The sequence below is a fragment of the Actinomycetes bacterium genome (assembly GCA_036510875.1).
In the GTDB taxonomy this organism is placed as follows: Bacteria; Actinomycetota; Actinomycetes; order Prado026; family Prado026; genus DATCDE01.
The window spans coordinates 1-41,810 of the sequence record DATCDE010000177.1; the positions used below are offsets into that span (position 1 = coordinate 1).

48 protein-coding genes and 1 riboswitch are annotated in these 41,810 nt (G+C 72.2%); of the genes, 18 read left to right on the forward strand and 30 right to left on the reverse strand.

All coding sequences use genetic code 11. The features are described 5' to 3' along the window. Positions 1–71: 71 nt before the first annotated feature. Positions 72–479 (reverse strand): hypothetical protein, encoded by a 408-nt coding sequence (locus VIM19_10220; GenBank protein HEY5185257.1) that lies wholly within the window; start codon positions 477–479, stop codon positions 72–74. A gap of 39 nt (positions 480–518) precedes the next feature. On the opposite strand from VIM19_10220, the gene VIM19_10225 reads away from it, so the two are divergent. Next, positions 519–1,445, forward strand: coding sequence for a diacylglycerol kinase family protein (locus VIM19_10225; GenBank protein HEY5185258.1), 927 nt, complete (start codon positions 519–521; stop codon positions 1,443–1,445). A 285-nt stretch (positions 1,446–1,730) separates the two neighbouring features. Then, a complete protein-coding gene (locus VIM19_10230; GenBank protein ID HEY5185259.1) occupies positions 1,731–1,982 on the forward strand; it encodes a WhiB family transcriptional regulator in 252 nt (83 codons plus the stop codon). A 7-nt stretch (positions 1,983–1,989) separates the two neighbouring features. Here the strand turns inward: VIM19_10230 and VIM19_10235 are convergent, their stop codons facing one another. After that, positions 1,990–3,441: a histidine kinase N-terminal domain-containing protein gene (locus VIM19_10235; GenBank protein ID HEY5185260.1), complete on the reverse strand. Its 1,452-nt coding sequence runs from the start codon at positions 3,439–3,441 to the stop codon at positions 1,990–1,992. 225 nt (positions 3,442–3,666) lie between these two features. Here VIM19_10235 and VIM19_10240 point away from each other — a divergent pair, with 225 nt between their 5' ends. Next, positions 3,667–3,882 carry an SMR family transporter gene (locus VIM19_10240; protein ID HEY5185261.1) on the forward strand — a complete coding sequence of 72 codons (216 nt, stop codon included), beginning with the start codon at positions 3,667–3,669 and terminating at the stop codon, positions 3,880–3,882. A 32-nt stretch (positions 3,883–3,914) separates the two neighbouring features. Further along, a complete protein-coding gene (locus tag VIM19_10245) occupies positions 3,915–5,624 on the forward strand; it encodes an acetolactate synthase (protein ID HEY5185262.1) in 1,710 nt (569 codons plus the stop codon). A gap of 19 nt (positions 5,625–5,643) precedes the next feature. On the opposite strand, the gene VIM19_10250 is transcribed toward VIM19_10245, so the two are convergent. Beyond that, positions 5,644–6,129 carry a VOC family protein gene (locus VIM19_10250; protein ID HEY5185263.1) on the reverse strand — a complete coding sequence of 162 codons (486 nt, stop codon included), beginning with the start codon at positions 6,127–6,129 and terminating at the stop codon, positions 5,644–5,646. Between the two features lie 105 nt (positions 6,130–6,234). Between VIM19_10250 and VIM19_10255 the strand changes: the two genes are divergently transcribed. Beyond that, complete coding sequence (locus tag VIM19_10255) at positions 6,235–7,470, forward strand: aminotransferase class III-fold pyridoxal phosphate-dependent enzyme (protein HEY5185264.1); 1,236 nt, start codon at positions 6,235–6,237, stop codon at positions 7,468–7,470. Between the two features lie 239 nt (positions 7,471–7,709). Here VIM19_10255 and thiD read toward each other — a convergent pair whose 3' ends face one another. Continuing rightward, entirely contained in the window at positions 7,710–9,257 is a 1,548-nt protein-coding gene (gene thiD, locus VIM19_10260) for a bifunctional hydroxymethylpyrimidine kinase/phosphomethylpyrimidine kinase (protein HEY5185265.1), read from the reverse strand. Then, positions 9,250–9,355, reverse strand: a riboswitch (TPP riboswitch). (Overlaps the previous gene by 8 nt.) 29 nt (positions 9,356–9,384) lie before the next feature. Between thiD and thiE the strand changes: the two genes are divergently transcribed. Together thiE and VIM19_10270 are read left to right on the forward strand one after the other, a co-directional pair. Next, positions 9,385–10,065, forward strand: a complete 681-nt coding sequence (thiE, locus tag VIM19_10265) for a thiamine phosphate synthase (protein ID HEY5185266.1) — start codon at positions 9,385–9,387, stop codon at positions 10,063–10,065. After that, a complete protein-coding gene (locus VIM19_10270) occupies positions 10,062–10,556 on the forward strand; it encodes a GNAT family N-acetyltransferase (GenBank protein ID HEY5185267.1) in 495 nt (164 codons plus the stop codon). Before thiE ends, VIM19_10270 begins: the two co-directional genes overlap by 4 nt. Positions 10,557–10,559: 3 nt before the next feature. Here the strand turns inward: VIM19_10270 and VIM19_10275 are convergent, their stop codons facing one another. The 5 genes from VIM19_10275 to VIM19_10295 all read right to left on the reverse strand — a co-directional run bounded on the left by VIM19_10275 (position 10,560) and on the right by VIM19_10295 (position 14,981). Then, positions 10,560–10,937, reverse strand: a complete 378-nt coding sequence (locus VIM19_10275; protein ID HEY5185268.1) for a hotdog domain-containing protein — start codon at positions 10,935–10,937, stop codon at positions 10,560–10,562. A gap of 21 nt (positions 10,938–10,958) precedes the next feature. Then, complete coding sequence (locus VIM19_10280; protein ID HEY5185269.1) at positions 10,959–12,053, reverse strand: PilT/PilU family type 4a pilus ATPase; 1,095 nt, start codon at positions 12,051–12,053, stop codon at positions 10,959–10,961. A gap of 72 nt (positions 12,054–12,125) precedes the next feature. Further along, positions 12,126–12,341: a biotin/lipoyl-binding carrier protein gene (locus VIM19_10285; protein HEY5185270.1), complete on the reverse strand. Its 216-nt coding sequence runs from the start codon at positions 12,339–12,341 to the stop codon at positions 12,126–12,128. A 10-nt stretch (positions 12,342–12,351) separates the two neighbouring features. Next, positions 12,352–13,584, reverse strand: coding sequence for an HD domain-containing phosphohydrolase (locus VIM19_10290; GenBank protein HEY5185271.1), 1,233 nt, complete (start codon positions 13,582–13,584; stop codon positions 12,352–12,354). A 47-nt stretch (positions 13,585–13,631) separates the two neighbouring features. Continuing rightward, complete coding sequence (locus tag VIM19_10295; protein ID HEY5185272.1) at positions 13,632–14,981, reverse strand: HD-GYP domain-containing protein; 1,350 nt, start codon at positions 14,979–14,981, stop codon at positions 13,632–13,634. 623 nt (positions 14,982–15,604) lie between these two features. On the opposite strand from VIM19_10295, the gene VIM19_10300 reads away from it, so the two are divergent. Both VIM19_10300 and VIM19_10305 read left to right on the forward strand, forming a co-directional pair. Next, positions 15,605–16,057 (forward strand): hypothetical protein, encoded by a 453-nt coding sequence (locus tag VIM19_10300; GenBank protein ID HEY5185273.1) that lies wholly within the window; start codon positions 15,605–15,607, stop codon positions 16,055–16,057. Between the two features lie 31 nt (positions 16,058–16,088). Beyond that, complete coding sequence (locus tag VIM19_10305) at positions 16,089–16,739, forward strand: hypothetical protein (GenBank protein HEY5185274.1); 651 nt, start codon at positions 16,089–16,091, stop codon at positions 16,737–16,739. A gap of 209 nt (positions 16,740–16,948) precedes the next feature. On the opposite strand, the gene rsrA is transcribed toward VIM19_10305, so the two are convergent. The 4 genes from rsrA to VIM19_10325 form a co-directional block, all read right to left on the reverse strand. Continuing rightward, entirely contained in the window at positions 16,949–17,233 is a 285-nt protein-coding gene (gene rsrA / locus VIM19_10310; GenBank protein ID HEY5185275.1) for a mycothiol system anti-sigma-R factor, read from the reverse strand. Beyond that, positions 17,230–17,838 (reverse strand): sigma-70 family RNA polymerase sigma factor, encoded by a 609-nt coding sequence (locus VIM19_10315; GenBank protein HEY5185276.1) that lies wholly within the window; start codon positions 17,836–17,838, stop codon positions 17,230–17,232. Before VIM19_10315 ends, rsrA begins: the two co-directional genes overlap by 4 nt. 72 nt (positions 17,839–17,910) lie before the next feature. Continuing rightward, positions 17,911–18,591 (reverse strand): alpha/beta family hydrolase, encoded by a 681-nt coding sequence (locus VIM19_10320; protein HEY5185277.1) that lies wholly within the window; start codon positions 18,589–18,591, stop codon positions 17,911–17,913. Continuing rightward, positions 18,578–19,324: an SOS response-associated peptidase gene (locus VIM19_10325; protein HEY5185278.1), complete on the reverse strand. Its 747-nt coding sequence runs from the start codon at positions 19,322–19,324 to the stop codon at positions 18,578–18,580. Before VIM19_10325 ends, VIM19_10320 begins: the two co-directional genes overlap by 14 nt. A gap of 39 nt (positions 19,325–19,363) precedes the next feature. Between VIM19_10325 and aroA the strand changes: the two genes are divergently transcribed. Next, the gene (aroA, locus tag VIM19_10330) at positions 19,364–20,647 is read left to right on the forward strand and encodes a 3-phosphoshikimate 1-carboxyvinyltransferase (GenBank protein ID HEY5185279.1); all 1,284 of its coding nucleotides are present in this window, start codon (positions 19,364–19,366) and stop codon (positions 20,645–20,647) included. A gap of 7 nt (positions 20,648–20,654) precedes the next feature. Continuing rightward, complete coding sequence (gene rsgA, locus VIM19_10335) at positions 20,655–21,683, forward strand: ribosome small subunit-dependent GTPase A (GenBank protein ID HEY5185280.1); 1,029 nt, start codon at positions 20,655–20,657, stop codon at positions 21,681–21,683. Positions 21,684–21,694: 11 nt separating this feature from the next. Here the strand turns inward: rsgA and VIM19_10340 are convergent, their stop codons facing one another. Continuing rightward, positions 21,695–22,807, reverse strand: coding sequence for a ferritin-like domain-containing protein (locus tag VIM19_10340; protein ID HEY5185281.1), 1,113 nt, complete (start codon positions 22,805–22,807; stop codon positions 21,695–21,697). Between the two features lie 125 nt (positions 22,808–22,932). Here VIM19_10340 and hisN point away from each other — a divergent pair, with 125 nt between their 5' ends. Next, positions 22,933–23,709: a histidinol-phosphatase gene (hisN, locus tag VIM19_10345; GenBank protein ID HEY5185282.1), complete on the forward strand. Its 777-nt coding sequence runs from the start codon at positions 22,933–22,935 to the stop codon at positions 23,707–23,709. Between the two features lie 6 nt (positions 23,710–23,715). On the opposite strand, the gene VIM19_10350 is transcribed toward hisN, so the two are convergent. The 5 genes from VIM19_10350 to VIM19_10370 form a co-directional block, all read right to left on the reverse strand. Beyond that, positions 23,716–24,477 (reverse strand): hypothetical protein, encoded by a 762-nt coding sequence (locus tag VIM19_10350; GenBank protein HEY5185283.1) that lies wholly within the window; start codon positions 24,475–24,477, stop codon positions 23,716–23,718. Beyond that, positions 24,474–25,661 carry an AI-2E family transporter gene (locus tag VIM19_10355; GenBank protein ID HEY5185284.1) on the reverse strand — a complete coding sequence of 396 codons (1,188 nt, stop codon included), beginning with the start codon at positions 25,659–25,661 and terminating at the stop codon, positions 24,474–24,476. The genes VIM19_10350 and VIM19_10355 overlap by 4 nt, the downstream gene beginning before the upstream one ends. A gap of 68 nt (positions 25,662–25,729) precedes the next feature. After that, complete coding sequence (locus tag VIM19_10360; protein HEY5185285.1) at positions 25,730–26,494, reverse strand: MerR family transcriptional regulator; 765 nt, start codon at positions 26,492–26,494, stop codon at positions 25,730–25,732. A gap of 55 nt (positions 26,495–26,549) precedes the next feature. After that, on the reverse strand, positions 26,550–28,202 hold the full coding sequence (locus tag VIM19_10365) for an AMP-binding protein (protein ID HEY5185286.1): 1,653 nt from the start codon (positions 28,200–28,202) through the stop codon (positions 26,550–26,552). A gap of 173 nt (positions 28,203–28,375) precedes the next feature. Continuing rightward, positions 28,376–28,669 (reverse strand): hypothetical protein, encoded by a 294-nt coding sequence (locus VIM19_10370; protein HEY5185287.1) that lies wholly within the window; start codon positions 28,667–28,669, stop codon positions 28,376–28,378. A gap of 43 nt (positions 28,670–28,712) precedes the next feature. Between VIM19_10370 and VIM19_10375 the strand changes: the two genes are divergently transcribed. After that, positions 28,713–29,405 (forward strand): N-acetylmuramoyl-L-alanine amidase, encoded by a 693-nt coding sequence (locus VIM19_10375; protein ID HEY5185288.1) that lies wholly within the window; start codon positions 28,713–28,715, stop codon positions 29,403–29,405. Positions 29,406–29,533: 128 nt separating this feature from the next. After that, the gene (locus tag VIM19_10380; GenBank protein HEY5185289.1) at positions 29,534–29,752 is read left to right on the forward strand and encodes a DUF2892 domain-containing protein; all 219 of its coding nucleotides are present in this window, start codon (positions 29,534–29,536) and stop codon (positions 29,750–29,752) included. Positions 29,753–29,761: 9 nt separating this feature from the next. Here VIM19_10380 and VIM19_10385 read toward each other — a convergent pair whose 3' ends face one another. The 7 genes from VIM19_10385 to VIM19_10415 form a co-directional block, all read right to left on the reverse strand. Further along, on the reverse strand, positions 29,762–30,247 hold the full coding sequence (locus tag VIM19_10385) for a hypothetical protein (GenBank protein ID HEY5185290.1): 486 nt from the start codon (positions 30,245–30,247) through the stop codon (positions 29,762–29,764). 371 nt (positions 30,248–30,618) lie between these two features. Next, complete coding sequence (locus tag VIM19_10390) at positions 30,619–30,774, reverse strand: hypothetical protein (GenBank protein HEY5185291.1); 156 nt, start codon at positions 30,772–30,774, stop codon at positions 30,619–30,621. After that, positions 30,775–31,290: a 4Fe-4S binding protein gene (locus tag VIM19_10395; GenBank protein ID HEY5185292.1), complete on the reverse strand. Its 516-nt coding sequence runs from the start codon at positions 31,288–31,290 to the stop codon at positions 30,775–30,777. A gap of 153 nt (positions 31,291–31,443) precedes the next feature. Next, entirely contained in the window at positions 31,444–32,103 is a 660-nt protein-coding gene (locus tag VIM19_10400; GenBank protein HEY5185293.1) for an acVLRF1 family peptidyl-tRNA hydrolase, read from the reverse strand. After that, positions 32,100–32,903, reverse strand: coding sequence for a hypothetical protein (locus VIM19_10405; protein ID HEY5185294.1), 804 nt, complete (start codon positions 32,901–32,903; stop codon positions 32,100–32,102). The genes VIM19_10400 and VIM19_10405 overlap by 4 nt, the downstream gene beginning before the upstream one ends. Positions 32,904–33,292: 389 nt before the next feature. Continuing rightward, positions 33,293–33,673 carry a hypothetical protein gene (locus VIM19_10410; protein HEY5185295.1) on the reverse strand — a complete coding sequence of 127 codons (381 nt, stop codon included), beginning with the start codon at positions 33,671–33,673 and terminating at the stop codon, positions 33,293–33,295. After that, complete coding sequence (locus VIM19_10415; protein ID HEY5185296.1) at positions 33,670–34,386, reverse strand: Gfo/Idh/MocA family oxidoreductase; 717 nt, start codon at positions 34,384–34,386, stop codon at positions 33,670–33,672. Before VIM19_10415 ends, VIM19_10410 begins: the two co-directional genes overlap by 4 nt. Before the next feature lie 300 nt (positions 34,387–34,686). Here VIM19_10415 and VIM19_10420 point away from each other — a divergent pair, with 300 nt between their 5' ends. The 3 genes from VIM19_10420 to ppdK all read left to right on the forward strand — a co-directional run bounded on the left by VIM19_10420 (position 34,687) and on the right by ppdK (position 38,073). After that, a complete protein-coding gene (locus tag VIM19_10420) occupies positions 34,687–35,010 on the forward strand; it encodes a LysR substrate-binding domain-containing protein (GenBank protein ID HEY5185297.1) in 324 nt (107 codons plus the stop codon). Between the two features lie 35 nt (positions 35,011–35,045). Continuing rightward, positions 35,046–35,174 (forward strand): hypothetical protein, encoded by a 129-nt coding sequence (locus VIM19_10425; GenBank protein ID HEY5185298.1) that lies wholly within the window; start codon positions 35,046–35,048, stop codon positions 35,172–35,174. A 205-nt stretch (positions 35,175–35,379) separates the two neighbouring features. After that, positions 35,380–38,073, forward strand: a complete 2,694-nt coding sequence (gene ppdK, locus VIM19_10430) for a pyruvate, phosphate dikinase (GenBank protein HEY5185299.1) — start codon at positions 35,380–35,382, stop codon at positions 38,071–38,073. 21 nt (positions 38,074–38,094) lie between these two features. On the opposite strand, the gene VIM19_10435 is transcribed toward ppdK, so the two are convergent. Further along, the gene (locus VIM19_10435) at positions 38,095–38,226 is read right to left on the reverse strand and encodes a hypothetical protein (GenBank protein ID HEY5185300.1); all 132 of its coding nucleotides are present in this window, start codon (positions 38,224–38,226) and stop codon (positions 38,095–38,097) included. A gap of 112 nt (positions 38,227–38,338) precedes the next feature. Here VIM19_10435 and VIM19_10440 point away from each other — a divergent pair, with 112 nt between their 5' ends. Then, positions 38,339–39,115, forward strand: coding sequence for a thioesterase family protein (locus VIM19_10440; protein HEY5185301.1), 777 nt, complete (start codon positions 38,339–38,341; stop codon positions 39,113–39,115). 16 nt (positions 39,116–39,131) lie between these two features. Here VIM19_10440 and VIM19_10445 read toward each other — a convergent pair whose 3' ends face one another. The 3 genes from VIM19_10445 to VIM19_10455 all read right to left on the reverse strand — a co-directional run. After that, positions 39,132–39,887, reverse strand: a complete 756-nt coding sequence (locus tag VIM19_10445; protein ID HEY5185302.1) for an SDR family oxidoreductase — start codon at positions 39,885–39,887, stop codon at positions 39,132–39,134. Further along, a complete protein-coding gene (locus VIM19_10450) occupies positions 39,878–41,077 on the reverse strand; it encodes a cysteine desulfurase-like protein (protein ID HEY5185303.1) in 1,200 nt (399 codons plus the stop codon). Before VIM19_10450 ends, VIM19_10445 begins: the two co-directional genes overlap by 10 nt. A 481-nt stretch (positions 41,078–41,558) precedes the next feature. Further along, on the reverse strand, positions 41,559–41,810 hold a 252-nt coding region (locus VIM19_10455; protein HEY5185304.1), incomplete at its 5' end, for a helix-turn-helix domain-containing protein.

Sequence of the window (41,810 nt, forward strand, 5' to 3'; positions counted from 1 at the left end):
CCCGACTCCTCGCCCGCACCCTCACCCAGCTGCGCGAGGGTCTGCTCGTCGAGGAGTGACCCCCGCTCGCCTCACTCGCCCGGTGAGCGCGCCATGGTGACGACCAGCAGGACGACGGCCACGACGGCGGTGACCAGCACCGCGGACCCGAGCGGCGCCTGTCCGCCGCGCAGCAGGGGCAGCCCCACCGCGAGGCCGAGCAGCAGCTCGGACAGCAGCACCGGCGCGAACCCGGCCCGTCGCCCCCTGGCCAGGCCTCGGGCGGCAACTGCGAGCACCACACCCCAGAACGCGAACAGCGCGGCCTCGATGGCCACAAAGTCGGTCCGCTGGTAGTCCCCGCGCAGCGCCTCGACCACGATCAGTGCGGCATAGGCGACCAGCGCGGCCGCTTGCAGTCCCACGACCGCGGCCAGGGCCCAGCGAACGGACGACGGGGCCGCCCGGCCGGGCTCGCCGCTCGCGGGTGGTTCGGGCACCCGGCGACCCTACCGGGGCGCTCCCCTAGGCTGGCCACCGTGCGCGCGATCCTCGTCGTCAACCCGACCGCGACACGGACGACGGCTCGCACCCGCGACGTCCTCGTGCACGCGCTCAGTGCCGACCTCGACGTGGACGTGGTCGAGACCACCCATCGCGGGCACGCCCATGAGCTCGCTCGTCGGGCCGTCACCGAGCGCCGTGACCTGCTGCTCGTGCTCGGCGGCGACGGGACCGTCAACGAGGCGGTCAACGGGCTGCTCGCCGACGGGCCGGCTCCGGAGGGGCCGGTGCTGGGGGTCGTCCCCGGCGGGAGCACGAACGTGTTCGCCCGCGCCCTGGGCCTGCCGAACGACCCGGTCGAGGCCACCGGCGAGGTCCTGGACGCGATCCGCGAGGGCCGGACCCGGCGGATCGGGCTCGCCGCCGCGGACGGGCGCTGGTTCACCTTCTGCGCCGGACTCGGCCTGGACGCAGAGGTGGTCGCCGCGGTGGAGGAACGGCGAGCCGAGGGCGGCCAACAGCTGTCCGGCGGGCTGTTCGTGCGGTCCGCGGTCCGGTTGTTCTACCGCGGCACCGACCGCCAGCACCCCGCGCTCACCCTCGAGGTTCCAGGGGAGGGGCCGGTGCCCGGCATCTACCTCGCGATCGTCCAGAACACCTCGCCCTGGACGTACCTGGGCTCGCTGCCGGTCAACCCCTGCCCAGAGGCCGACTTCGACACCGGGCTGGACCTCTTGGCGCTGCGTCGGATGGGCACGACGAGCGTGCTGCGGCACGTTCGGCAGATCCTCCAGCCGGGCAGCCGACCCAAGGGGAAGGACGTGACCGGCCGTCACGACCTGGCCGAGTTCACCGTGTGGTCGGACGTCCCATGCCCCTTCCAGATCGACGGGGAGAGCCTCGAGGACCGGATGAGCGTGCGCTTCGTGGCCTTCCCTGAGGCGGTTAGCGTCCTGGTGTGACCGGGCCGGTGCCGGGTCGGGTGCCGGTGGTGTGAGGTACGCGACACGGCGTACGAAGAACTTGAAAATCCAAAAGCCTTGTCTGTCGGCCAACCGTTTGCGACCCTTGACGTGCGTGCCCGTGGTCGATGGCGCCGACCGAGTCAGCGCCAAGGAGCCTGGAGCGCGAGCAATCAGTGTGTGGGGGCCGAGACATCGGCTCTCGCGCTGCGCGTTGATTCGTGAAATGCTTCACAAGCAGGGCCAGCAGGGACGACACCGGGCGAGACGAGGAGTGGACAACAGATGGACTGGCGGCATCGCAGCGCCTGCCGTGACGAGGATCCCGAGCTTTTCTTCCCCATCGGGAACACCGGCCCCGCCCTGCTCCAGATCGAAGAGGCGAAGGCCGTGTGCCGCCGATGCGAGGTGCGCGAGCCCTGCCTCCAGTGGGCCTTGGAGAGCGGTCAGGACCACGGCGTGTGGGGCGGACTGTCCGAGGACGAGCGTCGCGCCCTCAAGCGCCGCACGGCCCGGGCGCGCGCCCGGCTGGCCTGACCTCGGGCTAGTCCTCGACCGGCAGGTCCAACCGAGCTCGGGTGCCCTTGGGCTCCCGGCGGTCCAGCTGCAGCCGGCCGCCGAGCTCACCCTCGACGAGGGTCCGCACGATCTGCAGGCCGAGCCGGTCCGAGTCGGCCAGGTCGAAGTCCGGGGGCAGGCCGGCACCGTCGTCGAGCACCTCCACCTGCAGCTCGCCGGGCCGTCTGGACGCCACCACGACCACCACCCCGGCGGCTCCCCTCAGCCCGTGCTGGACGGCGTTCTGCACGAGCTCGGACAGTACGATCGCCAGCGGCGTGGCGACGTCGGCCGGCAGCACGCCGAACGACCCCTGCCGGACCGGCCGGACCCCGCCACTCGCACTGGACACCTCGCCCGTGGAGACGAGCAGCCGGTCCGCGATCGCGTCGAACTGCACGGTCTCGTCCGGGGTGGCCGAGAGCATCTCGTGGACGACGGCGATGGAGGCCACCCGCCGGACGGCCTCCTCGAGCGCCGCCCGGCCCTGTGGCTCGACCATCCGACGGGCCTGGAGGCGCAGCAGCGCGGCGACGGTCTGCAGGTTGTTCTTCACCCGGTGGTGGATCTCGCGGATCGTCGCGTCCTTGCTGAGCAGCTCCCGTTCGCGTCGCCGCAGCTCGGTGACGTCTCGGACCAGGATCAGCGCGCCGGTCCGGCGGCCGCCGTCCAGCAACGGGATCGAGCGCACCAGGACCGCGGCGCCCTGGTCCTCCAGCTCCATGACCCGGGCCGCCCGGCCGCCCGCGACGGCACCCAGCTCCTCGTCCGCACCGGTCCGCCGCTGGAGCAGCTGCCGGGTGACGACGTCGAGCCGGGCCCCGGCCAGGTCGGAGGCCAGCCCGAGCCGTCGGTAGGCGGACAGCGCGTTGGGGCTGGCGTACTCGACCGCGCCGTCCGGTCCCAGCAGCAGCAGACCGTCGCCGACCCGCGGTGAGGCGTCTAGCTCGTCCAGCCCGCCCGGCGCCGGGAAGGACCCCTGCGCGACCATCCTCGTCAGCTGGTCGGCGGCCGAGAGGTAGGCGGTCTCCAGCCGGCTGCTCGAGCGTGCGAAACCCGGGTCGACGTGACGCGCGATCACCGCAGCCACCTGGTCGTGCTCCCCACGGACGGGGATCGCCGCGATCGGGACGAGCACGTGCTCTCCCCTGCTGGTCACTGCCTCGCCCTGCTCCAGGGCTTCGTCCAGCAAGGGACGTCGACCCCGCGGCAGGAAGGACCCGACCAGGTCGTCGCCGAACACCGTGGGGCCGGTGGTGGGGCGCACCTGCGCGCCGGCGACGTAGCCGGAGCCGTTCCAGGTGGGCAGCCACAGCACCAGGTCGGAGAACGACAGGTCAGCCAGCAGGTGCCAGTCCGACAGCAGCAGGTGCAGCCGTTCGAGGTCGCCGTCCGTGAGGTCGGTGTGCCGACGCGCGACGTCGTTCAGGCTGGGCACGCTTGCAGCGTAGGGCCACGCCCGATCCCGGTGGCGCAGGGCCGTGCCACGGCGCGCGAGGGGGCAGACTGAGCCCCACCGCCCTGGCCCCGCAGCCAGCCCGTCGACCGGAGGTACCCATGCACTGGCTCGCGCTCAGCGGGGCCATCGTGTGCGAGATCGTCGGCACGCTGTCGCTGCGCTCCACGAACGAGTTCCGACGGTTGGCCCCAGCCTGCTCGTGGCGTGCGCCTTTGCGGCGAGCTTTGCCTGCTGTCCATCGCGCTCCGCGGGATCGAGGTCGGGGTCGCCTACGCGATCTGGTCCGCGGTGGGCACCGCCTTCATCGCGACGATCGGGATCGTGTTCCGGGGCGAGACCACATCGGCCGTCAAACTGGTGTCGATCGCCCTGGTGGTGATCGGGGTGGTGGGGCTCAATCTCGCCTCCAATCGGGCCTGATCGGCCCGGCCGCGCCCGAGTAGGTTCATCCCATGGCCGAGGACATCCACACGAGCGCCGATGCGAGCAACGACGAGCACGAGGACCGGATCGAGGGGCACGGCGGCGACCTGACGGTGGCGGTGGCGCGCGCCCACGGGGTGCAGCGGCTGTTCACGCTGAGCGGCGCGCACGTGTTCCCCGTCTACGACGGCGCGGTCAAGGCCCAGCCGCCGATGCCGATCATCGACGTGCGGCACGAGCAGACCGCGGTGTTCGCGGCGGAGGCCACCGCCAAGCTGACCCGGGCTCCCGGCCTCGCCGTGCTCACCGCCGGACCGGGTGTCACCAACGGCGTCTCGGCGGTAACCACGGCGCACTTCAACGGCTCGCCGGTGCTCGTGCTGGGCGGCCGGGCCCCCAGCCAGCGCTGGGGCAGCGGGGCGCTGCAGGAGCTGGACCACCCGCCGTTGCTCGCCCCGGTGACCAAGCACGCCGGCACGGTCCGCGAGATCGGCCAGCTCGTCGAGCAGGTCGACGCGGCCTTCCGGCTGGCCCTGCAGCCGCACCGCGGCCCGGTCTTCCTCGACGTGCCGATGGACCAGCTGTTCTCCCGGGCCGAGTCCGCGGCTCCGGCCGCCGGCGGCTCGGCGGCGAGCCGCGGCGTCGCCCCGGACCCGGACGACCTGGCCGAGGTCGCCGAGCTGCTCTCGGCTGCGGCCCGCCCGGTGCTCGTCCTCGGCTCGGACGTCTGGGCCGACGGTGCCGAGGCGGCGGCGCTGCGGCTCGCCGAGACGGTCGGTCTGCCGACGATCGCCAACGGGATGGGGCGCGGGGTGGTCCCGGCGGGACACCCGCTGCTCGTCACCCGGGCCCGCAGCCGGGCGTTCGGCCAGGCCGACCTCGTCCTCGTGGTCGGCACCCCTCTCGACTTCCGGCTCGGGTACGGCTCGTTCGGCGGCAAGGACGGCGCCGCACCGGCGCGGGTGGTGCACCTGGCCGACTCCCCCGCCCAGCTGGCCACCCACGCCGAGCTGGCCGCGTCGGCATCCGGCGACCTGTCGCTCGTCCTTGACGGCGTCCGGGAGGCCTGGGAGCTGCTCGTGCGCCGGCCCTCCTACGTGCAGTGGATGGCCGACCTGCAGAACGCCGCTGCCGCGGCGATCGCCTCCGACGCGGCCATGCTGTCGGCCGAGGCGTCGCCGCTGCACCCGGCGCGCATCTACGGCGAGCTGCTGCCGCGCCTGGCCGAGGACGCCGTCCTGATCGGCGACGGCGGCGACTTCGTCTCCTTCGCCGGCCGGTTCGTGGAGCCCGCGCGGCCGGGCGGCTGGCTGGACCCCGGCCCCTACGGGTGCCTGGGCACCGGTCTCGGATACGCGATCGCGGCCCGGCTGGCCAGGCCCTCGGCGCAGGTCGTGCTGCTGCTCGGTGACGGCGCCGCCGGCTTCTCGCTCATGGACGTCGACACCCTGGTGCGGCACCGGCTGCCGGTGGTCATGGTCGTCGGCAACAACGGCGTGTGGGGGCTGGAGAAGCACCCCATGCAGTTCCTGTACGGCTACGACGTGGCCGCGGAGCTGCAGCCGGCGACCCGCTACGACGACGTGGTGCGCGCGCTGGGCGGCGCCGGAGAGACGGTCACCCACCCCGACCAGCTGGGCTCGGCCCTGGACCGCGCGTTCGCCGCCGAGGTGCCGTACCTGGTCAACGTCATCACCGACCCCAAGATCGCGTATCCACGGACCACGACCGGGATCTGACGGACTGGCCTGCCGACGGTCAGGGCGATCCGGTGGCGCCCCCGTGGGCGGCCACCAGCCCAGCAATGTCGATCTTGTTCATGCCGAGCATGGCCTGGGTGACCCGACGCGCACGCTCTGGGTCCGGGTCGCCCATCAGCTGGCCGAGCGCCGCCGGCACAATCTGCCAGGACAGCCCGAACCGGTCGACCAGCCAGCCGCACTGTGACGGGTTGCCGCCGTCGCACAGCCGATCCCAGAAGTAGTCGACCTCGTCCTGATCGTTGACGGACACGAAGAACGACACCGCCGGGGTGAAGCTGTACTGGGGGCCTCCGTTGAGCGCCATGAACTCCTGCCCACCGAGCCGGAAGGTCGCCATCATGAGCCCACCGGCGGGGCCGGGCGCGCCGTCCGGGTAGGGGGCGGTGGACAGGACGGCGGAGTCACCGAAGACCGAGGTGTAGAAGTCCACGGCCTCCCGCACGCGTCCGTCGAACCACAGGCACGGGGTGATCGTCGGCATCGGGGTACCTCCGGGGAAGGCGAGAGCGGTGGCGGTTCCGGAGTCGATGCTCCCGCTCCGGGACCGTGATGTCAGCCGTGCCGGGGCCAATTACGCTGCGCTGCCATGACCTCCTTGTGGCACGGCTTCGCAGACATGCACGCGGTGAGTGCGGACGGCCCCCTGGTGCTGGCCCGCGGCCGGGGCACGCGGGTGTGGGACGTCGACGGGACCGAGTATCTCGACGCCACCGCCGGGTTGTGGTTCGCGAACGTGGGGCACGGACGCACCGAGATCGCCGACGCGGTCCGGGACCAGCTGGCCGAGCTGGCGGCGTACTCGACGTTCAACGACCTCGCCGCGCCGGCCACACTCGAGCTCGCCGACCGGGTCGCCTCGCTGGCGCCGGTCGCCGACTCGAAGGTGTTCTTCACCTCGGGTGGCTCGGACTCGGTGGACACCGCGGTCAAGCTGGTTCGCCGCTGGTGGCTGCTGCAGGGACAACCGCAGCGCCGGGTCGTCGTCGTCCGGGACAAGGCGTACCACGGCATGCACCTGGCCGGGACGTCGCTGTCCGGGATCGACGACAACCGGGCCGGCTATGGCGACCTCGACCCCGACGTCGTCCGCGTCCGCTGGGACGACGCGGCGACCCTGGCGGACACCCTCGACCACCTCGGCGACCGGGCCGCGGCGTTCTTCTGCGAGCCGGTGATCGGTGCGGGCGGCGTCTGGTTCGCCGGGGCGGACTACCTGCGCGAGGCCCGGTCGGTGTGCCGCGACCGGCAGGTCGTGTGGATCAGCGACGAGGTGATTACCGGCTTCGGGCGGGTCGGTGACTGGTTCGCCTCCACCCGGTTCGGGCTCGACCCGGACCTCGTGCTGTGCGCGAAGGGCCTGACCAGCGGCTACGTGCCGATGGGGGCGGTGCTGGCGGCCCCGCGGATGTGGGAGCCCTTCTACGCAGCCGGCGCCGGAGTGTGGCGGCACGGCTACACCTACGGCGGGCACGTCGGCGCGGCCGCCGCCGGGCTGGCGAACCTCGACGTGATGGAGCGCGAAGGGCTGCCCGCGCGGGTTCTCACGCGGGAGTCGGCCCTGGCGTCGTCCCTCGCGCCGCTGACCGGGCACCCGCTCGTGGCCCAGGTCAGGGCCGGCACCGGGCTGCTCGCCGCGGTGCAGCTGCACGACCCGGCGAGGCTGCCCGCCCTGGTCTGGGCGGTGCGCCGGCACGGGGTGCTGTCGCGGGGGCTCGTCGGCGGCGCACTGCAGATCTCGCCGGCCCTGGTGCTGGACGACGAGGACCTACGGGTGCTCGCGGATGGCCTCGCCGCAGCCCTCGACGAGGTGGCCGAGGCCTAGGCACGGCTAGCCGGGGTGGTCGGGGTGTCGGGGGTCGACGGGGGCCCGGGGACGGGGTGGTGCAGGCCGTTGGGGGTGGTCCATTGGTCGGTGTCGTCGGGGCTGCGGGTGGTCTGCCAGTGGTGGTGGGTTTTGAGCTGGTGGGTGGGCGCGGCACAGGGCGCCGAGGTTGGCTGCCTGAATACCCCCATCCTGCCGACACCACCGACAGTTCCCGGGCGCAGCGAACGGGACCGGAGTCAACCTGTGGACGAGGACGCTGCGGTGCCGCCGGGGCCATCTCCGAGGGTCGAACGGCCAGCCGCGTCCTCGGCAGCCGGTTCCGGCGGCCGCATCCGGCGGACGTCGAGAACGTCGACCGGGCCATCCCCTGCGCCGACCTCCTCCAGCCCGGTCGCCACCGCGGAGGTTGCGACGGACGCAGCGCGCCGAGCGGCCATCGACGGGTCGTCACCCCGGGCCAGGCAGGCCGCGAGGGCCGCCGAGTGCGTGCAGCCGGCCCCGTGCGTGGCCGCAACAGCTTGGCGCGGCACCGGGATGTCCAGGTGCCTCCCGTCTGTGTAGAGGTGGTCCACCGGCCGCTGCCCGTGCCCGCCGGTGACCAGGGCCGCTCGCGCGCCTAGCGACACGAGCGCCTCGGACAGCGCGACCCGGTCCTCGGTCGCGAGGCCGGTGAGCGCCTGCGCCTCGAGCAGGTTGGGCGTGACCACGGTGGCCAGCGGGAACAGCCGGGTCACCAGGGACTCGACGGCGTCGTCCTGCAGCAGCCGCGCGCCCGAGCTGGCCACCATGACCGGGTCGACCACGAGCGGCAGGCCCCGCCCTGCCAGGGTCTGTACGACGGCATCGATGATCGGCGCGGAGAACAGCATCCCGGTCTTGGCCGCGCCCGGCCGGATGTCCGACAGCACCGCCTCGAGCTGGGCCACGACGAACTCCGGGGGGCACTCGTGGATGGCCGTGACACCCAGGGTGTTCTGCGCCGTCAGGGCGACCACACAACTGGCCCCGTGCACGCCGCAGCGAGCGAACGGCACCGGGCCGGCCGACCGCATCGCCGGCGGCAGCCCGAGTCGGAGGATCTGGCCCTTGACCGGACGGACCGGCGGGGCGCCCGCAGCGGGCAGCCCGGGAAGGTCGCGCGACCAGGCCCCGGCGGCGAGGACCACCGTGTCGGCCCGCCACTCGCTGCCGTCGTCGGTGCGGGCGCCGCGGGCGCGCCCGCCGTCCACCACCAGCTCGACGACCCGGCGCTCGACGACCTCGACCCCGGCCCGTGCGACGCCAGCGTGCAGCGCCATGGCGTAGCGGCGGTTGTCCACGGACCGGTCACCTGGGGCCAGCACCGCGGCCCGCACCTCCGTCGACAGGTAGGGCTCGAGCCGTCGGGCCGCCGACCCGATGAGCTCCTCGGTCGCGAAACCGAGCGACGCACGGAACGCGGACAGCCGGGTCAGTGCGGCCCGATCGCCGTTGTCGAGCGCGACGACGAGTGTCCCCTCGCGGCGCAGCCCCACCAGCTGCTCGACGGCGGCCTCCAGCTCCGCCGCGAACGAGGGGAAGCGGCTCAACGCCACGAGGTTGAGGCGCAGGAGGTCCTCCTCGCCGAAGAAGGACTCGCTGACCGGGGCGAGCATGCCGGCCGAGGCCCAGGTCGCGCCCCGCGTCCCGCTCGCGTCGATGACCCGCACGGAAGCGCCCTCGCGAGCCAGCCGCCAGGCGGCCGGGAGCCCGATGACACCGCCGCCGACCACCAGCACGTCGGTGAAATGCGGACTGCTCTGCAAGGGTCCAGCTCCCTTCGCCGGCATGACCCGGATCAGGTTCGACGGTCGGGGGCGGACGCCCCCCTCTCAGCCCTGGACGGGCTCCCGTGCTCGTCGACGAAGCCTACGCCCGTGATTGGATCGGCCGGTGACCACGCCCAGCGGACCCTCCCCCCTGCGCACGGACCGCCTCGAGCGGCTCGCCGCCGCTCGGCTGTACCTGTGCACCGACGGACGCCGGGACCGGGGCGACCTGCCCGAGTTCCTCGATGCGGTGCTCGGCGCCGGGGTGGGCATCGTGCAGCTGCGCGAGAAGGGGCTGGAGGCTGCCGAGGAGCTCGAGCTGCTCGAGGTGTTCGCCGACGCCTGCTCGCGCCACGGCAGGCTGCTGGCCGTCAACGACCGGGCCGATGTCGCGCATGCGGCGGCCGCGGACGTGCTCCAACCCGGGCAGCGCGACCTGCCGCCCGCCGTGGCCCGCGCCCTGGTCGGGCCGGACGTGATCATCGGCCGCAGCTCGCACAGCACCGGCCAGGCGGCGGCCGCCGCAGTGGAGCCGGACAGCGACTACTTCTGCGTCGGCCCGGTGTGGCCGACGCCCACCAAGCCGGGCCGGCCGGCCGCGGGACTGCCAGCTGTCGCGGAGGTCGCGTCGAGCCGGCCCAGCCGGCCATGGTTCGCCATCGGCGGCATCAACGAGCAGACCCTGGACGACGTCCTCGACGCGGGGGCCCGCCGGGTGGTGGTGGTGCGGGTCATCACCGGGGCCGACGACCCGGCGGCGGCCACCCGGCGGCTCGCTGACCGGCTCGCCGCCAGGCCGTGGTGACCGCCGGGCTTCGGGTCCGGCTCGCCGAGCCCGCCGAGCTCGAGGCGGTCGGCGCGCTCACCGTGCGGGCATACACCCACGACGGAGGCCTGCACCCGGAGGACCGCTACGCCCTCATCCTGGCCGACGCCGCGGACCGCGCGGAACGGGCCGAGCTCTACCTCGCCGATCTGGTCGGGCGCATCGTCGGCACCGTCACCGTGGCCGAGCACGGCACCCCCTACGCCGAGATCTCGCAGCCTGGTGAGCTGGAGTTCCGTATGCTCGCCGTCGATCCCGAGGCTGCTGGCCGGCGGATCGGCTCCGCCCTGGTCGAGTTCGTCGCCGACGAGGCCCGGCGGCGCGGGCGCCGCCGCGTGGTCATCTCCGTGGTCCGGGGCAACGCCGCCGCCGCGCACCTGTACCGGCGACTGGGCTTCGTGCGGGTGCCGTCCCGGGACTGGGAACCGGTCCCCGGCGTGTTCCTGCAGGTGTCGATGCTCGACGTCTGAGATCTACAGCCGGGACAGGAACCGCTCGCGGTCGACGACCACGCGGGTCACCTCGCCGGTGGCCAGCAGCCGGCCGTCGGCGTCCTGTGCGGCCACCGAGAAGCGCAGCAGCCGCCCGTCTGCGGCGACAAGGTCGGCGGTGACCGTCACCGTGACGCCCACCTTCGTGGCCGAGCGGTGCTCCAGCTCGATCCGGGAGCCGACCGAGGTCTGGCCGTCGTCCAGTCGTCCGTCCAGCGCCGCGACCGTGGCCGCCTCGAGCCAGGCGAGCAGCCGGGGGGTGGCCAGCACCGGGACGTTACCGCTGCCGAGCGCGATGGCGGTGTCCGCTTCGGTGACGACGAGCTCCAGCCGACCGCGCGCGCCTGCAGCCAGGTCCATGACCGCTAGGTTACGGCGACCTCAGGCGACGAGGCCCAGCCGCCGCAGCTCGACGCTGAGGTCGTGCGGCGAGGTCGAGGCGGCCATCGCCGCCTCGAGGGTGATGATGCCGTCGCGGATCAGCGCGACCAGGTGCTGGTCGAACGTCTGCATCCCGTAGTAGGCGCCCTCTTGGATCAGCTGGTGGATCGTGGCGGTCTTGTCCGGGTCGCTGATGGCGTCGGCCACGCGGCCGGTGTTGACGCAGACCTCCATGGTCACGCAGCGGCCGAGGTTGTCCGCGCGGGGCACGAGGCGCTGGCAGATGATGCCGCGCAGCGAGGCGGCCAGCGACAGCCGGATCTGCTTCTGCTCGTGCGGGGGGAAGAAGTCGATGACCCGGTTGATGGTCTCGGTGGCGTCGGTGGTGTGCAGCGTGGACATGACGAAGTGGCCGGTCTCTGCCGCCGAGAGGGCCGCCTTGACCGTCTCCGTGTCACGCATCTCGCCGACCAGGATCACGTCGGGGTCCTGCCGCATGGCGGCCCGGAGCGCGACCGAGAAGTCGGACGTGTCGACCCGCACCTCGCGCTGGTTGATCATCGCCAGCTTGTCGAAGTGCAGGACCTCGATGGGGTCCTCGACCGTGACGACGTGCACCTCGCGGTTGTTGTTGATGTGGTCGATCATGCCGGCCAGCGTGGTGGTCTTGCCGGAGCCGGTGGGGCCGGTGACCAGGACCAGCCCGCGGGGCTCCAGGGCCAGCGGCGCCAGCACCGGCGGCAGACCCAGGTCGTCCAGCGGGATCGCGCCGACGGAGACCCGCCGGAACACCAGCCCGGCCGAGCCGCGGGAGCGGAACACGTTGACCCGGAACCGGCCGACGCCGGGAATCGAGTGGGCGAAGTCTGCCTCGTTCGTCTTCGCGAACTGCTCGACCAGGTCGGGGCGGAGCACCTCGGAGACGAATGCCTCCGTGTCGGCCGGCTGCAGCACGGGTGACTGGAGCTTGCGCAGGCGGCCGTCGATGCGCACGCGGGGCGGCGAGCCGACCTTGCAGTGCAGGTCCGACCCACCGGACTCGATCAGCGCGCGCAGGAACGGCTCGATCGACTGCTGGGGCAGTTGGGCTGTCACCTGAAGGACATCGTCCGCGATGCGGCGGACCTTTACCTCTGCGACGAGCCGTTCGAGCCGGGTGGAGTCCGGTCAGCCGATGACGGCGATCAGGTCGCCCTCCTGGACGACGTCACCCTGCGCGACGGCCAGGTCCAGCACCGTTCCGCTGGCCTCGGACAGCACCGGGATCTCCATCTTCATGGACTCCAGGATCACCAAGGTGTCGCCGGCGGTGACGTCGTCCCCGACCGATACGCCGACGTTCCAGACATTCGCGACCATTTCCGCACGGACCTCGGTGGGCATGAGCGGGACCCTACAGCGCGTGCGCGGCGGCGTGCTCCGTGACACGGGCGAGGGTCTGGACGACGACCGGGTCGAAGTCGTACGCCATCGACAGCCGCAGCCGCTCGATCGCCTCGAGCCGCCGCGAGCTCTCCCTGGAGTCGCCGACCAGGTCGTCGTACGCGTTGGCCGCCTTGATGATCCGACTGGCCAGCGGCAGGGTCAGGTCGGCCGCTTCGTGCGGACGGCGGTAGGGGTCGGCCTGCCGCTCGACGATGTCGGCCACCCGGTCGAGCACGCCGGTCTGGCGGATGACGCCTGAGCCGAGCTTCGCGATCGCCACCTGGTCGTCGTGCGTCACCATGACCGTCGCGCCGCCGGGGATCGGGTCGGTCAGCGATAGCTGACCGAGGTCGTGCATCAAAGACGCGTACTCGAGGTCCTGCAGGTCCTGCTCGCTCATGCCCAGCTCTTTGCCGACGGCGACGCAGAGCTGGCTGACCCGCCCCGAGTGCCCCGTCTCGGTGTACCCGGCCACCTCGGTGACCCGGGAGAGCGAGCGGATCGTCTGCCGGTAGGTCTCCCGGATGGTGGCGTACCGGCGAAAAGAGAACTGAGCCATCAACAGCGGGACGATGAAGAGCGGCAGCGCCCAGAGCCCCATGGTCTGGGCGGCCAGCGCGATGAGCACACCGGTAGCGGCGATAGCCGAGCCGAGGCCGAGCAGGTTCCTGAGCTCGCCACGCAGGGTCGCGCGGAACGGCGACCTGTCCCGATCGGCTCGCACCACAGCAGCGAGCACCGCATCGAGCAACGCAGCCAGGACGGCGACCAGCACCATGAAGACGGCCAGCCGCAGGTTGTCATGCACCGAAGAACCGACGAGGCCGCGGTCCCACACCGGTCGGAAGGCGGCGGCCGCGAAGGCAACCGTCAGGAGCCGCCGGGCCAGCTCGTCGAGCCGCGGGGCCCGACCCACGCCAATGTGCGGCAGGGCACCGACGAGCGTGGCCAGGGCGGTCAGCGTGACCACGTCCCAGGCTGTGTGCCCGGTCCGACCGTCGGGCAGCTTGCCGAGGAGCGCATACGCAAGAGCGGCTGCGGCCCCGAGAGGGGCTGCCTCCCGTGCCCCGGGCAACGGGATCCGGACCAGCTCGCCGGCCGCGATGAAACAGCCGAACACGAAGGCGAGCCCGATGCGAGCCGGCGGATGCTGCGCAGTGATGACGACGGACGACAGGACAAGCAGCCCAGCAAGCGACACGACGAGGACCGCGCCGCGCTCATCGTCTAGTCGGCCGACCATGGTGATCAGCCCTCCACCGGACTCGCGCTCGCGGGGAAGGAGGGGTCGTCGTGGTCGAAGTCGATCGTTTCCGTCTCATCTCCGCTGGGACTGGGCACCTCAGCCGCGGCCTGCCAGGGGTCCTTCGCCAGCGCCTTGACGAGCGCGTCCACCATGACGGCGTCGAACTGGCTCCCCCTGCAGCGCCTGATCTCCTCGACGGCCGCCTCGACCGTTCGGGCCGTCCGGTAGGACCGCGTGGAGGTCATCGAGTCGAACGCGTCCGCTACCGCGATCACCCTCGCGAACTCCGGGATCTGGGCGCCCTTGAGCCCCATCGGGTAGCCGAGGCCGTCCAGCCGCTCATGGTGGTGGAGGATCCCCTGGAAAGCCTCGTCCAGGAACTCGATGTCACCGAGCATCTCCATGCCCCGCAGCGGGTGCAGCTTGATCGCCGCGAACTCTTCCTCCGTCAGCTTCCCGGACTTCTGCAGCACCTTGGTGGGAACACCGAGCTTGCCCAGGTCGTGCAGGATGCCTGCGTAGCGCAGCGCGTTCATCCGGTCCTCGCGCATGCCGATGACCCGCGCGATCATCACCGAGGCGCGCGCGACCCGCTCACTGTGGCCGCGGGTGTAGGCGTCCTTCGTCTCAACGGCCTGGACGAGGGTCCGGATGGTGGCCTCGTAGGCCTGCCGCTCCTGCGAGTACTGGCTCATCGCCCACCGTGCCACCAGCAGGGGCATCAGCAGCAGCAGGGCCGCGAGCGGGCCGATGTCCAGGCCGACCCACAGAACCGCAAGAACCAGCCCGAAGCCGCCGTACGCGATGTAGGACGGGAAGTGGCTGCCGAGAATGCCGGTCAGCACCTCCCGAGCCGGAACGCGGTTGACCATGACCATGATGCCGGTGACCAGCAGCGCGTTCACGAACAAACAGGTGAGGTCGGCGGCAATGGTCGGCGCCAGCAGATCTGCGGCGTTCGTCATCCCCGGCCGAACGAGGCTTCCGCCGAGCAGTTCGTACACGCGGCCAGCCACGTAAGCAGCCAGTGAGAACTGCGCCGCGTTGAAGACCCGCTTCGACCACGGATGCCGGCCGGGCACGACCAGCACACTGAGACCGATCACGGCGGCGCCCCACGGGCCGGCGATCAGGATCGAGGCCAGCGTAATCGTGAAGCTGAGGCTCATGCTGACCCCGACGAACACGAAGGACGACAGCGACTCGAGCGTCAGGAACAGCACGGCCAGGATCAGGATCGTTAGGACCTGCTGACCATCAAGGCCGGATGGCACGTTGAATGCGATGACGCCGACCGCTAGGATCGCTAGGACCGAGATGTAGGCGCGAGCGGCGCGCGGCAACCCCGCCATGCCGGGCCCTCCCCCCTGCGAATCAGCTCTTCGTCCGCCAGGAGCGGGACGGGGATCGGCAGCCAGGGTGCCTACCACCAAGCGATGTGTCCGCCGGTGGTCAGGAAGTTCTCAACAGCGGCCGCGATCTTCTTCATTAGAAGCATCACCTCGAGGATTCATGTCACGGGCGCCGCTAAGGCCCGTGCAAGATCCGCTCCGCTACGTAGATGCCGGTCGTGCAATAGAAGACTTGGCCAAAGCCTTGCTGCCGATCCCGATCCCGCCCCTGTGCAGTTGTCCTTGCGTGACGCAAGACGCAAGCCACCCCGCCCCCCAGTGCAGAGAAGCCCCCTCGCGCAACCTACACGACCCGGTTTGCCCGGTTCGTGCAGACACGAGTGAAGGGTGTGACGGAATCTCGCGTCAAGTGGCCGAACGGTCACGATAAGTGAACATCGAAAGTTGTCGGCGAGCGGACTAGGTCGCCCTAGTCCCAACGGACTACATGATCGGCCGTCGGAGCGAATCCGTCCGCCCAACCGTCGCCCGCGCGCCAGGCATGCCCTAGCCTCAGATCACGGACCGGCCTGGGGGGCCTAGCGCGGTCCACATCGCACGAGGGGCAACGGGGAGGGGGCTCGGTGGCGTCCAGGCGTTCCCGCGAGACGGCGTACGGCGAGTTGCTGACGGCGCTGCTCGACGTGCGGCTGGACCCGGCCACCGAGCGGTTCGACGCCGAGCTGGACGCAGCCGAGGCCGACGGCCGGATCGACCCCGCGACCGCCAAGGTGCTGCGCTGGTGGCAGCGCGAGTCCCTGCGCGCGATGCTCGAGCACACCCGCAGCGTGGTGCCCCCCACGCTCATCGCGCTGGAGAAGGCGGCCGGGCGGGTCGACGACGAGGTCGAGGCCGCGTCGGAGTCCTGGGCCCGGGTGGCGGGCGACGACGCACCCCCCGCCCCGCCCCGCCACAGCAGGGTCCCGGCCCCGCAGGACGAGGAGCCGGCGGGCGACGTCACCCCCCCGGCTGACCTGTCCGAGCACCGGCGACGCATGCTGGTGGCAGGTCTGACCCGCAAACCCCGGGAGCAGTGAGAGAGTGTCCGTCGTGCCGACTTTGCGACTCTTGCCTGAGTTCGAAGACGACCTGAAGCGGCTGCCCGGGATCATCGCGGCGAGCGTGGTCACCGGCCCGGACTCGGTGCCCACCGAGATCCACGTGCTGGCTGAGCCCGGCAAGCCGGCCAAGCAGATCGTCCGCGACGTCCAGTCCTACGCGATGCTGCGCCTCGGCATGGACATCGACCACCGGATCGTCAGCGTCGTCCAGATCGGCTCCGACGAGGTCAGCCTCAAGGTCGAGCCGGACGAGCAGCACGAGGAGCCGGCCGAACAGCAGGTCCCCCGGCCGGCCATCACCTCGATCATGGTCCGGACCAGCGGGACCGAGGCCGAGGCCGTCGTCGCGATCACCGCCTTCGGCGGCCACGTATTCGAGGGTCGCGTCGTGGGCCCCGGCGCGGTGAGCCATCGCGGCCGGCTAGTCGCTCAGGCGACCCTGGAGGCGCTGCGCGACCTGCTCGGCACCGGCGCGGTCGTCGAGAGCGCCGACGTCGTCGCCTCGGGACACCGGCAGGTCGCCCTGACCGTGCTCAATGTGACCGTCCCTCGCCTCGGCGACCAGCTCGTGACCGGCAGCGCGCTGGTACGCGGCGACGAGTCCGAGGCGCTGGCCCGGTCGGTGCTCGACGCGCTCAACCGGCGCCTGGCTGGCTGAGCACGCCCTACGGACGGCGTGAGAGACTGTCCGCTCACCCGTTCCACAGAGGGGACCAAGCGATGAGCAAACGCGCCCGCAAGCGTCGCGACCGCAAGAAGAGCAAGGCGAACAAGGGCAACCGGCCCAACTCCTGAGCCGTCCGCCACGGACGTCGGCCAGCCGACGTCCGCCCGACGTCCACCCGACGTCCGTGGCTCACCCGCAGGTCACTCCGGGCGGAACTCGATGGTTCCGTACTCGAGGGTCACCCGCTGCAGCTGCGCCACGATCCTGAACCGAAGGTCATCCGGAGCCCGATCCGCCCCGCAACATCGCGCCACGAGCTGCTTCACCTCGCGCTCGATGCCGAACTGGCGCAGGCACGGGGAGCACTCGTCCAGGTGCTGGCGGATCCGCGAGGTGCGCGCCTCGTCGATCTCGCCGTCCAGGAACCGATGCACGTCCAGCAGCACCTCGGAGCAGTCGATCTCGTGCGGGTCTCCGCAGCTCATGACGCATCCCCTGTCGGAACCAGGCCGCGCTCACGCGCGTAGTCCTCAAGCATCTCGCGCAGCTGCCGGCGTCCGCGGTGCAGCCGCGACATCACGGTGCCGATCGGCGTCCCCATGATCTCGGCGATCTCCTTGTACGCGAATCCCTCGACGTCGGCGAGGTAGACGGCGATCCGGAAGTCCTCCGGGAGCCGCTGCAGCGCGTCCTTGACGTCGGAGTCCGGGAGCCGGTCCAGCGCCTCCGCCTCGGCCGACCGCAGCCCGGTCGAGGTGTGCGACTCGGCCCTGGCCAACTGCCAGTCCTCGACCTCCTCGCCGCCGCTCTCCTGCGGTTGCCGTTGCTTCTTGCGGTAGCTGTTGATGAACGTGTTGGTCAGGATGCGGTACAGCCACGCCTTGAGGTTGGTTCCCTCGGTGAACTGGTGGAAGGACGCGAACGCCTTGACAAACGTCTCCTGGACCAGGTCCTCGGCGTCGGTGGGGTTACGCGTCATCCGCATGGCAGCCGCGTACAGCTGGTCGAGATAGGGCAGGGCGTCGCGCTCGAAGCGCGCAGCCCGCTCCTCTGGGGTCTCCTCGACCGGACTCACCTCCTCGGGGGTCACGCCCGAGGGTAGCGGCCACGGGGACCACGTGACGTGGGACGGGGTGGTCCCGGCAGCTGCGAGCACGTCCGCTCAACGCCGACGGGCCGGCGCTTCTTCCCCGAGCCCGGCCAGCCATCCGGCCACTGCGGCCACCAGCAGGTCCAGGGCTTCGCCCAGCGGAACCGGGGCGCGGGCCGGGACGGCGAAACCGTGGTCGGCACCGGGGACGACCGTGACCGGCACCCCGGGCGGGAACTCGGCCGGCGCCCCGAACGGGTCCCGCTCGCCCTGCACCAGCAGCAGCGGCAGCCCGTCGACCAGGCCGAGCTCGTCGGTGCGGGTCTTGTCCGGACGGCCCGGCGGGTGCAGCGGGAACGCCAGCAGGAGGACGCCGGACGCTCCGGTTGCCGCCGCCGTCCGGCAGGCCACCCGGGCGCCCGCGGAACGCCCACCGACCACCACCGTGGGGCGCAGCCGCAGGTCGGGCGACGCCAGGACCGCCGTCCAGGCCTCGTCCAACCGGCGCGAGGCCGGGGCCAGCCGCCTGCCGGCCACCCGCCACGGCTGCTCGACGAGAACGACGTCCAGGCCGGGCGAGGGCAGCCCCAGCGCCAGCGCCTGCAGGTCGCGGGCCCCGATCCCGCCCCCCGCGCCGTGCCCGAGCACCAGTGAGACGCCGCCGCGGCGGGCCCGCCCAGCGGTGTAGCGGTGGGCGCGGGCGTCCCCGAGCGGGGTCTCGACCGTGACGACCGCCGGCTCAGAAGGGGGCATCGTCGCCCTCCAGGGCGACCGGCTCGATGAGCTCAGGGCCGTTGTTCCTCGGGCTGTTCACCAAGGTGGCCACCGGGTAGGCCTCGAGCAGCGCCGTGGCCGCCGGTACCAGCAGCGCCTTGACGTCGGCCGGGTCCGTCCGCGCCGGGTCCAGCCAGGCCGCCCAGTCCGCCGGTGCCACGACCATCGGCATCCGGTCGTGGATGTGGCCCAGCTCGTCGGCCGCCTCGGCCGTGATGATCACGCAGGTGGTCAGCCAGGCGTCGGGGTCGTCGGCGTCCTTGGTGGGGTCGCGCCAGAACTCGTAGAGGCCCGCCATCGCCAGCGAGCCGCCGTCCCTCGGATGCAGGTAGAACGGCTGCTTGGGCCCGGACTCCCGCACGTACCACTCGTAGTAGCCGTCCGCCGGCAGCAGGCAGCGACGGGCGGCGAACGCACGGCGGAAGGACGGCTTGACGTCCACCGTCTCGACCCTGGCGTTGATCAGCCGGTTGCCCACGGAGGGGTCCTTCGCCCAGGACGGCACCAGGCCCCACCGCAGCACCCGCAGCTGTCGGGGCGGCGGCGCGTCGTCGGGCAGGTCCTTCGCGCGGCGGGTCAGCACCGCGTAGACGTCCTTGGTGGGCGCCACGTTGTAGTCCGGCTGCAGCCGCTCGCTCACCTCCACCCGGTCGACCTCGAACTCCTCGACCAGGTCGTCGGGGTTCCGGCTCGCCGCGTACCTGCCGCACACGACGCCCAGCCTGCCACGGCTCTACGCGATGATGGGGGGATGGAGACGCTGCCGCTGTGGGACGCGCCGCTGGCCCACCGGCCGGTGACCGCGGACGTCCGCGTGCCGGCGTCCAAGTCGATGACCAACCGCGCCCTCGTGCTGGCCGCCCTTGCGGACGGCCGCACCGAGGTGGGCAACCCGCTGCGCGCCCGCGACACGCTGCTCATGGTGGCCGGGCTGCGCGCGCTCGGGGCCGGGGTCGACGATGGGCCGGACGGCGACTGGCTGGTCACCCCGCCCGAGTCGTTTCGCGGGCCCGCCGCCGTCGACTGCGGCCTGGCCGGCACGGTCATGCGGTTCCTGCCGCCGGTCGCGGCGCTGGCCGCGGGCGAGATCCGTTTCGACGGCGACCCGCGGGCTCGGGAGCGCCCCATGCGGCCGCTGCTGACGGCTCTGCGCGACCTAGGGGTCACCGTGGACGACGCCGGGCGGTCGGCGCTGCCGTTCACGGTGCACGGCACCGGCCGGGTGCGCGGCGGCGTGGTGGAGATCGACGCGAGCGGCTCCAGCCAGTTCATCAGCGCCGTGCTGCTGGCCGGCTGCCGCTACGACGAGGGGGTCGACGTCCGCAGCGTCGGGGCCGCCCTGCCCTCGCAGCCGCACCTGGACATGACCGCCGCCATGCTGGGCGCGGCCGGCGTGGCGGTGCAGCGGCCGGCGCCCGGCCGCTGGGTCGTGCCGCCGCAGCGACCCCGGTCCGGCCGGCTGGTGGCAGAGCCGGACGTGTCGAACGCGCTGCCGTTCGCCGCGTCCGCGCTGGTGACGCGCGGCCGGGTGCGGGTCATCGGCTGGCCGACCGGCTCGACCTACCAGCCGGAGCGGCAGGCCCGCGCGGTGCTCGCCGAGCTGGGCGCCCGGCTGGTCGAGGAGGACGGCGCCCTGCTCGTTGACGGCTCGGGCGGGATGCGCGGGATCGACGCGGACCTGTCCGCCATCGGCGAGATGGTCCCGGTCGTCGCGGCCGTGGCGGCGCTGGCCGACGGGCCGACGACGCTCCGCGGGGTGGCCCATCTGCGCGGCCACGAGACCGACCGGCTGGCCGCGCTGGCCAAGGAGATCAACGGCCTCGGTGGTGACGTCGAGGAGCGGCCGGACGGCCTGCTGATCCGGCCCCGGCCGCTGCGCGGCGGCGTCTTCGGCACGTACGCCGACCACCGGCTGGCCACCGCGGGGGCACTGCTCGGCCTCGCCGTCCCCGGCGTCCAGGTCGAGGACATCTCCACGACCGGCAAGACGCTGCCCGGGTTCGTCGGGCTGTGGACGGAGATGCTGGCCGGGTGACCGCGCGATGAGTCAGCCACGGCAGCGCCGGAACGACCTGGACGAGGACGACGTCCGGGTCCGGCCGCAGCGGGGGAAGTCGCGGCCGCGCACCAAGGACCGGCCCGAGCACAGCGGCGCCACCGGGGGGCTCGTGGTGGCCGTCGACCGGGGCCGGTACACCTGCCTGCTCTCCGGCCCGGCTGGTGACCGCGAGATCACGGCCATGCGGGCCCGCGAGCTCGGCCGCAAGGGCATCGTCGTCGGGGACCGGGTGGCCATCGTGGGTGATCTCGCCGGCGGCGCGGACTCGCTGGCCCGCGTGGTCCGGGTGGAGCCGCGCCGCTCGGTGCTGCGGCGCACGGCCGACGACACGGACCCGGTCGAACGGGTGGTCGTGGCCAACGCCGACCAGCTGGCCGTGGTGATCGCCCTGGTCGACCCCGAGCCGCGGCCCCGGCTGATCGACCGGGCGCTCGTCGCCGCCTTCGACGCCGGGCTGTTGCCGCTGCTGGTGCTCACCAAGTCGGACCTGCACAGCCCGGACGACCTGCTCGCGGCGTACGCGGGTCTGGACGTGCCGGCCGTGGTGACGCACCGGGGCGGCAACCTGGACGCCCTACGTGAGCGGCTGAAGGGCCGGACGACCGTGCTGCTCGGCCACTCCGGCGTGGGCAAGTCGACCCTGGTGAACGCACTCGTGCCCGGAGCCGACCGGGCCACCGGGGTCGTCAACCGGGTCACCGGCCGCGGGCGGCACACCTCGAGCTCGGCGGTGGCACTGCGGCTGCCGGACGGCGACGGCTGGGTGGTGGACACCCCGGGGATCCGCTCGTTCGGGCTGGCCCACGTCGACGTCAACCGGGTGATCAACGCGTTCCCCGACCTGTTGGCGGGTACCCAGGAGTGCCCCCGCGGGTGCACGCACGACGAGCCGGAGTGCGGGCTGGACGCCTACGTGGCCGCCGGTCACGCCGAGCCGGCCCGACTGAACTCGCTGCGCCGCCTGCTCCGTGCCCGCGAGCTCCCCGACGACGACGCCGACCCGCGAAGTTGACCAACGGCCGACTAGTCGGCGCGCTCCCCCTCCGCGATCACGGCGGCGACCTCCTCGACCCTCGCGGCCTCCTCGCGCGCGTGCCGCCGCGACCGGTCCAGCTCCTCCGCGGCGTCCTCGTCGGCGCTCATCAGCCGCTCGAGGTCGAAGCCCGCGAAGTCGAGCACGCCCATGTCGGCGTAGGCCTGCTGCACCTTGTCCCCCCACAGCCCGATGTCCTTGACGCAGGGGACGATCCGGCTGAACAGCAGGGACCGGAACATCTGCATGTACGGCGAGGCATCCACGGCCTGCACGCAGTCCTCGACGTCGTACCCGAGGTTCTCCCACACCTCCTGGGCGCGGAACCGGTCCCGCATGAGGTAGCAGCCCTCGACCACGAACTCTTCCCGCTCGGCCCGCTCGGCCGACGACAGCTCCGCGTAGGCGTCCCGCAGCGCCATCCGCCCGAACGCCACATGGCGGGCCTCGTCCTGCATCACGTAGGCCAAGATCTGCTTCGGCAGGGCCTGCGCCGTCAGGTCCCGGATCACGCCGAACGCAGCCAGCGCCAAGCCTTCGATGAGCACCTGCATGCCCAGGTACGGGAAGTCCCACCGTGAGTCGGTGAGCGTGTCCCCCAGCAGCGCCTCGAGGTAGGGGTTGATCGGGTACAGCAGCCCGACCTTCTCCTGGAGGAACCGCGCGTAGGTCTCGGCATGCCGGGCCTCGTCCATGGTCTGGGTGGCCGCGTAGAACTTCGAGTCGAGGTCGGGTACCGACTCGACGATCCGGGCGCTGCACACCATCGCGCCCTGCTCACCGTGCAGGAACTGGCTGAACTGCCACGCGGCCAAGTGCTGGTTGAGCTCCTCGATGTCCTTCGGACCCAGCTTCGCGTAGGTCTGCGACGAAGCGATCGGGTTGGTCTCCCTCGGCATGCCGAGGGGGTCGCCGGGGTCGAGCTCGAGGTCCCAGTCGATTCGCTTGGTCGCGTCCCACTGCTTGTCCTTGCCCTTCTGGTAGAGGGCCAGCAGGCGGTCCCGAGCACCGTCGTACTCCCAGGTGAACCGGGTGGCACCGGACGCCGGGATGTCCCAGGTCGTCGAGCTGACCGGCAGCACATAGCGCGAGTAGCTGGACACATGCTCTCCTTCGTCCCAGGGGGTACCCGGCGTCGCGGCCGGTCACCTGACCAGGGTTGGCAACGGCGGCGCGCGCGTCAATCCCCGGCGCCGGAGCAACCTGGGTCGCGCTCTAGATTGGGCGCGTGCCGGACTACCAGGACGACCTCACCCTCGCGCTCTCACTCGCCGACGAGGCCGACGCACTCACCACCGCACGGTTCCAGGCCCTCGACCTGGTCGTGGAGACGAAGCCCGACCTCACCCCGGTCAGCGACGCGGACCGGGCGACCGAGGAGGCGTTGCGGATCCGGCTGGCGGCGGAGCGCCCGCTGGACGGCGTCCTCGGTGAGGAGTACGGGGACCAGCAGCCCACCGCCGACCGCCGCTGGGTGCTCGACCCGATCGACGGCACCAAGAACTTCGTCCGCGGCGTCCCCATCTGGGCCACGCTGGTGGCGCTCATGGACGGCGAGGACGTCGTCCTCGGCGTCGTGTCCGCCCCTGCCCTCGGACGTCGGTGGTGGGCGGCGCGCGGCCTGGGCTCGTGGACCGGCGGGAGCCTGGCCCGCAGGCGACAGCTGCGCGTCTCCGAGGTGAGCCGGCTCGCCGACGCGTCCCTCTCCTTCTCCGACGACGTGGGCTACCCGGACCCCGAGAGCATGGCTCGGCTGCGTCGCGCGTGCTGGCGCAGCCGTGCCTACGGTGACTTCTGGTCGCACGTGCTCGTCGCCGAGGGCGCGGTCGACGTGGCCGTGGAGCCGGAGCTGTCGCTGTGGGACATCGCCGCCTTCGTCCCCGTCGTCGAGGAGGCCGGCGGCCGGGTCACCGGCCTGGACGGCGCACCAGCCAGGGGCGCCGCCGGAGCGCTGTCCACCAACGCCGTCCTGCACGACGAGGTCCGCGCCCTCCTGCTGCCTTAGCGCCCGTCAGTCCCGCGCCGTTGCAGGCTCCGGGGTCGTCCCCGCGACCCTGACGCCTGTAACGAGACGGAGGCGGAGGACGAGCCGGAGCAGGACCGGGACGGCCAGCACCGCGGCCAGGTCGAACCAGCCGTAGCCTCCTGCGGCGACGGACGGCGGATTGCCGATCGCCACGATCCCCGTCGGGTCGTGCGGCTGCCAGGTCCAGGTGCCGAGGCGGGTGCCCAGCACCTCGAGGTAGGTCACCACGACGAGCGCGCCCACGTAGAGCAGCCGCGACCGCCCCCAGGCGAGGAACCCGAGCAGGCACAGGTACCAGAACGCGCCGAGGACGTCGAGCCGAGGCGACCAGAACAGCCCCCACGCCGCGTACGCGCCGCCGAGGACCACGGCGGCACCGACGAGCCCGCGCGGGTGAGTCCGGAACAGGGCGCTCCGGCCGAGGGCCAGCGCGGCTAGGTAGACCAGCCCGTGGCCGGGTGGGACGAACGCCGGGACGTTGTGCAGCCGGTAGACGTACACCTCGAGCAGCGGCGAGAACGTGTACTCGACCGCGGTGGCGAAGGCGATGACGACGGCCACCTGGGCGCGCACCAGCGACGACTCCCGGCGCAACAGCGCGGCCAGCAGCAGCCAGGTCCCGGCCCCGAGCAGCAGCTGCCGCCCCGACCCCACGCCACGGTCGCCCACCAGCACGGCCGGGATCCAGGCCAGCACGACCAGGGCCGGCAGCACCGAGGTGCGCTCGCGTGGGGCGGCCAGGCTCATGGCTCGACGCGGGCGGCCGTCGACGCCGCCGAGTCGTCGACCGGCTCGAGCGGCGCGGCGTCATCCAGGGTCGGTGCCCCGTCCGGGTCCTGCCCGTCCTCTCGCTGCCGGGCCCGGCGCCCGTAGTAGCCGAACACGGTCGCGCCGACCGCGGCGACCGGGACGGCGACGACAGCCCCCACCAACCCGGCCAGGATGGTGCCGGCGGTGACCGCGAAGATCACCCCGAGCGGGTGCACCGACACGAACCGGCCCATGACCAGCGGCTGCAGGATGTGGCCCTCGATCTGCTGCACGGCCAGGATCGACGCCAGCACCAGCAGCGCGGCGACCGGCCCGTTCGCCGCGAGGGCCACCGCGACGGCCACGAACCCGCTGATCAAGGCGCCCACGATCGGGATGAACGCGCCGAAGAACACCAGGACGGCGAGCGGCAGGGCCAGGGGCACCCCGATGATCGCGATCGCGATGCCGATGAACAGCGCGTCCGTGGAGGCGATGATCAGCGTGCCCCGCACGTACCCGGTGAGCACCACCCACGACAGCGACCCGGCCTCGTCCACCCCGTGCTGTGCCCGGCGGGGGAACAGCGAGACGATCCATCGCCAGATCCGGTCGCCGTCGAGCAGGAAGAAGATCGTGGCGAACAAGGCGATGAACGCCCCGGTCACCACCTCCACGGCGATCGTCGCCCCCGACACGGCACCGGCCACGAGCGAGTCCCGGTTCTTGGACAGGGACTGGCGGATCTGGTCGATGTAGCCGTTCAACGTCGAGTCGCTGATTCCGAGCGTGCTCTCGACGTAGCGACGGATCTGGTCGACGCCGTCCGAGAACGTCGTCCCCAGGTCCTTGACCTGGCCGGAGATCTGGATGGCGAGGAAGGACCCGACCGCCACGAGCAAGGCGATCCCGGCGATGAGCACGATCGCAGTTGCTGCGCCTCTGGACCGAACCAGCCGCTGCACCGCCCGGACGGCGGGCGACAGCAGCGCGGCGAACAGCAGCGCGATGAACAGCGAGAGGAACAGCGGCTTGAGCCGGTTGACCATGAGCACCACGGCCACCACGGCCGCCGCGACGACCAGCAGCCGCCACGACCACGCGGCCGCCACCCGGACGGCACGGGGGACCTCGTCGTCGTCCCGCAAGCCCGGCGACGGTGCCCGCTGCTCCGATGTCATAGCTCTCGCCTTCGCGTCGCGTCTGGGGCAGCATCCTCCCAGGCCGGGCGGCGCCGCGCGTCCAGGCGTCAGCGCCCCGCGCGGTCAGCGTTCGCGTGGATGGCATCGTGGACGTACTGGGCCAGGCCGGGGGCCTGGTCGTCGTAGTGCGCGGTGAACCGAGGGTCCGCGAGGTACATGTCGGCCAGCCCCCGGTGCATCGCATGGCTGCACGGGTAGAACGTGTCGTCGATGTGCCGGCGGTGCGCCTCCGCGGCGTCCATCGCCGCCTCACTGGTGGCCGGCAGCCCCTGCGACATCGTGTCGCGCAGCCGCTGCTCGATCGCCTCGCTCTCGGCCCTCAGCCGCAGCCAGTCCTCCTTGCGGTAGGCCGAGGTGCGGCGCTGCGACTCGCGGTGGGCGTCGGTGTCGCCCCACCGCTCCTCCGCCTCGGCGGCGTGCCGCGTGGGGTCGTCGTCCCCGAACACCTCGAACATCTCCTGCGGCGTGAGCCTGATCCCCATCTCGTGTGCCTCCAACGTCTTCTCGATCGCAGCGAGTTGCCGACGCAGCCGGTCGACCTGCTCGGACAGTGCCCGGTGCCGGTCGCGCAGCTGGGCAACCTGGTCGACAGGCGGCTCGTCGAGCGGCCGACCGATCTGCTCGAGCGGGAGCCCCAGCGCCCGGTAGCCCAGGACGCGCTGCAGCCGTTCCAGGTCGTCCCGGTCGTAGAGCCGGTAGCCTGACGCCGACCGTTGGCTCGGCACGAGCAGCGCGATCTCGTCGTAGTGGTGCAGCGTGCGGACCGTCACCCCGGACAGGGCCGCCACGTCACCCACCGAGTAGCTCTCCACGCAGACGACGGTAGGGGCTCACGTCGCGTGAGGGTCAACCGGAAACCGGCCTGGGTCAGGCGTGCCGCTCCGCCGCGACCGCCTCCAGCCCCAGCTCGTGGACGGCGACCTCGCGCATCTCGACCTTGCGGATCTTCCCGGTGACCGTCATCGGAAACTCGTCGACCACGCGGACGTAGCGAGGGATCTTGTAGTGGGCCAGCCGGTCCGTGCAGAACGCCCGCAGCTCCTCGATGGTGATGTCGGGGCGGCCCTCCTTCATCCGCACCCAGGCCATCAGCTCCTCGCCGTACCTGGCGTCGGGGACGCCGATCACCTGCACGTCGGCGATGTCCGGGTGGCTGTAGAGGAACTCCTCGATCTCCCGGGGGTACACGTTCTCGCCGCCGCGGATGACCATGTCCTTGATCCGGCCGACGATGTTGACGTAGCCGTCCTCGCGCATGACCGCCAAGTCGCCCGTGTGCATCCAGCCGCCCGCGTCGATCGTCTCGGCGGTCTTGCCCGGCTCCTCCCAGTACCCGAGCATCACCGAGTAGCCCCGGGTGCACAGCTCGCCCGGCTCGCCGCGGCGCACGGGCAGGCCGGTGACCGGGTCGACCAGCTTGACCTCCAGGTGCGGCATGACGCGTCCCACCGTCTCGGTGCGGCGCTCGAGGTCGTCGTCCATACGGGTCTGGGTCGACACCGGCGAGGTCTCGGTCATGCCGTAGCAGATCGACACCTCGGCCATGTTCATGTCGCTGATGACCCGCTTCATCACCTCGACCGGGCACGGCGAGCCGGCCATGATCCCGGTTCGCAGCGACGACAGGTCGTAGCTGCCGAAGTCCGCCAGCCCCAGCTCGGCGATGAACATGGTGGGCACGCCGTACAGCGACGTGCAGCGCTCCTGCTCGACCGCGCGCAGCGTCGCCGCGGGGTCGAAGCCGCCGGCCGGGATCACCATGCACGCCCCGTGGGCCGTCGCCGCGAGGTTGCCCATGACCATGCCGAAGCAGTGGTAGAAGGGCACCGGCAGGCAGATCCGGTCCGCCTCCGAGTAGGCGACCAGCTCGCCCACGAAAAAGCCGTTGTTGAGCAGGTTGTGGTGGGTCAGCGTGGCGCCCTTGGGGAACCCGGTGGTGCCGGACGTGTACTGGATGTTGATCGGGTCGTCGAACGACAGGTCGGCCTCGCGGGCCCGGATCCGCTCGGTGCTCACCTGGCGCCCGCGCTCGACCAGCGCGTCCCACGACGAGCGGCCGATGACCACGACCTCGCGCAGCGCGGGGCACTCGGCCCGCACCAGCTCGACCATCTGGACATAGTCGCTGCCGCGGTGCTCGGGGTACGTGATGAGCGTGCGGATGCCCGACTGCGCCAGCACGTACTGCAGCTCGTGGCTGCGGTAGGAGGGGTTGATGTTGACGAGGATCGCGCCGAGGCGGGCGGTCGCGTACTGGACCAGCACCCACTCGGCGCAGTTGGGTGCCCAGATCCCGACCCGCTCGCCCCTGGCCACCCCGAGCTCCAGCAGGCCGCCTGCCAGCTCGTCGATCGCCCGGTCGAGCTCGGCGTAGGTCCACCGCCGCCCTGTCGGCACGTCCACGAGGGCCTCACGGTCGGGGAACCGGGCCACCGTCCTGGCCAGGTTCTCTCCGATGGTCTCGCCCAGCAGCGGCACGTCCGACACACCGCTCGCGTAGGACACCAGCTCGTCAGCCATCACCCTTGCTCCCTTCAGGACCGGGTCAATCATCCACGTCTTGCCTGCTTCCGTCACCGGATCCCGCAACACTCTGAGCCATCTCCCAGAGGAGTTTGGTGGCCCTGAACTAACGTCCGAACCTGGTCGGCCCGGCGGGTGGCCTGCCGACCGGCGTGGGCCGATGTGGTCGACTAGTGCCGCCCAGGTAGCAGCCGGACGACGGGAGCCAGCGTGACCAGCACCGCCATCGGACGACGGGTGGCCGCCGCCACCGTGCTCGCCGGGGTCGCGCTGACCGGCTGCGCTCCCCCCAGCACGGCGGCCTCCGCTCCGGCCCGGTCCGTCACGCCGTTCAGCTCCAGCATGGCGACCCCGACCCCGACGCCTACGCCGTCCCGCACTCCGTCGGTCCGGCCCACCCCGACGGCGACGCACAGCCCGGTGGCCATCACCTCCCCTCGCGCCACCGCCTCTGCACGCGCCACCGCCTCTGCACGCGCCCCGACCGCCCCGTCAACCACCACGTCCGTGGCCGCACTGCCCCCCTCGACCACGAGCGGAAGCCTGGCCGGCAAGGTCGTCGTGATCGACCCCGGACACAACGGGGGGAACGCGGCGCACCCGGAGATCATCAACCAGCTAGTCAGCGCGGGCACCTTCCGCAAGCCCTGCGACACGACGGGCACGGCGACCAACGGGGGCTACCCCGAGTACGCCTTCACGATGGACGTCGCACTGCGGCTGGCGTCGATCCTGCGGGCCCAGGGGGCCAAGGTCGTGCTGACCCGGTCGTCCAGTGCCGGCGTCGGACCATGTATCAACGTCCGAGCGGCGATCGGCAATGAGGCGCATGCCGATGCCGCCATCTCGATCCACGCGGACGGCGGCCCGTCGACCGGGTACGGGTTCCACGTCATCGCGCCCGGCAGCATCGGCACCAATAGCAGCATCGTCAAGCCGTCCTACCAGCTGGCCCTCGACGTCCGCTCGGGGTACGCGACCGGCACCGGCGAGCACACGGCCACGTACATCGCCACCAACGGCCTGACGGTGCGCACCGACCTGGGCGGGCTCAACCTGTCGACCGTGCCCAAGGTCTTCATCGAGTGCGCCAACATGCGCAACGCGGCAGACGCCGCACGCCTCACCTCGGCGGCGTTCCGTCAGAGGGCTGCGGTCGGCATCGCCGCCGGGATCACCGCGTTCCTCACCGGGCGCTGAAGACCAGGCAGGCAGGACGAAGGACCCTGCGCCCAGGTACCCCGGGGGGTATCATCGGTACCAGCGCGCCGGATCCCCTGCGAAGCCCCGTCGTGGGTCCGGCGCCCGGACCGGAGGAGCACATCGCCATGACCGCCAACGTGGGAACAGCCGACCGAGTCATCCGGGTCGTCCTCGCCGTGGTTGCCGCCATCGTCGGCTTCTCGGTGGGCGCCGGCTCGGTCCTCGGAATCGTCCTTCTCGTCATCGCGGCCGTCCTGCTCGTGACCGCGGCAGTCGGCTTCTGCCCGCTGTACCGGCTGGTCGGGCTGAGCACCTCGAAGGCGAAGCAGCCGCTGTCGCACTGACCTCGCAGGTCAGCTCGGCTCGGTCACCGGCTCGGCCTCGGCCGGGAGCGCCACGGTGACCGGGCAGGCCCGCTCACCGGTCAGCCGCCGACGCAGCGCATAGCCGAGCAGCGCGACGGCGGCAAGCCCCAGGAAGGGCTGGAACGGTGCGAACCAGCGCACCGCCCCGGTCGCACCCAGCGCGAGCAGGGCGATCTTGTTGCAGACCGGGCAGCCGACCGCGAGGTAGGCCAGGAAGCCACGGGCCACGCTCGTGCGCATGGGCGTCGTCTCGTCGGCCACAACCGCGGCGCCGGGTCGAGCCACGTAGGTGGCCGCGACCAGCCCGGACAGGACCGCGGTGACCACCAGCACCGGCCAAGCCCACCAGGTGACCGGAACCGCGCGACCGAAGACCGGGTTCGGGATCAGCAGGGTCGGGACGCCGATGACCACCACGGTCACCACGGCCGAGACCGCGGCCACCATCCATCGCCGCAGGGGCCAGTCACGCACTGGTCGCTCCTCACCGGGCCGGTCGGCCGCACCACACCCGCCGAACGCCGGCGATCCGGGCCAGCATACCCACAGGGGTATCCGGCCAGTACGGCAAAAGGTGGGGTTCTCGGCGGTACATTCAGGCACGGTCAGGTTTGCCAGTGATGCCAGCACACGATCCGGCAACCGGGGCGGGCGACGACTTGGTGACCATGGCCTCTCCTGGAGTTGCGGCGGTTCCGCGAAAATGGATCCGGGCCGCCCAGGGCGGCGCAGCCCTGGTTGTTGATTTGGCCACCGGCGAGGGATGGGTCAGTGCCGAGGACGGTAGTCGTCATCGGATCGGGTCAGGCGAAGCCGTCCTGCTGGCACCGGGCGAGCAACACGAGTCAGGTAGCGACACCGGCATGACCGTCGTCATCGTTCAGTCGTCCGATCAGCTCCCAGATGGCGCGTAGACGCACCACCGGCGTGCCTCCGAGGGCTCGCGAAATGCCGATCAGGTGCACTTCAGACCGGTTGAGGTCGTCGCCGATTCCCAGCATTCAAGCCATCCACCCGGACGTACCTCGAACGCCGAGAGTCAGTCGACACGGAGGCGTTCCGAGAACGACGTACCGGCCGTAGCGGAGCACCCGGTCGGCTCGGTGCAGCCACAGGTTCGAGGCCGTGCGACGCCGGATGCGACGCAGCGCAGGTACCCGTGAGACAGCCCGGTCGGCGACGGCGTGGATGCCTTCCTGGATGGAGCCGAGCGGGCACACCCACCCGCAGAACATGCCGCGGGCGGCCAGGGCAAGGACGACCACGACTCCGGCCAGCACGAGGTTGGCCGGGTGCACGTGCGCGACCGTCCGGCCGGTAGTGAACCAGGTCCAGGCGGTCTCGAACCCGCCGAACGGGCAGAACGCCTCGGCCGAGGTCGATCCGGGGCCGGCCAACGCGTGCTTCCAGACCACGCCAGCCACGGCGATGACAGCGGTGGCCTGGACGGCGTGCCGGGTCCAGCGGATCTGACGGCTCTCCGCCGGGGACCTCCGCGGCACGAACGTTGCGGTCATCTCTCCTCCTCGCCCCAACCCGGCCCCCGCTGACTACCTCCGGGGGTATCTCTGGAACGAGGGGCGGTTCAAGGGCCGCGGAACGGTCTCCACACGCTCTCCACACCAAGTGCACGCCGGTGCTCCGGCACTGGGACGAAGATCCCGCGCGAGTCAGCCGCTCGGCGTGATCTCGACCACCGAGACCCGGACCTGCGTCACCAGCTCGGGCAGGTCCCGGACCATGGCGGCTCGCGGCTCGACGACGTCCAGGAACACGCCTCGGGGCAGCCCAGCGACCGGCGACAGCCGAGGATCGGCGAGGACCCGCTCCACCAGGGCTCGGTCGCCTCCGGTGACCAGCGCGGCACAACGGGCCCCCACAGCCAGGCCCGCGGAAACCTCGGCCACGCGACGGACCAGCTGGTCAGTCTGGTTCTCCCGGCGTCGCGCGTAACGCTGCTGCGACCAGCCGCCGGCCGAGGTCCGTCCGTGCACCTGACCCCGGCCCACCTTGGAGCTCTTGACCTTGGGTCCATCGAGCACAGCGCAGACGTATCCGCCGCGGCGAACCAGCAGCACCAGCACGCAGCGCGCGGCCAGCACGTGGTCGGCCAGGGCTCTGGCGCGCTCCGACGCCGCCCCCTCTGCTACCGGCCAGGGAGGGAACGACACGGCCATCTCAGCTGTCGCGCCGTCCGCACCGGTCAGCACCAGGACGTCGGGCGTTGTCTGAACCGTCGCCGTCCCATGGCGAGCCTCGAACCCCTGCGCCCATCGCACCAGGCGCGCGGCCGGGACCGTCACGGTGCGGTGCGGCTTCAGGTCGGTCATGTCCGGGCGGAGGTCATCAGCTGGGCCAGCTCGGGTTCCGGCTCCAGAATGACCACACCTCTACCCACTCGGTCGGTGGGATAGACGAGTCCGCCCGAGTCCACAAAGACGTCGTTGGACTGAGCCGCGGCCTGCCCGGGAGCGGCCTCCGGCACGAAGTGCGCCACCTCGACGGGGTTCCCGGGCTCGGCGGGGTCGTAGACCCGTAGCCCGGCACTGAAGTAGGTGGCGAAGACGAGCCGCTCGCTGACGTACGAGCCTGGGCGGTTCACGTGCACGTTGTGGGCACCGAGGCGGGCATCGGGCCGCGCCATTTCCGGGTCCGGAGGCGGCACGACGCCGACGGCCGCGGGACGCTCCGGGTCCGCCACGTCGATCAGCCGGATCGCGCGTACGGGAGCGTCGGGGCCGGGGGTCACCTGTTCGTCCGTGGCGACCACGAGCTTGCGGCCCGGCAACGGCAGGAAGGTGTGCGTGCTGCCGCCATCCCAGCACAAGGTGCTCACCAGCCGAGGATGACACGGGTCGGCGACGTCGAGCACGACCATGTTCGCGTCGTCGTAGCCGAGGTACGCCCGCTCACCGTCGAGCAGCGCGTGGTGCGCGGCATATCGCCGTCCCCACGGCCAGCCGGCCCGCTCACCGCCGCCGACCCACTGGCCCGGCCACCACCAGCGGCCGGCCTCGACCGGGTCGGTGGGGTCGGTGGGGTCGAGCACCACCCAGATCCGCTCGTCGAAGCCCTCGGGCGTGGCGAACAGGTAGGCGTAGCGGCCACCGGAGTACACGATCCGGTGCACCCCGCGGCCGCCCGAGCGCCAGAACCGATCTGTGTGGGGCCAGGGGGTCGTCGAGCCGGTAGACCGCGAGGCCCGCGGAGGTTCCCCCCTGGCCGCGGAACGGGAAGTCCTCGTGGTTGACCAGCAGCAGACCGTCCCCCACCTGGACCTTGTGGGTGTGGGTGCGGGGTGGCGCCGACCACTGGCCGACCAGGCGTGGCGCCGCGGGATCGGTCACGTCAAGGATGGACGTGCCCTGGCCGCTCGGGCCATGGTGCCGCACGTACAGCGCATGCTCGTGACGCAGCACCTGCATGGCGTCGCCGCTGCCGGCCAGGTCGTGATGACCGAGCAGCCGCAGCCCGTGTGCGGTCACCGCCCGCATGCTGGCTCCTCCGGCTGGGTCGGGGCTAGGCCAGGGGCCCGGCCAGCTCCTCGATGTTCATGACGAGGTCGGGATGCGGTGAGAAGCAGACGAGCAGCATCTTTGGCTCCCGGGTCGGGCAGCGTGGCGTGCGGGGTACCCGCGGGAATGAGCACGGTGTCGCCAGCCTGCAGTGGGGTGTGCTCGCCGTCCGCCCAGAGTGCACCGTGCCCGGAGACGACGTACCCGCCTCGGCCGAGTGGGCGTGGACGTGCGGCGCCCGGTTCGGGTCGTGGACCAGCCGGACGATGCGAACGCTGACGTTCGCGTCGTCCAGGCCGGCGACGGCCCGGAACGGATCCGCCGAGGCACGGCCGGGCAGCGCCGCGAACTCCAGTGTCGCCGACCGGACCACCGTCGGTTTCACGGGGCTCCGATGCGCTCACCGGCGGCGTCGAGGACCTCGGAGATCTCCACGGCAGCGCCGTTACGGGAGTTGGAGAGCAGCACGGCCTCCACGACCGCCAGAGCTCGGACCGCTTCGGTGGCCCCTACCTCCACCTGGGCCTGGCCACGGATCGCCAACGCGAACTCCTCCAGCTGCTCGCGGAACATGTCCGTGCGGGGGAGGTCCAACGGGGTCCGTTTCGCCTCGCCATAGGTCTGTGACAGCAACGTTCTGAAGTCGTCCACCTCATCGGCGGCATCCCAGTGCGTGAAGTCCAGGTCGTAAATGAGGTTGGCCTTGGTGCCCTGCAGAGTCAGCGTGTAGACGCCGGGTGACGCCCAGCCGGTGACGAGGTAGCCAAGCGACCCGGACTCGAACTCCAGGATCGCCATGACCGCGTCCGGCACCTCGGCCTGCGTGTAGAGGCGCCGTGCGGCGGCCTGCACCGAGCGGACCGGGCCAAGCAGGTGCTGCAGGGTGTCGGCGTGGTGCACGCCGAGCTGGATGAAGGCACCGCCGGGGCTCTTGCTCGCGTTGTACCGCCAGGTGGCCGGCGTGAGCTCGAGGCCGCGTTCGTTGGAGAAGTTGGCCTCGGCAAGCGACACCGGGCCGAGGTCGCCGCTGTCGATCCACTGGCGCATCTGCCGGTGTCCGGACAGCCGCCGCGAGCTGTGCCCCACTGCGAACACCACGCCGACTCCTCCACGACGTCGCGGATCGCCACGGCGTCATCCAGCGTGTGTGCGATCGACTTGTCCATGTAGACCGGCTTTCCCGCCTCCAGCGCCTGGGTGATCAGGGGGCGGTGCGTGTCGTTGGGAGTCGTCAGCAGGATGCCCTCGACCTCGTCGTCCGCCAGCAGCTCCTCGAGGGTCGCCGCCGATCGGGGAATGCCGAACTCGTCACGGAAGGCCTCCCGCTTCGACTCGTCCCGGCTGTAGCAGCTCACCAGCTCGATGACGTCGCCGCGCTGAGCCCCGCGTGTCGCCGCCCTGCGCGACGAGCGGGAGGACCGCCTCCGGGTCGCCGCGTCGATGACGGTCGCCGACCATCTCGTCCCCGTGTGGCTGGTCCGCTTCCACGCCGTCCAGCCCTCGTCGTCCATGGCACTGCGGGTGGCCAACTCGGCGACCGTGGCCGCCCCGGTCCGGGACGGCGAGGCGGACATCGGCTTCGTCGAGGGCTCGCGCGCCCCGTCCGGGCTGCGCGCGCGAACGGTCGGCCACGACGAGCTGGTCGTCGTGGTGGCGCCGGCCCACTCCGAGGCCCGTCGCCGACGGCCGCGCTCCGCGGCCGAGCTGGTCGCCGCCCGCTGATCTTGCGGGAGCGCGGCTCAGGGACCAGGGAGGCGTTGGAGCGTGCCCTCGCCGCACACGGGCACCGGCCGACCGCCGGCGAGGGGGCGGCCGTACTCAGCCGGCTGGCCGTGAGCTCGGAGCTGGCCGACGGCCGGCTGGTCGCCGTCCGACCGCGGAGCTGACGCTGCGGCGACGGTTCCGGGCGGTGCGGCGGTCCGGACGCACCCCCGGCGGCGGCGCCGACGTCCTGCTCGCCCTCGCCCTGCGGTCCGGCTGATGGTCCGCGCCGCTCCACAGGCTGGGCCCCGGCATGACGCCGCACCCACAGTCAGGGCATGATCGCCCGACACCGAGCACCCAGCACCTGGCCCACCCGGAGGTTCTGCTGTGACGACGTACCTGTACGACTTCACCGAGGGTGACAAGGACCAGAAGGATCTGCTCGGGGGCAAGGGCGCCAACCTGGCGGAGATGACGAGGCTCGGCCTGCCGGTACCTCCCGGCTTCACGATCACGACCCAGGCCTGCCGCGAGTACCTGGCGGACGGCGTGGAGCCGGCCGCGCTGAGGGTCCAGGTGACCATGGCGCTGCGGCGCCTCGAGGACATCACCGGACGGCGGGTCGGCGACGTGTCCGACCCCCTGCTGGTCAGCGTGCGGTCCGGGGCGAAGTTCTCCATGCCCGGGATGATGGAGACGGTCCTCAACGTCGGGCTGAACGACTACTCGGTGCAGGGCCTGGCCGAGGCGGCCAACAACCCGCGGTTCGCCTGGGACTCCTACCGGCGGCTGATCCAGATGTTCGGCAAGACGGTCCTGGGCATCGAGGGCGACATGTTCGCCTCGGCGCTTGACGCCGCGAAGGCGGCGGCCGGCGTCACCGCCGACGTCGACCTCGGCGCCGACGCGATGCACGGCCTGGTGGAGACGTTCAAGGCCATGGTCCTCGAGCACACCGGCCGCGAGTTCCCCCAGGACCCGCGCGAGCAGCTAGACCTCGCCGTTCGGGCGGTCTTCGAGTCGTGGAACACCGAGCGGGCCCGGCTGTACCGCCGCCGCGAGCGGATCCCGCACGACCTGGGCACGGCGGTCAACGTGGTCGCCATGGTGTTCGGCAACCTGGGCGAGACCTCCGGGACCGGCGTCTGCTTCACCCGCGACCCGGCCACCGGCCGGCAGGGGGTGTACGGCGACTACCTGCAAAACGCGCAGGGCGAGGATGTGGTGGCCGGCATCCGCAACACCTTGTCACTCGAGGACTTCGCCACCCTGGACCCGGCCTCCTACGCGGAGCTGCGGGCCATCATGCGGCGCCTGGAGACCCACTACCGGGACCTGTGCGACATCGAGTTCACCGTCGAGCGCGGCAAGCTGTGGATGCTGCAGACCCGGGTAGGCAAGCGGACCGCAGCGGCCGCCTTCCGGATCGCCGTCCAGCTGGTCGACGAGGGACTCATCACGCTGGACGAGGCGCTCGTCCGAGTGTCCGGCGGGCAACTGGCCCAGTTGATGTTCCCGCAGTTCGATGCCACCGCCCCTCGAACGGCGATGACCCGTGGGATGGCCGCCTCCCCCGGAGCGGCGGTCGGCCGGGTGGTCTTCGACGCGGCCACCGCCGTGGAGTGGACGGCGCGAGGCGAGCAGGTGGTGCTGCTGCGCCGGGAGACCAACCCGGACGACCTCGAGGGCATGATCGCCGCAGCCGGGATCCTGACGTCGCGCGGGGGCAAGACCTCTCATGCGGCCGTGGTCGCCCGCGGCATGGGCAAGACGGCGGTGTGCGGAGCAGAGTCGCTGGAGGTCGACCCGGTGGCTCGGGTCGCGCGGGCCGGTGGCCACCAGGTGGTCGAGGGCGACGTGCTGTCGATCGACGGGTCGACCGGCGAGGTGTTCGTCGGTGAGCTGCCGGTCGTGGCGTCACCCGTGGTCCGCTACCTCGAGGTGGGACTGGCCGCCGCCCTGGACGGGGCCGACGAGCAGACCGCCGAGCTGGTCGTCGCGGTGGACCGGCTGCTCGCCCACGCCGACGCCGCGCGGCGGCTGCGCGTGCGGGCCAACGCCGACACCGCCGAGGACGCCGCTCGAGCGCGGCACCTGGGCGCCGAGGGCATCGGGCTGTGCCGGACCGAGCACATGTTCCTCGGCGAGCGCCGGGTGCTCATCGAGAGGGTGATCCTGGCCGAGTCGACCGAGGCGCGGGCGGAGTCGCTGGCCGCGCTGCTGCCGTTGCAGCGCGCCGACTTCACCGAGCTGCTCGAGATCATGGACGGCTTGCCGGTAACCATCCGGCTGCTCGACCCCCCGCTGCACGAGTTCCTGCCGGACCGGGCCGACCTGCTGGTCCGGGTCGCGCTCGCCGAGGAGCGCGGCGAGCCGAACGAGGGTGACCTGCGGCTGCTGGCCGCCGTCGAGCGGCTGCACGAGTCCAACCCGATGCTGGGGCTGCGCGGGGTCCGGCTGGGCCTCGTCGTCCCTGGCCTGTTCGCCCTGCAGGTGCGGGCGATCGCCGAGGCCGCGGCCAGCCGGATCCAGGCCGGGGGCGACCCACGCGTGGAGATCATGGTGCCGCTCGTCGGCTCGGTCATGGAGCTGCACCTGATCCGCGACGAGACGGACGGGATCATCGCCGACATCGCCGCGCGCGAGGGGGTCGCGCTCTCCATCCCGATCGGCACCATGATCGAGCTGCCGCGGGCCGCGCTCACCGCCGGCCGCATCGCGGAGGTGGCCGAGTTCTTCTCGTTCGGCACCAACGACCTCACCCAGACCACGTGGGGATTCTCCCGCGACGATGTGGAGGCCGCGTTCTTCGCCGCCTACCTGGAGAAGGGCGTCTTCACGGTCTCCCCCTTCGAGACCCTGGACGCCGACGGAGTCGGCGAGCTGGTGCGCATCGCGGTCGAACGTGGACGGGCCCGCCGGCCGGATCTGCACCTGGGCGTCTGCGGCGAGCACGGCGGGGACCCGGAGTCGATTCACTTCTTCCATGAGGTGGGCCTGGACTACGTCTCGTGCTCGCCGTTCCGGATCCCGGTCGCCCGGCTCGAGGCCGGCCGAGCCGCCCTCAGTCCGCTGGGCTGACGGGAGTCCCCGGCCCCGGCATCAGCACAGTGCTGAGGATCCGGCGCCGACGACCTCGTTCAGGTCGGCGCGCTGCTCGCGAAGCTCGTCGTCGTCGGCCAACACCCCGGCGACGAACGCACCGAAGGCCGCCGGGTGCTCGGCCGGGCTCACCTTCCGCAGCTCGTCCGGGTCGACCGAGGCCTGCTCCCCGGTGATCGACGGTGCACGAATGGTGCGCCGAAGGTTCGCGCTGGTCGACGCGCTGGTCGGCTACGTTCGTCCGGTGACCGACTCGTTCTACGTCCCACTCGGCGACGACCGCTGGCGGGCCACGGTGAACACAACCGGCCCGTGGGACGCCCGGCACCAGCACGGCGGCCCGCCTGGCGCGCTGCTGGCTCGGGCGGTCGAGCAGTGCGAGCCGCGCGAGGACGCCGTGGTGGCCAGGGTGACCGTCGAGATCCTCGGCGGGATCCCGGTCGGCGAGCTGGTGCTCACCTCGCGGGTGGCCCGTCCAGGGCGGCGGGTCGAGCTCGTGGAAGCCAGCCTCGCGGCCGGCGGCCGGACCGTCGCGAGGGCGACCGCGTGGCGGGTCCAGCGGTCCGCGGGTGTGCACATCGCGCCCCGGCACCCGATGCCGGCCCCGCTGCCCGACCCGACGACTGACTGGGAGACACCCGAGGGCTGGATCGACGGCTACCTGTCGGCCGTGGAGTGGCGTACGACCGGCGGCCGGTTCGACCAGCCCGGCCCGGGCGCGGTCTGGACCCGGCTGCGCCACCCGCTGGTCCCCGACGAGGAGCCCACCGGCCTACAAAGGGTCATGGCCGTGGCGGACTCCGGCAGCGGGATCTCCAGCGAGCTGGACCAGCGCAGGTGGCACTTCATCAACCCCGAGCTCACCGTGCACCTGCACCGGATCCCCGCGGGTGAGTGGATCTGCCTGGACGCCGTCACCACGATCTCCGACGGCGGCGTCGGCCTCGCGACGTCCGTGCTGTCCGACGTCGACGGCCCGGTGGGGGTTGGCGCGCAGTCGCTGCTGGTGGCTCCGCGATAGGCCGGCGCCTGCCCGCTCAGCTGCGCAGGTACGAGGCTCCGTTGACGTCGACGATCGTCCCGCTGGAGAACCTGGCCTCGGGCGAGGCCAGCCAAAGCACCGCGGTGGCCACCTCCTCGGGCCTGGCCACGCGGCCGAACGGGGACTGCGCGCGCACCGCGTCACCGCCCGGCCCGTCGAGCGCCTCACGGGCCATGTCGGTCTGGACGAATCCGGGCGCCACCGTGCTCACCGAAATGCCATGACCGGCCAGCGCGACCGCCATCGACTGGCCGAAGGCGTTGAGCCCGGCCTTGGACGCCGCATAGGCGGGTGCGTTCGGCTCCCCTCGGAAGGCGCCGCGGCTGGAGACGTTGACGACCGCACCACCTCCAGCGGCGATGAGGTGCGGGACGGCGCAGAAGGTGCAGTTGGCCGCGGCCTGCAGGTTGACCGCCAGCGTGGCCGCCCAGGCCTGCTGCCAGTCGAGGTAGGTGGTGCCCGTCGGAGGATGGGCGAGGAACACGCCGGCGTTGTTGACCAGCACGTCCAGGCCGCCGAGCCCGGCCGCCGCGGCGTCGACGGCGCGCAGGGTCTGCTCGGGGTCGGCCAGGTCGGCTCGCACGGCGAGGTGTCCGTCGCCGGGCAGCCCGTCCAGGGTCCGGGCGGCCTGGCCCTCGGACCTCCAGTAGTGCACCGCCACCCGATCGCCCGCCGCCGCGAACGCCTGGGCCACCGCCCGGCCGATCCCGCGCGACCCGCCCGTGACGAGGACGGCGCGGCTCACCGGCACGCCTCCGCCACCGCCGCGAGCAGCCGGTCGATGTCCTCGGCACTCGTGTAAGGCGCCAGGCCGGCCCGGACCGCACCCGCATCGCCCAGGCCCATCCAGCGCGCCGCCTCGATGGCGTAGAAGCTGCCGGCCGGGGCGTTGACCTTCCGCTCGGCGAGCAGCTCGTAGACCTCCTGCGGCGTTCGGCCGCGCACGGAGAACAGCGCGGTCGGCGTTCGGCGGTCCGGCGCTCCGTGCAGCGTGACGCCGTCCAGCGCCACCAGTCCCGCCCGCAGCCGGTCGAACAGGACGTCCTCGTAGGCGTCCACCTCGGCCATGGAGGCGAGCAGCCGGGACCGACGGTCACCGGTTCCGGGGACCAGGTCGGCGATGAAGTCCACCGCGGCCGTAGTGCCGGCGAGCAGCTCGTAGGGCAACGTGCCGAGCTCGAACCGCTCGGGGACGACGTCCGCTGACGGCAGCAGCTTGTCGGGGTGGATCGTCTCCAGCAGCGCCGGGTCGGCGACCACCGCGCCCAGGTGCGGTCCGAAGAACTTGTACGGCGAGCAGGCGAGGAAGTCCGCGCCGATGGCGGCCATGTCCACCGGGACGTGCGGCGTGAGATGCACGCCGTCCACGTAGACCAGCGCGCCGACGCCGTGCGCGGCCGCGGCGATCGCAGCGACATCCGGTCGGGTGCCCAGCAGGTTGGACGCCGCCGTCACGGCGAGCAGCCGGGTGTGCTCGGAGAGCAGGTCGGCAACCGCGCGGACCGGCAGCTCGCCGCTGTCTCGGTCGAACTCCGCCCAGCGCACGGTCGCCCCGACCGCCTGAGCCGCCTGCACCCACGGCCGGATGTTCGCGTCATGGTCGAGTCGGGTCACCACGATCTCGTCCGCCGGCCCCCACTGCTTCGCGAGCGCACGGGACAGGTCGTACGTCAGCTGGGTCATCGAACGGCCGAAGACCACGCCAGCCGGCGTGCCCCCGACAAGGTCGGCCATGGCAGCCCGTGCCGACCCGACGGCCGCCTCGGCCCGCCGCTCCGCCTCGGTGACCACCCCGCGGTTGGCGACCCCGGAGCACAGCGTGTCGGCGACCGCGGCGCCGACCTGGGTCGGCACCTGGGACCCGCCGGGACCGTCGAAGTGCGCCACCCCCGCACTGAGCGCGGGGAAGGACGCACGGACCTGGGCGACGTCGAGAACCATGCGGACATCCTCTCCACCGAGCCCTGGGCCCCGGCCGAGGGGCCCCCGGACCGGTCGCGTGACGCTCACCACGCGGCGGCGTGTCCGTTACCCGCTGTCCACGGGCGAGGGGCACCATGGAAACCGGGAACGGGCCCCTCGATGTATGAGATCGAGGGGCCCGTCCGCGTCTCGGTGTCAACCTCGTAGCCGGCGAACCGACCCGCCCGTCCACTCTCCGTGACGCACACCACCGAGTTCGTGAGCCCCGTCAGGTGGCCGGTCTCCCGGTTCCCCTCCGCTCCGGACCTTGCGGCCCGGTCGGCCCGCCGTTCCCGTCGGCGTGGGGCTATGTCTAGTCGGTGAAGCCGATGCTCCGCAAGGGTTTTCCCGGAACTCGCATCAACGTAGGGCCGAAAGTCCCACGGTCCACAGCTTGTGCACAGGAAGAACCCCTCGGTCCCCAGGTTCTCCCCAGATCCGTCCACAGCCAGCCATCGGCTCAGCCGCCTCGCTGACCCCGTGGTCGCTTGTCCCACGCCCACAGACCGATGGTCAGGGCCACCCGGTCGCCGAAGTCCAGCGGGTTGCGACCGGTGAGCTCGGCGATGCGGCCCAGCCGGTGACGCAGCGAGTTGGGGTGCAGGTAGAGCGCCCGGGCGTGGCGTTCACCCCTTCGTGCTCCAGGAGTGCGCGCAGGGTCGGCACCAGCTGTCGGCCGTGGCGGGCGTCGTGCTCGACCAAGGGCACGATG

Coding starts and splice junctions, on each gene's coding strand:
- aroA (HEY5185279.1), top strand. CDS start 19,364: ATGGAGACGCTGCCGCTGTGGGACGCGCCGCTGGCCCACCGGCCGGTG.
- VIM19_10365 (HEY5185286.1), bottom strand. CDS start 28,202: ATGGCTGACGAGCTGGTGTCCTACGCGAGCGGTGTGTCGGACGTGCCG.
- VIM19_10400 (HEY5185293.1), bottom strand. CDS start 32,103: ATGACCGACCTGAAGCCGCACCGCACCGTGACGGTCCCGGCCGCGCGC.
- VIM19_10295 (HEY5185272.1), bottom strand. CDS start 14,981: ATGGCGGGGTTGCCGCGCGCCGCTCGCGCCTACATCTCGGTCCTAGCG.
- VIM19_10255 (HEY5185264.1), top strand. CDS start 6,235: ATGACCTCCTTGTGGCACGGCTTCGCAGACATGCACGCGGTGAGTGCG.
- VIM19_10275 (HEY5185268.1), bottom strand. CDS start 10,937: ATGGACCTGGCTGCAGGCGCGCGCGGTCGGCTGGAGCTCGTCGTCACC.
- VIM19_10245 (HEY5185262.1), top strand. CDS start 3,915: ATGGCCGAGGACATCCACACGAGCGCCGATGCGAGCAACGACGAGCAC.
- VIM19_10350 (HEY5185283.1), bottom strand. CDS start 24,477: ATGAGCCTGGCCGCCCCACGCGAGCGCACCTCGGTGCTGCCGGCCCTG.
- VIM19_10285 (HEY5185270.1), bottom strand. CDS start 12,341: ATGCCCACCGAGGTCCGTGCGGAAATGGTCGCGAATGTCTGGAACGTC.
- VIM19_10390 (HEY5185291.1), bottom strand. CDS start 30,774: ATGCTGGGAATCGGCGACGACCTCAACCGGTCTGAAGTGCACCTGATC.
- VIM19_10250 (HEY5185263.1), bottom strand. CDS start 6,129: ATGCCGACGATCACCCCGTGCCTGTGGTTCGACGGACGCGTGCGGGAG.
- rsrA (HEY5185275.1), bottom strand. CDS start 17,233: ATGAGCTGCGGAGACCCGCACGAGATCGACTGCTCCGAGGTGCTGCTG.
- VIM19_10450 (HEY5185303.1), bottom strand. CDS start 41,077: ATGGTTCTCGACGTCGCCCAGGTCCGTGCGTCCTTCCCCGCGCTCAGT.
- VIM19_10230 (HEY5185259.1), top strand. CDS start 1,731: ATGGACTGGCGGCATCGCAGCGCCTGCCGTGACGAGGATCCCGAGCTT.
- rsgA (HEY5185280.1), top strand. CDS start 20,655: ATGAGTCAGCCACGGCAGCGCCGGAACGACCTGGACGAGGACGACGTC.
- VIM19_10320 (HEY5185277.1), bottom strand. CDS start 18,591: ATGCCCCCTTCTGAGCCGGCGGTCGTCACGGTCGAGACCCCGCTCGGG.
- VIM19_10395 (HEY5185292.1), bottom strand. CDS start 31,290: ATGACCGCAACGTTCGTGCCGCGGAGGTCCCCGGCGGAGAGCCGTCAG.
- VIM19_10380 (HEY5185289.1), top strand. CDS start 29,534: ATGACCGCCAACGTGGGAACAGCCGACCGAGTCATCCGGGTCGTCCTC.
- VIM19_10355 (HEY5185284.1), bottom strand. CDS start 25,661: ATGACATCGGAGCAGCGGGCACCGTCGCCGGGCTTGCGGGACGACGAC.